Genomic DNA, 57,671 nt, shown 5'->3' on the forward strand with positions numbered 1-57,671 from the left:
GGCAAATTTCAAAAAGTATTTTGGGAATAAACGCCCTACACCAGAAGAATATATTTATAAGATTACCAAAAAGACAAAAGTGTAATACAAAACAAATGCTGTAAGGGGGATTGTATTATGGAACATTTTAAGCGAAATTCTATACAATCATACACTACCTAATAGCATTTTACTAAAAACTAAATATTTTATAGCTCTAATAGCTCGTATAAAACTATATGTTTTGTGCGGGCTTTTTTCATGCCTAAAAAATTTTTTAAATTTTTTCGGTTTCAACTTAACAAATCACACCTGCCGTTCCCTATATGGTGTGGAAAGAGGGATAACTACTTTTCACGTCGTAACGGAAAGGGGGTGAGATTGATGAAACCGTCTGACTTCCAGAAAACAGTTCAATGCCGTTTTGAAAGTTGTTTGAAGAAAGTTGTCCGACATGTTGTTAAGGACTATCAGAAGAAATTAAAACGACGACAAAAGGAAGAAACACTCTTTTGTGAACTTCCAGAAATCGTTGTAGAAAATCTGGCTGTCTGGGACGACTATGATACGGACTATACGATTTTCAACGTATGCGGTAATGATATTCGTGTCTATGATGATGAATTGGCAGAAGCCTTGAAACAGTTGTCCGAGCGTAACCGTGAAACTTTGCTGATGTATTACTTCTTGGAAATGAACAACGAAGAAATTGCAAAAAAGCAGAATATTTCCAGAAGCGGTGTATTCCAAAATCGGCATAACTCATTGGCACTTATGAAAAAATTACTAAAGGAGAAACAGTAAAAATGAAACAAACATTTAAAAAGCCGTCTTACTACTTGCTTTCGCAGGCAATGGACGGGGACGAAAAAGCGATTGAAAAGATACTGGCATTTTATGACCCGTACATATCAAAGTGCTGTTTGCGTCCACTCTATGATGAATACGGCAATGTCTATATTGTCGTAGATATGGAGTTAAAGGGACTTATCAGAGAAGCACTTATCAAAATGATTTTGGACTTTGATATTCCGTTAGAAACCGAAGAATAACAAGCAGTAACCGCAGAGCATGATTTGTTCAATCCCCTCTTTCCTGCTCTGCCCCTGCTTTTATATGAAAGCAATACGCTTTCGCCACAGCTCTTTGACAACTGAATAAAGCAGACAGATACGTTTGTGAGATAGCGAGCCACGGGGACTGTACGCCACGACCTTTTCAAAAGAAAGCGAGCGACCCACGCAGTGATCCGAGAGCGACTGTTGGAAAAGTTGTTTTGCCACGACCTATCCTCACAGAATAATGATACGTCCGCATGGTGCGGTTCTGCCCACAAGAATGGGAATAGTTGAGATACTAACGGAGCTTTCCAAAGCCGTCTGTCTGCTTCTGTAACATTGTGAAAAATACGCATATTGGATAAGCCTATGTGCGTATGTTGAGAATAGATAGCTGACTAAGGGGGCTGATAACTTGGCTAAAAAAGAACCTGCACAATATATCGTAGAACGGGAATTTTTAGGTAAATTTTCCGTAGAGGAATTGCTTGTCCGTATCGTGAAATCTCATGTAAAAAAAGGACTATCAAGAGGGTAAAACCCTTGAAAACAATGGAAAGAAGCCGTACTTTATGGTATAATATTATCATAGGTACGGCAGTTGAATAGGTGGAAAAATGATTTATCAAAAAGGTTCAAACTTATTTAACGTGGCTATTTATATCAGATTATCACGAGAGGACGGAGATAAGGAAGAAAGCGATAGTGTAGGAAATCAGAGAAAACTTTTAACAGAATATGTGAACAAGCATGATGACTTTATCTTATATGATGTTTATATTGATGACGGTTTTACGGGAACGAATTTCAATAGACCAGACTTTCATAGAATGATTGCTGACATTGAAGATAACAAGGTAAATTGTGTTGTTGTAAAAGACCTTTCCCGTTTCGGACGAGATTACATTGATACGGGGCGATATTTGGAAAGAATATTTCCAGAGCTTAATGTTCGTTTTATTTCTGTAACAGATAATATTGATAGTATGAAGCAGGCATACGATATGTTACTTCCTATTAAAAATATATTCAACGAACAGTATGCCAGAGATATTTCTAATAAAATTCAAGCGACTGTAAAATCAAAGCAGAAAGCAGGAGAATTTATCGGAGCTTTTACAAGTTATGGTTATAAGAAATCTCCTGCAAATAAAAATAAACTTGTGATTGATGAATATGCGTCCGAAGTTGTAAAAAGAGTATTTACTATGTATGCACAAGGAATAGGAAAACAAAGCATTGCCAAAATACTAAATGCAGAGGGTATCCTTTGTCCGTCAGAATATAAAAAGCTCAACGGCGAAAATTACAAAAATTGCAACCGTTTAGAGAAAACTTCTTACTGGACGTATTCCACGATTAAAGTGATGTTACAAAATGAGCTTTATATTGGAAATATGGTACAAGGAAAGAAACATCAACGTATGAGAAGCAAACAGCGTCCAGTTGAGAAAGAAAACTGGATAAGGGTTGAAAATACACATGAACCGATTATAGACCGTCAACTGTGGGATAAGGTACAAAAACTGCTGACGAAAAAACATAGGGATATTGATTTAGAAACAAATAAAAATATCTTTGCAGGTTTTATCAAGTGTGGCGATTGTGGTCGGGCAATGATGAAAAATTTCTGGCGACGTGCTGACGGAAGTAAGTCCTATTCATTTTATTGTGGAACTTACAAAAGAAGTGGAAAAGATTATTGCACTCCGCACACGCTCCCGTTTCAAGTATTGAATGATATTGTGCTGGGAGATTTAAAGCAGATTATCCGCAATGTAGAGAACTTGCAGGAACTTGTAAAATCACAATCTTTCACAGCAACAAAAATCAGAAAATCAACAGACATAGAACTGACAAAGTTAAAAGCAGAGCTTGAAAGAGTGAAGAAGTTGAAAAAGTCAATTTATGAAGATTATAAAGACGAACTGATTTCTAAAGAAGAATTTCTTTCTTATCGAGAGGACTATCAACAAAAAGAAACGCTTTACTCCAAACAGATTGAAACGCTGGAAGAAAAGAAAAAGGAAAGTGTAACAGAAGATGTTTTTGAAACACCGTGGTTAAGGCGGTTGTTGGAACTGAAAGACATTGAAGAATTAGACAGAGATATTATTGTGGAAATGATAGACCAGATAACAGTTTATGAAAACCGCAAACTTAAAATCTCATACAACTTCGGAAATGAGCTGGAACATTTATTTTCAAGCGTTTACTGTGAGGACTTGGAGAAAAAGGCTATCTAATCTCAATACATTTCTAACTCCCCATATATACTGGGGAATACATATCAAAATTTGCGTAAACTACAATCAGCACACGGAGGACGTGATCCGGGAGCTGTGTATAATGGTCGCCAGGAAAAGGATGATGTACTGAAGCTGGTGCTTGCGATCGGAGAAATTTTACAAAACAGCGGAATTGATGTGGAATACACACGGACAACGGATATTTATGAGACACCTTTCCAGAAAGCAACAGAGGCAAACGAAGCCGGTGTGGATTTCTTCATATCGATCCACCGGAATTCCAGTCCTCTTGCCAATCAGTACATGGGTGTGGAAAGCCTGATCTATAACCTTTCCGGCATCAAATATGAGATGGCGGAAAATATCAATGCACAGTTGGAGACAGTTGGGTTCAAGGATCTCGGAGTAAAGGCGCGCCCAAATCTGGTTGTCCTTCGCCGTACAAAAATGCCGGCGCTTCTGATCGAAGTCGGTTTTATCAATTCTGATTCTGACAACACTCTTTTCGATAAGAACTTCAATGATATTGCGCAGGCAATTGCAGATGGAATCCTGGATACGCTGGAAGAAAAAGGGCTCTGGAAACCAGAAGGTGCAAGAAACCGTTCGACCGCATCGGAATCCGGAAGGACTTCTTCTGACGCAGATACTTCTGCTTCCGTTTCTCCTGCTGACGATTCTACAAAATCAGATGTTGGTACCCTGACAAATTCAGGCTCAGTCCCTGATTCTCCTTGTACGTCAGACTCTGCCCACATGAATCCGTCTGATGAAAATACAGATTCCGAATTTCCTAATTCTTCTCCATCTGTAACCTACAGTGTGCAGGTCGGTGCATTCCGAAATCCGGCGTATGCCAGACGGCTTCTTAATGAACTGACCGAAATGGATTTTCCTGCCCGGATTGATGACAGCAGCCAGTATGACCGGGTTCTGGTCGGTCAGTTCGATGTATTGAATGATGCTGCCATGATGGAACGAAGACTAAAACAGAGCGGATATCCAACTGTGATCGTGAGCTTTTCTGAAGAAGTCTGAATCTTTTTACTCGTTATTCTCAAAAAAGTTTTGAGTATAAAATAATATTTTCATGTCTTATCCCGGACACCAAAGATATTCCATTCAAAACGAAATTTTTCGAGATTGCTTTCAATAACAACGGGTTTTATACTTATATACCAAACACAAAAAACAAAGGAGGAAAATGATATGTCACCGAGAAACACAGCGAAAGCGGATATTGTCCTGAAAAATTTCTGGAAAGACAATGCGCATTTCGCAGATTTGTTCAATGCAGTCTTGTTTGACGGGGAACAAAAGCTGCACCCGGAAGATCTCAGGGAAGCTGATGTAGATCTTTCATCTGTCCTGAAATTCAACGGACATATAGAAACAATCCAGCGGCTGAGAGATGTCGTAAAAAAGACAGCCTATGGAATGGATTTTGTGATCTGGGGTATTGAAAACCAACAGAAAATCCACTATGCAATGCCACTAAGACATATGATAGAGGATGCACTTTCATACTTAAAAGAGTATAATGAAATTGCAAAAAAGAATCTGGATGAAAAGACCACAAATACAAAAGATGAATTTCTATCCAGATTCAAAAAAACAGACCGGCTGCATCCTGTAATCACTCTGTGCATTTATTACGGAGAAAAGGAATGGGACGGGACAACCAGTTTGAAAGAAATGCTGGAACTGCCAGACTATCTTGAGAATCTTGTGCCCGATTATAAGATGAACCTATTACAGCTCAGAAACAGCGAAAATCTAAAATTCAAAAATAAAGATGTCCAGACAATATTTGATGTAAGCCGGTTGATTTATGGCAAAAATTATGGCAAAATTACAAGTATCTACAAAGATCAAAATCTTACAAATGAGTTAGGAATTGTAATTGGCGCAATCACCGGCTCGCAGGAACTGATAAACTATGCAGCGTCAGAAAAAGAAGGAGGTCAATTTAATATGTGTACAGCTTTAGATGAATTAATAGAATCCGGAAAAGAAAAACTGCTTACCGAAATGGTTGAAAAAAAACTTGCCAAAAATAAAACTCCAGACACGATAGCAGATGAACTGGAAACAGATATTTCCATAATCAATAACATTATCGAGAAAATTGAAAAAAGTGCATAATCAGCACATTATGGTTATTTTATCCATTACACCGTGTAATTAATGAAAAATCTCATTTTCTAAAAAAGATCCTGTATAAAACCACTGCCTAAACAAGCTTTGATTTTAGCAGGATCTTTTTATCATCTCACAAAAACACACTTATATTTCTATCTCATCACTTATCTCGGCATCCCTTTCTCCTCATCCGCAACATACTCGAAGAAATCAAAGTCCGCATAATGCTTATGCAGCACTCTGTCCGCGCAGGTCAGTCCTACAAATGTTCCTGTAAACTCACCATATTTGCAGTATTCATCCGAGAATTTTGTTGTATCAAATGGTCCGCCGATTTTCACAAACTGCTCTCCGTCATAGCTCCACTCGAACCAGGACTTTCTCCCCTCAATATTCAGCCGCAGATAGATCGGCACATCCTCTACCGGAATGCGGGTATTCAGAAGTTCTGTCTTGGTTCCATTTTCCAGATGGATGATGGAAAGTGCACTCTGTCCCAGTGTCTGGCTGTAATATTTACGAAGGTTGATGTAGTTCATGTTGTCATAATACATGATCAGTCCGGCGCTGTGCTGATGGGTTTCCGGCTTGAATTCCATTTTGGTTGTCACCCTTGCATAGACGCTGGTCAGCTTTCTTGCCAGAATACTTACTTTGTTCAGAGAGGTTCTGGATTCCTGTCCGCGAATTCTCACATAACCCGGGCGAGCCTTCACATCTGCAAATCTCTGCGGCATGATTCTCGGCGCATAGTACCAGTTGCCAAGCTCTTCTCCATCGAAATCATCGAATGACGGAATCTGCGGAACCGGGTACTCCGGAAGCCTGCTCTCTTCCACATACTCTTTTGCAAGATTGTCATCATCATACATCCGAAGCCATCCGTCTTCTGTCCACTTCATTTTCTGGATAGCAGTCTCACGTCCCAGTGTACAGCGCAGCTCCGGTGCAAATGGTCTTGCGCACAGATGGACAAGATACACTTCTCCAAGGGAAGTTTCCACATAGCTTGCATGACCGGATTTCTGAAGAACGCTGTCCGGATTATAATATTTCGGTTTCAGATGATCCGGATCCTGACGTTCATAAGATATGCCCGGTACACTCGTTACGATTGGGTTCATCGGATCGCCTTCATATGGTCCCCATACATTTTTTGACCGTCCCATGGTAACACAGTGATTGTATCCGGTTCCACCTTCTGCGCACATAATGTAATAATAACCATTTCTCTTGGTCAGATGTGGTGCTTCGATACATCCCCGGTCGGTCCCACCGTTCCAGATATGCTTTGGATATCCGATCACTTCCTGCTTCTCTGGTGAATATTCGATCATGCAGATTGCTCCCGGCTTCTCATAGCCTTCACGGGTCTCCCACTCCAGAGATACTACCCATTTTCTTCCGTCATCATCGTGGAACATGGAAGCATCAAATCCTGCTGAATGCAGATAGACCGGTTTGCTCCACGGTCCGCGGATGTCTTTTGCCGTAATCACATAATTGTCCACATCAAAGTATCTTGCGTTCATGGAATTCATCACTCCATATACGACATAGAACAGATCCTCCTGCTCGCAATAAGTCAGGCACGGTGCCCAGATTCCCTTTGCTGACGGAAGCTTTTTCAGATCGACTTCTTCGTCATCTGTCAGTACATGTGTGTACAGTTCCCAGTTCTTCATATCCTTGGAATGGTAAACCGGGATTCCAGGCATCCATTCAAATGTTGATACTGCTATATAATAATCGTCCCCTTTTCTGCAAATGCACGGGTCCGGGTTAAATCCTTTGAAAATCGGGTTATGAATCATGATTTCTCCTCCTATATGACCAGATGCCGTTCTCTTTTTCTCTGGCATCCCATTATCACCTTGCTATTAAAATCGGTCAGAACATTTCTGGATTCCAAATATCCTTCTGCCTTTACACCCTCGGGAACCAGCCAAAGTCCACACATCTTCCAAGATCCCAGCTGTCCCATCCGGTCCAGCCTTTGTCATTAACCGTATCGGTCAGCAGCTTATAGCTCCAGTAGAAATATCCGCTTCCTGTATTCCATGCCGCAAGCTGCGCTTCTGCCACTGCCTGATAGATTTTTTTCTTTTCTTCATCACTTACGGAACTTTCCACTTCCCCGTCCAGACCATTCAATACGGACTGTCCTCCTTTGGTATCCCATCCACAAGCCAGAGAATTGAACAGGCACCATTCTCCGCAGATCACCGGGAAATATTCTTCCATTTCCTGAATATCTTTCTGAAAATGTTCTCTGATATACTTCAGATATCCTTCCATTGTCTGCTCGCAGCCATTTGCCTCTGCAACCATCAGATACTGATGGGTATCCAGGACTACATTCTTGTACTTTTCTTCCTGCATGTAGCCCTTCCATGCTTTCAGTTCAAATCCGTCGTGAATGACCACATATTTCTCTTCCGGCATATATTTCCGGATTCTGTCGTATGCGTCTTTGTAAAATCCTCTGAGAAAATCAAGTGTCACCGGACCGGAACCCTCTGCCAGCTCAGGATCAACTGCAGGATATCTCTCCGGTACCTTCATGGTTTCCCACATATTTTCTGTCACCGGTTCATTGATCACTTCAATTCCCCATAAGCCTTTTCTTTCCCCGTAACGCTCTGCCAGACGCTCCAGTACAGACAGGACAAATTCAACCTCTTCCGGATGCTTTGACCATTTACATACGCCGCAAATTCCTCCGTTGTCAAATCCATTCTGACCAAGCGGAGCGGTATGAAGATCGATCAGAATCTGTAAGCCATACGCTTCTGCCCAGTTAAATGCCTTGTCCAGTTCTTCGATACATCCGATAAATGGTTCTCTGTCGCCAAATATAAAATACGGAACCGGAATCCGGACAGCTTCCATTCCCATCGATTTGATCGTCACAAAATCACGTTCTGTAATATATTCGGAACGGTGAATCTTAATTCTTGCCTCATACACTTCTTTGGAAAGCTGTCTCGGCAGATAGTACTCATCTTCCGCTGTTGTTCCTGCAAATAACGCCGGACTCATCCATTTTTCCAGTACCAGCCAGTTTCCAAGATTGACTCCTTTAACTTTCATGATCCTTACCTCTCTTACTTCTTTATCCGCAGAGACACCCGCCTTTCGCCGATGCCTCTTTTCATTCAATGATTTTTTTATTTTGTCTGACGTGCTTTTAAATCTGCAATGATCTGCGGGAACTCTTTATCCAGTTTCCAGAATTTCATGATGATCAGACCACATACATAAACAGCGATCGGAATCCATACGAAGCAGACTTCGATTGAACGGAGTGCGGATGCACTCTGAACAGCTGCATCTCCTACATATCCGCCAACCTCCAGGATCATTCCAAGAAGTGCAGAACCAATACCATTTCCAATCTTATATCCAAAGCTGCATGCACTGTTTACCAGACCTTCTGTACGATATCCGGTCTTCCACTCACCATAATCGATGGTATCTGAAACCATTGCCCACATAGTTGCTCCGCCACATGCATTACCGATTCCACGTATCACACTGGAGACCACGATTCCTGCCATAGAGCCACCCACGAAATTCAAAAGCAGCATTCCGATAATATCAAGTACCAGACCGATTGCAAATACATTTCTCTTACCAAGACGTTTTACCAGCATTGCAATGAAGAACATTGCAAGAATCTGTACTACATTGAAAATTCCGTTGATCGTTGATACCAGATTTCTGTCACCTAAAATATCTTTTGCATAGTAAACGGTTGCTCCACCATTTACAGAGTACATTAAGAAGAATAATGCAAGCATTCCGGTCATCATGATCCAGTATTTATTCTTAAATAAAGCTTTGATTCCTTCTTTAAACGGTACATCTTCTACCTTTCCGTCTTCCCCTGCCGATGCCGGTTTTACACGTTCTTTTGTTCCGAAGAAGTTGATCAGGAAAGCTGCAACGGCTACCAGACCGAATACGCAGAAGGTCTCTGTCCATGCAGAAGCATTATTTCCAAATGTTTCAACTAAAGGTAACGTAAATGTATTGATCGTCAGGGTTCCTGCAGTTGCCAGCAGGTTTCTGAAAATACTTAATACCGATCTTTCATATGGATCCTGTGTCATCAGTGCGTTCAATGCAGAATATGGTACATTGATTGCTGTATAAATAACGGTAGATACCAGATTATACGTAATAAAGACATAAACTAATTTCGGTGTTGCCGCCCAGCTTGTAGGTACAGAAAAAAGTAAAATACCTGAAACTGCAAAAGGGATACACATCCGAAGAAGCCATGGTCTTGCTTTACCAAATCTTGATTTTGTACGATCCACGATCACACCCATGATAATATCACTGATACCATCAAAAATTCTCGAAACCATCATGATGGTTCCAACAGCCAGTGCACTTACCTTTGCATAATCTGTATAATAAAACAGTAAGAAAGCTGACATCGCCGTATAAATAATATTGCATCCAAAATCCCCACATCCGTAGGAAAATCTTTCCACCACCTTTGAAAAGGTCAATTTGTTCTTTGAATTCATCTCTCTATTCCTCTTTCAGCATATTTTTTTCATCCGTTTTGTTCTTTGCGCACTGAACATCCTTTTGTTTACGCTATTATAGTATCATATCCCATCTGGTGTGAATAGGTCTTATCCTCTGCAAAATATAGGTCGATATTCTCTTTTTATTTCTCTAAAATTATGATATACTTGGCTTTAGTAAGATCAGTGTTTTCTAAAACAGGAAGGAAGAAAAATTTATGTCATCAACGCATTCTCCTCATCTGCTTTTCAGTCCCAAAAAGAAAAGCAACAGCAACGAAAACAATCATTCCTTCTCTTATGAAGTCATCTCTACTTTAGAATCAACGGGTGTCCATTTTCGAACCTCTATTGATCCCGGAAGCTATGTTCCGGCTCATTTACATCATGCAATAGAGATCATTTATCTATTAGAAGGAAATCTGACTGTCATCATGGAATCTTCTGTTCGTGAGTATCATGCCGGGGAGTGTATCCTGATCAATTCGGATATTATTCATTCTACAAAGTGTACCTCTCCGAACAAAGCAATTCTCTTTCAGATACCACTCTCCTTTCTTTCTCTGTATCTCCCGGATGCCGACCAGCTGGTATTCAATCTGGAAAACCCGGAAGAAAGTGCTGTCCGCCGGACAAAACTCGATATCTTCAAAGAGACGCTGGTTCAGATGCAGATTGCAAATGATATCCGTCCGGAAGGCTTTATCCTGCGTTTCAACAGTCTGCTCTTTGAAATTCTTTTCCAGCTATATCATAATTTCAGTATCCGTGTTGTTCATGGAAATCAGACACAGAGAGATAAAGACCGCGCAAGACTTGACACGATCTTAAATTACATCCGTCAAAACTATAAACAACATATCAGTATTGAGGAAATTGCAAATATTGCCTATTTGCAATCCGGCTATTTTTGCCGTTTCTTTAAAAAATGTATGGGAATTACCTTTCTGGAATATCAGAACGAATTAAGACTTTCTTATATTTACCAGGATATTCTTTCGACTGATGATTCCATCAAAGATATTTTGGAGCGCCATGGATTTACAAATTATAAATTATTCCGCCGAATGTTCTTTGAACATTTCGAGATGACACCTACCGAGGTCAGGAAAAACAGAAATGCTACTTAATCAAAACAAAAAGAACAGAAAAGATTCTCAGATACCAAAATCTTTTCTGTTCTTTTTTGTATATTATAAAGGATAGATTAGTACCTCCTCAGAGGTCATGTGTCCCCCTTGATAAAAGGGCTCAGTTCATTAAGGGCGAATGCTCTTTGCCAGTTCTTTCGCTTCTTTTGTCAGATTACAGATTTTCTCGAATTCGCCGTTTTTGATCAGATCTGCTTTTACCATCCAGCTTCCGCCGCAGCAGATGATCTTGTCAAATCCCAGATAATCTTTCAGATTCTGTGTTCCGATTCCACCTGTCGGCATAAAACGGAGCTGATTGTATGGTGCTGCCATTGCTTTGATCATAGCCACTCCACCTGCAGGTTCTGCCGGGAAGAATTTAACTACTTTCAGTCCTCTTTTTACTGCCTGTGCCACTTCGGATGGTGTCACACATCCCGGGAAGATCGGAATTTCTTTTTCCAGACAGTAATTTACGATTTCAGTATCAAATCCAGGACTTACGATGAATTTTGCTCCTTCCTTAACAGCAGCATTTCTCATAAAATCCGTTTTCCTTGAGTTCCTCTAAGTTTTCTCCAAGCCTGTAAACGAACCTGTCTATCAGTTCCTTGATAGAAAACGCGCTGAAAGAAAACCATACCTTGTTTACATGACCGCTGGTACCAATAAATTCTTACGAATCTACTATGGCAAGGTTAAGGAGTGCTTACGCAACTTAGAGCAATCTCAAATCGAAGAGTCTTAAATATCAAACGATTATCACCTCCGTTAAGCTAGCCGTTTTGGGTAGCCTATTTCTTGTGCCTATTTTTCAACTCTTAAATTCTTCAAAAAGTACTTGACTTTTTATTAGTAGGCTTTCCTGCCGAAAATATAAAAACCACAGAAAAGATACGTTAATCCTTATTTGTGTCATTTCTCGGGGCGAAAATCGGGGTAAATATCCCTTTCTAAGCCTTTCAAAAAAGCACATAAGTTATTTGTACTAACCTGTGGTTATGTATTGAATTATGGGTTTTGGGTAACAAAAAACACCGTATTTCTACGGTGCGTTCTGTCAGATATATTCTGTTTTATGATAGCAGAAAACTGGAATTCACAGTTCTTCCATCCTTCCCATCTTCAGCGCCATAACAAGAGTTCCGGCTGCCATCATAAAGACACCAATTTCAATCACATAGATGGGAAGAAGCGCCGGACCTGCCACGGCAAAGAAGTCCACGATAAAATGAATCCCATATGCAAGAACCGCTGTAAAAGCCGCTGTCCTGCATTTGCCTGCCTTTACCGCCCGGTAGATCAGCAGTGACAACCCGATATGCAGAATGATGGCACTGATTCTTTCGATTCCGCTTACAAAAAAGAGTGGTGCCGGTGTTGTCCATAAGGCCGACAGCTGTGACACGGTCTGGTTTGCAGACTCAGCAGGAAGTGCCGCCAGCGTATTCTGCATGGCTCCGCTGTTGATCATCAGCATGGACACAAGATTGCTGATTCCGGAGAGTCCTCCGATCAGAATGGCCTCCACACCGCCATGCCCGATTCCATACATCAGTGCATTTGGAAAATCCAGCCATTTCTTCATCCAGAACTTCATGGCAATCAGTCTTCCGGTCTCTTCAAAAACCGCTGCAGCCAAAGCCGCGTACACATAGTAAAGCCATGGCCTGCTCTGTGCGTTCAGTCCGCAGAACTGAATGACAAGAGCATGCAGCTGCTGCTCCAACAGCATGGCAAACAGCAGATAGGTTCCTGCTCCGATAAAGAACGAGGAAATCCTTGCCTTAAGCTTCACCCCTCCTGCAATGAACAAAGCAATCGGTACCCCCATCGAGAGGACAACGGAGCAGATAACTCCCGCTATCGCCAGACCTGATATTGTGTTCAATTCCATCTTTATACCTCCCTGATTCTCAAAAAATTCCTTTATTGTATTTGAACTGTCCATACAATATAAAGCCTAATCCGACAATAACTGCTGGAAGAATGATATAATCTATAATTATTTCACTCCAAAACGAAACAATAAAACCTAATACAAGAGATATTCCTATAATCAGCGTTCCTGTGCCGACTGTTTTTCCATACTTTGGTATATCTTCTTCCTTTACTTTTCGCCTGTTATAAGAGTGAATTGTGCTGATATTGCCTTTGATATTTACAATTCCCAAAACAGATATGAACACTCCCAAAATCAACATTATAATATTTTCCATAATGACCTCCTAAAAATAGAATAGTTCCTCAAATTTTTTGTCCAATGCAATACAAAGAATTAGAGCCAATTTTGCAGTTGGATTAAACTGTCCTGTTTCAATAGAACTAATGGTATTTCTTGATACCCCTACCATTTCTGCAAGCTGAGCTTGAGAAAGATTTGCTTCTGTGCGAACTTCCTTTAAGTGATTTTTCAGTTGTAATTGTTCTTTCATATTCTCACCTCTAAAAGATGGCTAACAAATCCAACAAATGCCAAAATGGAAAGCACAAAAAACAGAACAGTCAAGACTAAATCGCTCTTTCGCTTCATTTTGATAAAACGAACTAACCATTGTGTTGCAATAATGCTGAAGTATATAACCCACGGACTGTAAATCATAGTATGAGCAAGCACAGAAGATAACAGCGAAAGCAAACAACACACTAAAGCACCAACTCTACTTGCGTGACTTCCGGCTTGATATACCACTTCCATTTCAGCCAAGTCCTTATTGCGATGTTCTTTTCTGCTTGCATTTAAGATTTCGTCCTTTTTCATAAAAACACCTCCATGCCAAGTTTTCTTTGCGTATTTTAATTATACACATACCAAGTTTTCTTGTCAATAGAGTTCATAAAAAAGTTACAACCGATATAAGAGATAACTTTTCTACCACTTCGATTATACTCACGACTTAATGACTTCTTGAATACTTGCCGAAAAAGAAAAACTGCCATCGGTTTGACAGCAGTTCTTCTTCGGTTGGTATCAGTTAGGAATACATAATATCATTCAATACAATCTCATCGGCACAGGCTCGAATGTTATTCATCAATCCTATTCATCTCATCATATCCGTTGCTTTTCTGCATGCCCAGGTTACAATCTCCGGTTCGATCATCAGACGTACATCAAACAGATCCAGTGCCAACCGATAACGGTCCTCCACGTTTCCAAACCCGAGAACATCATTTTCCATATAAATGGTACTGATGACATAAGTTCCGTCTCCTCTGCGCACTTCCAGCACGCCTCTTGTGACCAGCCCTTTAACCGCCTCTCTTACCGTACTTCGTCCAACTTCAAATAATTCTGTCAGTTCACCTTCCGTAGGTATCCTCTCTCCTATTTTTACCGGTTTGTCCAGAATATACTTCATCAGCCGGTCCTCTGTCTTCTGTCCCAGTGTCCGTTTTACACCTTTTCCGTTTTGCTGCATTTCGTCACCTCCTGCTTATCCGCTTTCTCAAATTTTAGCATTTGTTTTTTCTCTTTTCAACTCTGCATTGCCTGCCCTTCTCATTTTTGCTATACTGTCAATGTAGTTTTACGCCATAGTTTCCGGCGTATCGTTATTTTGACTCAGGAGGAAATTTATGATCAAATTAGTTGCAAGTGATCTGGACGGCACTCTGCTTCACAACTATCAGCAGACTGTGCCGAAAGAAATATATGATACGATTAGAGCACTTCATGAAAAAGGGATCATCTTCACTGCCGCAAGCGGACGCCAGTATGCCAATATCCGCAGACTTTTCGCTCCTCTCGGCTTCGACATTCCATATATCGCTGAAAATGGTTCCATGTGCGTCTATAAAGAAGAGGTACTCGCCACCGGTCTGACTCCATCCAAAACCATCCGGCATATTCTGGATGCCCTGATGGAATACCGGAAGATCTATCACACCGGACACTGTATCCTTTCTGTAAAAGATACTTATTACAGCGACTCAACCGATGAACGCTTCATTGATTATATGGAAAATGATATGCATAACATCGTTACCTACGTGCCGGATCTGTATGCGATCAAAGAACCGATCATCAAAGCAGCCATCTGTGATTTTGGTGGCACAAAGAATCTGGAACCCTTCTTCCACAAAAGAATCGGGGATGAAATCCGCGTTGTAACTTCTGCGGATCACTGGATTGATTTTATTGCGCCAAATGCAAATAAAGGAACGGCACTGAAAGTTCTAATGGAAAAATTCGGGATCAAAAAAGAGGAATGCATCTGCTTCGGAGACCAGCAGAATGATATCGAGATGCTGAAAGCTGCGGGAACAGCGTATGTCATGGCAACCGGCCATCCTCTCGCCAAAAAGGCGGCAGATTACGTTGTGGAATCACCTTTGCCGGTGATGCAGGGGTTGTTGTAGAGTGAAAATGGGGACGCTGCAGCTAAATAATTTTCTGAAACGAACAGCGCAGCTGAATGTTTCCGTCTTGACGGCATTTGAGACTTTTAGGGAATCTTAGGTTTTGAGAAGATGCGTTAGGGGAAGAAATCCACACTGTCTGAGCGACAGCGAGTTTGTGGATTTCTTCCCCTGTTTTTAGCATCTTTTCAAAATTTTAGAGTCCCTTAATGCCTCAAGCCTGTCCGGCAAGATGGAAACATTCAGCTGCGCGTCCCTTTTGAACCAGCAAGCCTATATAACTCCCCCTATGCGTTCTCCCATCTTCACAATGGTTTCTGCTCCCTGCAACGTGTTCCGGATCAGATCACTGTCTGGCAAGACTTTATCTGGTTCCAGGAGCAGCACAACCGTTGAACCTCCGAATTCAAATCTTCCTTTTTCTTCGCCGCGTTTTACCTGGCAGCGTTCTTTTTTATAATTCCGGATCTTTCCGACCATCAGTGCACCGACTTCCATCATCAGGATGGTGCCAAGTTTTTCATTTTTTACAAGACAGTATTCTCTGCTGTTCATTTTGTAGATCGGGCAGATATCATTTGCAATCGGATTTACAGTGTGAAAAATTCCCGGAATCCTTCTCTGATAGGTCTTTTCTCCATCTGCCACGTAACAGTATCTATGGTAATCGTCTACTGTAAGACGGATCACTACCGCCCAGCCTCCCATATAATGTCTGGCAAGCTTTGCATCGCGAATGAGGCTGTGTGTTGTATATGGAGTATGTTTAATGAAGAATTGTCCGTTTTCGTGAATTGGATAGACACTCACTTTCCCATCACATGGACTGATCAGTACGGTATCTTCCCTGTTAACCGGGCGTTCCTCAGCTTTTATTTTTCTGGTAAAGAAATCATTATAGGAATCAAATTTCTGTTTTTCATATTTGTTCAGATCGATCCCGTGGGTTCTGGCAAATAGTCCGGCAAAAACAGCGGATACTTTTGTATTCAACAGCTTCCCTCCCAGTCTGGATACTGCCGGTAAAAGAAGCGGGCGCATCAGTACTCTGGTTGCTGTATGGGTATACACAAATTTTAAAAACTTATCCTGACTGGTTGTCTTTTTTATCCGATGACCTTCTCTGTCCATGTAATACATTTCATTCCTCCTCTGCCGCTGACCGTCTGCCTGCTAAATCATACTCATATAACGCATATAATGTCTGACCAGGATGCCAATTACTGCCATTGCTACGATTACTACAATTGCTCCCATTGTTAGATTCTTTGGCTTCCTGAACTTAAAATTTGTAATAAATAAAATGCCGACCACCAGCATGACCACATGAAGCGCAAGCATAAATTCACAACCTAAAAATGGTTTTAAGACAACCACAAGCGGAAGTGCGATTGCCATGGATGTGATTGGGAGCCCCTGATAACATTCTCTTTTCTCTGCTGTTTCTTCCTGACGCTGTTCTTCCATCACATTGAACCACGCAAGACGGATCAGACCTGCAAGTACATAAAACATCAGGATTGCCACACCGATCACACCGCGCATTCCGAAACAGTAACAAAGAACAGCCGGCGCAACTCCGAAGCAAACAATATCGCTTAACGAATCAATCTGGATTCCGAAACGCTTTTCCACTTCTGTCCGGTTCTTTTTTGTTCTTGCAATCTTTCCATCAAACATATCACAAAGGCCGGAGATTGCAAGACACATTACGCCCAGATGCAGATGCCCGTTTACTGCAAACATCATTCCTCCAATTGATACCATCAAACTGACATATGTAAGTACTACCGTATAATCATAAACCCCTAACATTCTATCTCCCTCTTTCTTCCAATTGTAAAATTTGCTACGATCGTAAGCAAGGCGCTCAGCCCCAGCTCTGTATAATATCCAATCCCACGGCTCAGGATCATTCCCGGCAAAAGAAGCCGTTTTCCGAATACCGGAATAAAAATCATGGCAAATAATTTTTCACTGATTCCCATACCTCCCGGCAGAGGAAGCATATCTACCGATACCGCAATGACCGCCTGCAGTGTAATGACTGCGACTGCTTTTGCACCTCCAAGCCCAAATGCCTTATATACAAACCATGTAGCTGTAAACAGCGCAAACCGCTGGAACATGGTGATCGCAAATACATTCACGATCACCTGCTTGTGTTCCTTCAGAAAAACTGCTGTATCCCGGTACTGATCCATGGATGCATTCAGCTTTTCAATACGCGCCTCCTTATGGTGTAGAAAGTGCAGCTTTTCAAGCAGTGCCATTCCTTTTACCAGAATTTCTCTTGCAAGCCGCGGATGGAACACCAGCACCAGCATCGCTGTCACGCAGAAAACATTCAGAGCTGTCCCCAGATAAAAGATATGCCGGATACTCCAGAGATATTTATGGATAAATCCTTGTCCGAACAGTACCAGCCACAATCCGACAACCACCAGTACCAGTTTATAAGTGATCGTAACGATCATCAGCACCAGCGTCGAAACCGGTATTGGTATCTTTTCTTTTTTCATATAATAAATCTGTGCCGGCTGTCCTCCAGATGCCGAAGGTGTGATACAGCTGAAGAAGAATCCAACCGATGAAAACAGAAAACATGTCCATTTTTTCAGCCGGATTTTCAGTGTCCGCATCATATAATAGATAATGATCGATTCTCCCCAGATAAAAACCACAACACAGATCACTCCCGGAATCAGCCATAATACATTGACCTGTTCCAGGATCTTCACAATCTCACCAATATCTTCCCCATGAAATACGCCATACATTGTACCAGTAAATACCACCAGCAAAAATATGACATTGAAGATCGTCTTCTTTTTATTTTCCATCTCTCCTCATTCCTATCCGGTTTCCAAGTTTATTTGCTATTTTTTCTGTCAGACGCCGATAAATCTGCCATCCATTTGTCCGTCTGCTGATCTGCCAGGTTACTTCTGCAAGAAGAATTCCTGCTGCTGCATCCTGCCATACATGCTGCCTAAGCGCCAGTGTCGATATCACGACCAGTATCGTCATCAGGACAGAAAAAGCTTTATACCAGTTGGAAATCTTCCGGTTCTTCCTGACCGCAATACAGCTGAACCAGCTTGCCATGCAGTGAATGGACGGAAACAGGTTGATTGGCTTATCAACTGTATACAAAAACCGTACTGCCTGCGTCCAGATATCCGTCCCTGTCAGAACCGGCCTCGTATTCGTGGTCGGATAAAAAATAAAGCACAGCATACATACCAGCCGCGCATAAAAATCCGCAGTAAAAAACTGGTATTTCACCTTCTCCTCCCGCATCGATGCCATGAAATAGTTCACTACCCAGAAAAGATAACACCCAAAATAAATAATAATAAACTGTGGCATAAAAGGAATCACTTCATCCGCCGGACCAGAAAGATTATGAGTCTTGATTCCCGTCCGTAATAGCGGCACTCCCCAATATACCACAGCATTCATACAAAATGTAATAATAAGTGGAATTATAGTTTTTATTTTCTTCATACAATCTATACTATACATAAATAAAAAAATAGCAATAGTCTTTCGCAATTCTTAAAGAAAAAAGTTCTGTCTCTTAAGAAAACAGAACTTTTTTCTTTTATATTTCTTTATTTTTACAGAACCTTTGACAGGAATTCCTTTAAACGCTCATCCTTAGGATTTGCAAAGAACTCTTCCGGAGTTCCCTGCTCTTTTACTCTTCCTTCATCCACAAACATGACACGGTCAGCAACCTCTCTTGCAAATCCCATTTCATGTGTAACAACAACCATGGTCATGCCTTCCTGGGCAAGCTGTTTCATCAGCTCCAGAACCTCTCCAACCATCTCCGGGTCCAGTGCGGATGTCGGCTCATCAAAGAGCATTACATCCGGGTTCATGGCAAGGGAACGCACGATCGCGATCCGCTGCTTCTGTCCACCGGAAAGCTGTGACGGATAAGAATCTGCCTTCTCTTCCAGTCCAACCCTCTTAAGAAGTACTCTTGCTTCTTTTTCTGCCTCTGCTTTATCCTTTTTCAGGAGCTTGATCGGAGCCAGTGTGATATTTTCAAGAATCGTCTTATGTGGGAAAAGATTAAAGTGCTGGAACACCATTCCCATCTTCTGACGATGTTTGTCGATATCTACCTTTGCATCTGTAATATCCACACCTTCAAAATAAATATGACCTCCGGTCGGTACCTCCAGAAGGTTCAGGGAACGGAGGAATGTAGATTTTCCGGATCCTGACGGTCCGATGATTACCACAACTTCTCCTTTGTGGATCTCTTCTGTAATTCCATTCAGTGCATGAAAATCGCCAAATGCTTTCTGCAGATTTTCTACACGGATCAATACATCTCCATTAGTGGTCACTGTTCCTTAGCCTCCTTTCCAGCATACTTACCAGTTTACTGAAGATCATAACCATAACCAGGTAAATGATCGCAACTGCCATCAGCGGCATAAGCGCATCGTAGGTTCTGCTTCGGATGATATCTCCGCCCTTTGTCAGATCCTGAAGGGCAATATATCCGGCAACAGAAGTCTCTTTTAAGAGAACGATAAATTCGTTTCCAAGTGCCGGAAGGACATTTTTAAACGCCTGCGGCATGATAATATAGATCATTGTCTGACGATAATTAAATCCAAGGCTTCGTCCTGCCTCAAACTGTCCGTTATCAACTGCCATAATACCGGAACGGAAAATCTCAGCAACATAAGCACTGGAGTTCATACCAAATGCCAGAATCGCTACGATCGTCTTACTGACATCCACACTTGCAAAAATTACAAAGTAAATGATAAGCAGCTGTACAACAACCGGTGTACCACGGATGACCGTGATGTAAATCTGGCAGATCAGATTCAGGAGCTTCAGCTTGCCGGTCTTATCGTATGTGGAACGGACAATTGCCAGAAGGAATCCGAGAACTACACCGATCAGGACAGCACAAAAGGTTACAATTAATGTAACCTTAAGTCCGTCTGCAATGTAGTGCCATCTGTCATCTTTTATAAAATTCATTATAAATCTTGCTTTAAAATCACTCATAAGACACCACCAGTCTGTACCCGATTAGTCTGTAATATATTTTGCAACGATTTTATCAAATGTTCCATCTTCTTTTAACTCTTTGATCGCATCATTGACTTTCTTAACCAGATCATCATTACCTTTTTTGATTGCCAGTGCATAATCTTCTTCTACATAAGAAGTCTCCAGGATCTTCAGACCTTCATTTTCTTCTACGAATGTCTTAGCCGGCTGGTTATCAATGATCACTGCATCGATCTTGCCCTGCTGCAGAGCCTGTACAGCTTCCATACCTTTGTTGAAACGCTCTACATTATCATCACCGAAATCATCTGTAGAATAAATATCCCCTGTTGTTCCCTGCTGAACACCAATCTTCTTTCCTTTCAGATCATCCGGTTCTGTAATATCACTGTCATCTGTTACAATGATAACCTGAACTCCTGTATAATAGCTGTCAGAAAAATCAACCTGTGTAGCACGGTCTTCTGTTACAGTCATACCTGCTGCTCCGATATCTGCTTTTCCGCTCTGAACAGCCGGGATAATAGAGTCAAATGCCATATCTTCGATCTTCAGATCCATTCCAAGCTTGTCAGCGATTGCTGCTGCGAATTCTGCATCGATTCCGACAACTTCATCTCCGTCATAGTATTCAAATGGTGGGAATTCTGCGTTTGTAGCCATAACAAGCTTTTCTTTCTTGTCTGATTTTGCAGAGTCACTCTTTGATGAATCACTCTTTGATCCACATGCTGCAAAACTGAACACACATGCACATGCAAGTACAACACTGATTACTTTTTTCATTTTCATAATACCAACCTCCAAATTTTATCCATTTCCCCTATTCTATCATGTTATAAAGAAAAAACAAAGTGGGTTTTTATACATTTTTCTGCATAAATTCCCACCTTTTTTCGTGATTATTCTCTTTTAGCCGAAAATCAGGAAATAAAGAAGTACCAGAACTCCAAGTACAATACGGTAATAGCCGAATGCCTTAAAGTCATGCTTCTTGATATATCCCATCAAAAACTTGATCGCAAATACGGATACGAAAAACGCTACCAGGCATCCCACAAGCAAAATGACCACTTCGATCGCGGTATAATGGAATCCGAATTTGATAACCTTTAAGATACTTGCTCCGAACATAACCGGGATCGCAAGGTAGAAGGTAAATTCTGTTGCCACATAGCGGGAAGTTCCGATGAGCAGTGCTCCAAGGATGGTTGCTCCTGAACGTGAAGTACCCGGGATCAGTGCCAGGACCTGGAAACCTCCGATGATCAGTGCCATCTGATAGGTAAGCTCTGTCAGCTTTGTAACCTGCGGTCTGGTGTGTTCATTCTTTTTCTCGATCAGAATGAAGAAGATACCATAAATGATCAGCATCAGTGCAACAACTACATAATTGTAAAGATACTTGTCAAGGATATCATCAAATAACAGCCCGATCACAGCTGCCGGCAGACAAGCCACAACGATTTTGCACCACAGGTTGATTGTATTTCTCTTCTGCTTCGCTGATTTTCTCTTTGAAAACGGATTCAGCTTATTGAAATACAGAACAACGACCGCCATAATTGCACCGAGCTGGATCACAACACGGAACATACTGTTGAATTCATGACTTGTACTCATATGTAAGAACTGCTCTACCAGAATCATATGCCCTGTACTACTGATTGGAAGCCATTCTGTGATACCTTCCACGATACCCAGAATGACAGCAATTAAAACATCTAACATTTTGACCTCTTTCTATCCCCTCTCGGGATTCAATACAAATTTTTCAATGGCAGCCGCCACGCCATCCTCCTCATTGGACAATGTGATATAATCTGCCACCTCTTTTACTTCATCTGCTCCGTTTGCCATCGCAACACCAAATCCGACTTCTTTTAACATCATCAGGTCGTTGTTGCCATCCCCGCATGCCATGATCTCTTCTCGTTCAATTCCAAGAAGCCTGCCAAGCTGAATCAGTCCCATTCCTTTGTTAACTCCCGGTGCATTGATCTCCAGATTCGTTCTCATCGAATCACTGATGCTTAAATTCCCAAGCTCCATGATCCGCTGCTTTGCTTCCAGCCGTTCGTCCTGGCTCTTAAAAAGTGCATGGATCTTATCCATCTCATGCCCATTCATCTCTTCCATCTTCTCCCAGAGACTCTTAATGCCTTTGCGGGTGGTTCGGATATAATCTGCCATCGCAGGATTCCGCAGATACTCTCCGACTTTCAAAAGTTCATCTGCCTGTACGAAACCTCTTCCATCAAAATAGATCTCCTTGAACGTATCATAATCTCCAAAAATCTTAAGGATCGCTGCTCCCATCTCATAAGAGAGCATATTGGCATAAAGTACTTTGTCTTCCTGTAAATCCAGGATCCTTCCGCCGTTCGATGTCAGTGCGTACCTCATCCCCGGGAAATTCCGGAGTACTTCCGGGATCCCTGTCACCGGACGCCCTGTTGCAACCAGTACTGTTACCCCCTGGTCGATCGCACGTGTAAGTATTTCTCTTGTATGACTGGTCAGTTCTTTCTTATCATTCAGTAAAGTACCATCCAGATCAAGCCCTATCATTTTTATCTTTTTCATGAATAATTCCCTCATTTATGGTAAAGCTAAAAATACATTTCAAATCTTAGTATAACACGATTCCCCGTGTATGTATAACAAAATTTGCGGATTCAGGCATTTTGTAGTATACTGATAAAGGCTCAATTTTGAAGAAAGGAAGAATTATGAAGAAAAGGTTAAAAGCATTTTCAAGGACAACCATCGCACTCCTTACCGCTGCCCTGGTCTGTTCCCCGTTTACAAAAGCTTACGCCGATGACACTGTAGACTCTCTCGAAAAGCAGACAAACGGTCTTCAGAACCAGCTCGACTCTCTGAATCAGGACCTCACAAGTCTCAGCGCTGAGATCACAGATCTTGCATCAAAAATTGAGGATACGGATGCTTCCGTACAGAAAGCAGAACTGGATCTTGCCGCCGCAAAACTGGACGAGCAGTTACAGTATGATGCTATGAAGAAAAGAATCAAATATATGTACGAAACAGGAAATACGTCACTCTTGCAGATCATCTTTTCTTCTGAAAGCATGGGAGATTTCTTAAACAAAGCAGAATTTGTCAAGAACATTACAGAATACGACAGAAATATGCTGGATGAATTACAGAAGGTTCACGAGCTTGTCGCTAAAAAGGACTCTGATCTGAAAGCAGAGCAGGCTTCTCTGGCAGAGATGAAAACAAATCTCGACCAACAGGAACAGGAACTGAATGATAAGATTTCCTCTACTTCCGGTGAACTTCAGGCTTCATCCGAAGCACTGGCAAAAGCAAAAGAAGCACAGGCAGCCGCTGCTGCCGCACTTAAGAAAAAACAGGAAGAAGAAGCTGCAGAACAACAACGACAGGCAAAAGCTGCACAGACTGCTGCCAATAATACTTCAAGCAGCTCCGGGAACACGGATTCCGGTAGTTCCGGCGGCAATACAACGATTACAGTTCCGGATACTCCTGCCGAGACCACAGATCTGGTTCTCTTTGCTGCAATTCTGCAGTGTGAAGCTGGCGGTTACAATTATGACGGTATTCTTGCCGTTGCTACAGTCATCATGAACCGTGTAGCGAGTCCGCTGTATCCGAATACAATCAGCGGTGTCGTCTACCAGAGCGGTCAGTTTGCTCCAACCTGGGACGGAAGCTTAAGCCGCGTCTTGCAAAGAGGACCTGTATCCTTATGCTATCAGGTCGCTCAGGAAGCACTCGGCGGAGCACGGCTTGCATCTGTAAGCGGATGTTACCAGTTCCGAAGCGCAAGTACCGGAATGTCCGGGATCAACGTTGGGGGAAATGTATTTTTCTAAATCCTGTCCCAGTGGATGTGCGTTCGATTCATTCACAGGACAGAATGCAAAAAAACGGTATTTACTCATCTTCACGAGTAAATACCGTTTTTTATTTTCTACGCATTATAGTTTGCAAGAAACTGTGCTATCAATTCCACACAACCTTCCACATCTTTTTCATCTGCTACCTCTGCAGGCATGTGCATATAACGAAGCGGGATTGATACCAATACCATCGGTACGCCCTGATTTGAAAAATGAATCTTATCTCCATCCGTATAACTAAGCCTGCTTGCAGCTTCTCTCTGAACTGGAATTCCTACTTTTTTTGCACATTCTTCCATTTTGGCATTTAAAGTTTTTACCACGATCGGACTGTTGCAAAGAACCGGTCCACCCCCCAGAAGAACCGTTCCCATCTCAGCCGGATTCATTCCACTGCAGTCGCTTGTGTAAGTCACATCCACAACAATCGCAAGTGTCGGATTAATCCGTGTACTTGTCCAGAAAGCTCCGGTTTTCGTTGTCTCCTCTCCAGTTGTAGAAGCTCCATAGACACCAACTTTACATCCAAGCTCTTTCGCTCTCTTGATTGCTTCCATAATGATATAAACACCAAGTCTGTCATCCAATGCTCTGGCTGTAAATTTACCATTTGTCATCTTACGAATATGTGTATCCGGAACAATCGGATCTCCCAGACTTACATTCTTTAAAGCATCTTCTCTATCTTTCGCCCCAATATCGATCAGAAAATGCTTTGTTCCCAGATTTTCTTCTTTGAACAAATCACGATATGCTTCGACAACACCGTAAACCTCTCCGTTTTTTGTCTTGATACGCACCTGACGTCCCGGATAAGTTGCCGGAACAATTCCGCCTCTGTCAATCACCTGCAGTCTTCCATCTTCCCGGATGTTCGAAATCATAAGTCCGATTTCATCTGCATGTGCCGAAAGCATGATACGTACATCGTTTTCCGGATTCAGAATACATGTTAGATTTTGCATCTCATCACGGCAAATCTCATCTGTATATTCTTTCATTTCTTCTGTTACAATATCCTGCACCTGCTCCTCATAACCCGATACCGAAATACTGTTAAGAAGGTTATTTAAAAATTTTTCATTCATTCTAGTCATCTTCTTTCTTACTTAGCCGTAACTTTCAGAAGATCTGCAAATGCAGACAGATTATAGGTTCCAAGTCCGCTTGCAACTGCATCCCCGATAGCAGCACAATCCATTCCCCCTGCGATTGCTGCCTGCAGTCCTGCTTTTGCGTCTTCTACAACCAAACACTTATCAACCTGTTCGTCTACATACTCTGCTGCTTTCACAAATACTTCCGGATCCGGCTTTGATTTTGAAATATTATTTCCGTCTGAAATTGCATCGAAATACTCTCCAAGTCCCAACTGCCCGAGAATAAATCTTGCGTTTTTACTGGATGATCCAATCGCCAGTTTATATCCATTCGCACGAAGATCATCCAATGTTTCCTTTACTTCTGCAGACAGATCTGCAGGACTCATATTTTTCAGAAGTTCTTTATAGATATCATTTTTCTTTGTTGTCCAGCATTCTTTCTCTTCTTCGCTCATTTCTCCTTCATAGCGTTCCAGAATAATTTCAAAACTTTCCATACGGCTCACCCCTCTGAGTCGATTATTGATTTCTTCATCAAAATAGATTCCCAGTTCATCTGCAACTGCTTTCCATGCTTGATAATGATATTTATCTGTATGACAGATTACCCCATCCAAATCAAAAATTACTGCATTGTATTTCTTCATCTTTTGCTTCTCCTTCTGTTTCAGACAAGTTAGAAATGATGACAGCGGCTAGGATGATCGCACATCCGATCACCATGCGAAGTGTAATCACTTCATGCAGAATGATGATAGAAAAAATCGTTCCAAATACAGATTCCATTGAAAGTACAATCGCTGCTTTTGTCTCATCTACATACTTCTGGCATGCGGTCTGGAGCAGATAACATACAGTCGTACTGATTACTCCCAGATACAAAACACTTAACCATCCCTGTGTTGTAACCTGAAAATCGTTCTCTCCAAAAATCACAAGACTGACTGCCGATAATACAAATGCTGTGATCATCTGCACCATGTTCAGTACAGATGCCGGATATTTTTTCACAAATTCTCCGGTAAAAAAGATTTGGAACGCAAATCCTACCGCACAGAGAAGTGTAAGACCATCTCCCAGACTCAGTGTAAGATTTCCATTCAAAGAAAGCAGTGCTACTCCAATAACGGACATGATTGCTCCAATGATTCCTTTCATGCCTACTTTCTTCTTCAAAATTATAAATGCAATGAACGGCACTATAACTACATTCAGTGCTGTAAGGAATGCATTTTTGGAAGGTGTTGTATATTGCAGACCGATAATCTGAAGTGCAAATCCTGCAAAAAGTGCAATTCCCATCAGAATACCTGCTTTTATTGCACCTGCACGCTTCTCAAGTTTCCCTTCTTTTTTATGCTGTCCCATGCTGATCATCCCCATCAGCACAGATGCCAACAAAAATCTTACCATCATAATCTGGAAAGGCTTCATGCTTCCCAGTGCCATATCACTTGCGACAAAGCCGCCTCCCCATATGACCGTAACCAGTATAAGTCCTCCGATTGCCAGCCATTTTTTCATCATATATCCTCCCGTCTCTTTTTTAGATTGTTGTTACTTTTCCATTTATTTCAGCTTCTACAGGTTCTCCTGCAAGACGAATGACCTTTGCCTGATTACTTCCATCTGCCGTAATTTCAAGCCATGCCCCTCTATAATGCAGACGGAATGTTAATCCCTGCCATTCCTTTGGCATATTCGGATGAACTTTCAACATACCATCTTCTCTTTGCGCTACACCTGCAAACCCAAATACAATTGTCTGCCATACTCCACCAGTATTTGCCGCATGGATTCCTTCTCTTGTATTTCCCTGCATATTCAACAGGTCAATAAAGGCTGCGCGGCGAAGATACCGATATGCTTTTGAATCATCCCCTACTTTAAGCCCCATAACAGAGAAAATACTCGGACTCAATGAAGAACCATGAAGTGTACGCTTTTCGTAATAAGCGTAGTTTTCTTTAATCGTTTCTTCATCAAATTCATTTCCCATAAGGTGTAACAGCATAACAACATCTGCCTGCTTATTGATCTGTGTCTCTCTTGCTCTTTTTGTCTTAAGTGCATCCGGACGTACTGGCCAGTCATTCTCATCATATTTTTCGATTGTTACATTATCAAGCTCGAAATATCCTTCAAACTGTTCCAGAAGTCTTGTGCCTTCTTTTCTTGGCAGATACATCTTTTCCTGCACTTCTTTCCAGTGTGCAGTTTCCGCCTCTGTAAGTCCTGTCTTTTCGATCAGGATATCATACGCTTCCTGATTCTCTTTCTTGATTGATGCAAGCAGTGAAAGAACATATCCGAGATTCCATCTCGCCAGATAATTGGTATAGAGGTTATTATTAACCGGTTCATGCCATTCATCCGGTCCCGTTACCTGATTGATTTCATAACGATCCTGCTCTTTGTTGTACTCACAACGGCTTGCCCAAAATCTTGCTGTCTCTGTCAGAATCTCCGCTCCTTTGCTGTAAAGGAAATCCATATCCTGCGTGATCTTAACATAATTATAGATTCCATAAGCAACTGCTGCTGTTACATGATGCTCATATACCGCAACATAACATCTATAACAGGTTCCATCCGGCTCAATGGTCCAGTCCGGACACTGCTCTGTACCATCATCTGCTGACTCCCACGGATACTGTGCTCCTTTATATCCATTCTTATGTGCATTTGCACGCGCTGCATCCAGAAGATGGTATCTGTAATTTTCCAGATTCTGTGCAGTCTTCGGAAATACCCATGAGAAAAACGGAAGCATAAAAAGTTCGGTATCCCAGAAAGCATGTCCACCATATTCTTCTCCTGTTAAAAGCTTTGCCCCAACATTCACATGGTCATCATGTTCGTTTCCCGTACTCATCAGATGGAAGATGTTAAAACGGACTGCACGGTTCAATTCATCATCCCCTGTAATCTGAATATCTGCATTTTCCCACATCTTCTTATAAACATCTTCATGCGCTTTCAGTTCCTGATCAAATCCCGTTTCAACAAATCCTTCAATTTCTTTTTCGATTGTTGTATGAAGAGCATAAGCCGGACATTCTCTTTCTGTATACATCGAAACATATTTTACGATTTCTACTTCTTTTCCTTCTTCTACATGGATATCACCAAATTCCACACTCTGCTCACCAAATCTGCTTATCATTCTGTTTCCAAGAATCTGTTTTCCATCTGCATAAGCTTCGATACGGCATCCACAACCTACATGCAGATGATTTTCTCTGGTTGCAACTTCCACATAACATCCATCTGCTGCCAGCTTTTCATTCGCTGTCATATAAGTATGTTTTACCTTAAAGCGTGGTGCATCATAAAAATTAATGATCGTACCATCAATAATACTTTCTACTTCAATAATTCCACTGTAGTTGAGCGGTGTCACATAAAGCCGGATTCCCATCCTGTGTACATTGTTTCTGCTCACAAACCGGATTCCTTCGATCAAAGTCTCTCTTCCTTTTGAGTCCTTCAGACGAACTCTCTTTCCAAGAAAAGCTCCTTTCATATCAAGCACTCTTGAAAATTCCAAAATTTCACAGTCTTCAATTCCAATCAATTCTTTTTCTACATAAAGTCTGATTCCAAGCCAGTTCGGAAGTGTGGAAAGTTCACGCATAAATGTCTCTGACTTGTCAAACACTCCATTGATATAAAGATATGGAAGTGTAATCTTTGTTCCTTCCTCATGACTTCCCCGGATTCCGAGGTAGCCATTGGAAAGTGCAAACAAACTCTCATATTTGAGATTCTCTTTTGCCTCATACTGATCCTGCCAGATGAGCCATTCATCGCTATGTAATCTGTTTCTCAGATTTCCTGAAAACATTTCTCTGCTCATATATGATTGTCTCCTTTATTCTTAATCGATATACTGTTTTCTTGCCTTCCGGATTTCGGTTCCGCATTCTGCTGCCTGCACAGTAAATGCCATTGCAAAATCCTGAAGTTTTACTTTATTTTCTTCCAACTGTTCTTCTCCACAGCTGTTGCTTCCAAGTCCTGACTGGCGATAATCCAGATGGATAATCACATCATCCGCTTTTTCAATTTCAAATGGATGCTGTGCTTTTTCCAGACTTTCATCGGTATAATTAGCAAGGTTCAGACCAAGCTTCTCCTCCATCTTGCATAACAGACCATCTTTTCCATCTCCAATACGGAACCATTTCACCTGTTCATGATGTCCGTTTTCCTGTGGGAATACATAATCTGTCATCATTCCGTCAACTGTATTTTCGTAAATTCCCATAATAGATGCAGCCTTACTGTCTACATAACTCTCACCAGGTCCCATACCATACCACATCGTCTTCTGAAAGTTTTTATTTCCTTTCATAATGACTCCGATACGTGGTAAGAACGCTGGTTCCAGTTTTCCTCTCTGAACAGCTTTTCCCTGAATTTCCACCTTCATCTGTCCACAAGAATAAACCGTATAAGTGTAATCACATTCAAATCCCCAGGACTGGTTATAGCAACTGAAGAATGTTCCGATCCGGACGATCACCTTATCGTCTTCTTTCAGACAGCTGACATATTCTGTCTCTTCTACCGGTTTCTGAATAAAATATTTATTCATCCAGTCCTCTTTCTTGTACATGTCGTTATCGATTGTTGCACGGTATACATTCATTCTCGGTCCTTCAGTCAGATACTCTTTTCCATCTTTTCCAAAAGAAATCAATTTTCCAAATACAGTACTGAATTTTGCTGTCACACGGCTGTTTTCTACAGTAAGCCCCCCCTGTTCTTCTGTTACCTGAAGCTTATCAGCTGTTTCTCTTACCGAAAATCCATCTTTTCGGATCTGCATCGGAATCTGGACTTTCTTGATTTCATACCCTGCTGGTGCATAGTTTCTTTCTTCTTTCTGACATACAGTCAGATTCAGATAATAGTCTGTATTTTCCTGTAATTCAAATGCTGTAATTGGTAGGGCAATGATCTTGCCTTCATGCGGAGCAACCGAAAGTCCTTCAACGGTTCCGTCCTGTATCATCTGATCTTCCGCTTTTACTTCCCAATAAAGTGTTGTCGTATCCAGATTCAGGAAATCATAATAATTCCGGATCTGAATCTTATTCATGCTTCCTTCAACAGCTGTAATTTCTACTGGTGCAATGATCTGTTTGTATTCTTCCATTCCCGGAGACGGTGTTCTGTCCGGCATCAGAATCCCATCGATGCAGAAGTTCCCGTTTGTTGGAAAATCTCCATAATTTCCACCATATTTATAATATTTCTTATCCTTTTCTTCAGTGTAAATTCCATGATCATACCACTCCCAGAGAAATCCACCCTGAAGACGTTTGTACTTGCGATACATATCCTGGTATGCTTTTAATCCTCCAGGACCATTTCCCATCGCATGTCCATATTCACACATTACGTGTGGCTTATCCCCTTTGATCTGATATTCTGCAATCTCTTTGAGACCTTTCAGTCTGGTATACATCGTAGAATATACATCTGTCACTTCTGCCTCAAAATCTCCCTCGTAATGAACCAGTCTGGTATCATCCAACTCACGGATTGCTTCTGCTGCACTACGGAAATTGCATCCGAATGCGGATTCATTTCCCATAGACCACATAATAATCGATGGATGATTTCTATCTCTCTTTACCATACGGACACTACGATCTACGTAAGCATCTTTCCAGGTCTCATCATCTGTGATCCATGTGTAATTTTCTACCCATTCAAATCCATGGCATTCCAGGTCTGCTTCATCGATCACATAAAGTCCATATTCGTCACACAGATCATAAAAATATTCATTTGCCGGATAATGCGAGCAACGAACAGCATTGATATTGTACTGTTTCATCAGACGAATATCTGATTCCATCTGCTCTCTTGTCACTCTTCTTCCTTCTCTTGGATTATAATCATGATGATTGACTCCGTTCAGAAGGATTACCTGATTATTGACACGGAAGTTCTTATCTTTGATCTCGATTTTGCGGAATCCACATCTGACTGTTACTTCCTGGTTTTCTGTCATTACTGTAAATTCATATAACTCAGGTGTCTCGGCTGTCCATGTATGAACTTCCGGGATCTCAGCCTCAATACATATATCTTTTCCTTCCGAAACAAGCTCACCTTCAAGAACAGTCTTTCCTTTATAAGAAAGCTTCCAGCCAAGATTTGTACCAGCCTGTTTCATTGTAATTCCAGCTGTAAAAAAACCATTTTTGTAGCTGTCATCCAATGTCCCATTTACACGAAGATCCAGAACTGCATTCTTTTCCTCATTGATCAGTTCTACATCCCTGTAGATTCCTGATAACCACCACATATCCTGATCTTCCAGATAAGTACCGTCTGACCACTTGTATACACGAACGGTAATGTCATTTTCACCTGTTTTTACAAACCCGGTAATGTCAAATTCTGAAGGCAGTCTGCTGACTTTTCCAAATCCAACATGGTTTCCATTTACCCATACATCAAATGCACTGTCAACACCATGGAATTTCAGAACCGTGTCTTTTTCCATCCACTGTTCATCTAATACAACTGTCTTTTTATAAATTCCAGTTGGATTTTCATCTGGTACATGCGGTGGGTTTACCGGAAATGGATATAACACATCTGTGTAATGCATCTTGTCATACCCTCTAAGCTGCCATACGGACGGAACATCAATCTTATCCCATCCTTCACATGCCCCCGACTGTTCAAATCCTTCCGGCGATAATTCCGGTGCATCAACATATTTAAAAGCCCATTCTCCATTTAAACTGATTTTCTTTTGCGAATCTTTATAAAAAGCCGTTCGTGCTTCTCTTCTCCCAATTCCGGTAATCCGATGGTCTTCCCATCTTTTTACTTTTTTTCTTGCCATAATTTTCTCCTCTCAAGTGGTATCCCATATAAGACAGCAACAGCGGTCAGACAGATACAGTCTGCCTGACCGCTCCATACGCCTGTCTATTTGATAGAACCACTGGTTCCTTCAACAATATATTTCTGCGCGATAATGAAAATAATGATCGGCGGAATAATCATAATAATCGTAATACAAAGCATCGGAATAATCTGTGTACTGTGAACTCCTTTAAATGAAGCAAGTCCAAGTGCCAATGTATATTTGCTTCTGTCCTGTAAGAAAATGAGTGGTCCAAGATAGTCATTCCATACAGTCAGCATATTAAGTACACCGACAAGAATCAATGAAGGTTTCATGATCGGCATGAAAATCTTCCAGTAAATCTGGAACTGATTTGCGCCGTCAATTCGTGCTGCTTCCTCAAAATCCTTCGGGATTCCCATAAGGAACTGTCTCATCAGGAATACATAATAGGCAGATCCGAACCATGCCGGCACGATCAGCGGCTTCAGTGTATTGATCCATCCGAATAAGTTGAATTCCATGTACTGCGGAATCATGGTAACATCCCATGGAATCATCATTGTTGAAAGCAGGATCATAAAGAGGATATTTTTTCCTTTAAAGTTAAATCTTGCAAATCCATAAGCAACCAGTGAACATGAAAGAACCTGTCCGACTGTTGTCAGAACTGTTACAAGAATTGAATTCCAAAGATATGTTCCAAACGGCTGTGATTTCCATGCATTAATAAAGTTCTCAAAATGCCATTCTGCCGGCAGAAGTTTCGGCGGATATGCAATTGCTTCTCCTTCTGTCTTAAATGCAGAAAACAGCATGTAAATAAACGGTGCAAGAAAGTAAATGGCTACCAGTCCGAGTAATATGTAAATTACAATTTTTGATTTTTTAGACATCTTCATTACTTTCTACCCCCTTTTTTCTTTTTTGTTTTCTTTGCTCCGCTGTTTTTAGCTTCTGTCTCATAGAATACCCATGCGGATGATGACTTGAATACCACGGCAGTCAGCAGCAGAATGATGATAAACATTACCCATGCGTTTGCACTGGCATATCCAAGTTTGTGATGTTTGAATGCGTTATTGTATGTATACAGTCCATAGAAGTAGGTAGATTTAAGCGGTCCACCTCCGGTAAGAAGCATAACCAATGTTACCTGTTGGAAAGAACTGATAATTGACGTAATCAGGTTAAATAAAATTGTAGGTGTAATAATCGGAAGCGTAATACTGAAAAATTTTCTTGCAGGACCTGCTCCATCAATAGATGCAGCTTCGTATACATCAACCGGAATATTTTTGATATCTGTGTAGAAGATAAGCATCATCGTTCCAACACCAAACGCACTTGCAATTATAACTGCAAGGAGTGCCCATGCCGGATCAACCAGCCACTTCGGTCCTTTGATTCCCAGAAGAGATAACAGATAATTCAGTACGCCATAATCTCCGTTGAGGATCCATCCCCAGATGATAGAAACCGCTACACCTGAGATAACTGCCGGAATATAGAAAATTGTACGGAATACTTTTACTCCTTTAACCGGCTGTGTGATCAGCATTGCAAGGAACAATGCAATAATCATGTTAAGCGGTACGAAAATTGCCGCATATTTCAAACTGATTATAAGGGATTTCCAGAACTGTTTGTCCTTTGTAAACATATCAATATAGTTTCCAAGTCCCCTGAATGTTGGCGCTGTAGTAAGCGGCCACTCAAAAAAGCTCATGATCAAAGACAGAATCAGGGGACCGATTGTAAATACAAGGAACCCGATAATCCACGGCATAATAAACAAATACGGTGTGGCCGTCTTCAGGAATTTTCTCTGCTTCATTTTTCTTCTCTCCTATTTATCGGCGCCGGAATCATAAATTGTTCCGGCGCCGGTTTGTTTGTATGCTATTACTGTGCGTCTGCTGCTTCTTTTAAAACATCTTTTACATCCATGTATGAGCTTGGATTGAAAATCTGTTCAAATGATAAGCTGAGGTTTTCTGAAATTTCTGACCAGTCTTCAATCAGGAAGCTTGCCGGAGTATGTCCATCACTCTGCTCAAGCATCTCATAGAATGGTGCATATTCTGGTTCATCCATGATACCTTCAGATTCTACAACACTGTTAAGTACCGGAAGTTCCATACCGATTCTTGCTTTGTTGCATTCTTCGCCTGTCCAGTATTTTACAAATTCCCATGCAGCATCTTTATTCTTGCTGTTCTTTGAAATAGAAAGTCCTGAAGAGCTCAGAATACTTACAGAGGTCTTTCCGTCAAAAGAAGGAATTTTTGCCACACCATAATTCATTCCATCCTCATTAAGAGAAGCAATTGACCATGATCCATATACATACATTGCTACTGTACCGGCACGGAATTCATCAGTTCCGTTCTTTTCTGTTGCAATTGCATATCCGTCTTTTTCCATATCCTGGAACATTTTAAATACTTCCTGAGATTCTTTTGAATCAATTTGACCTGCCATCTGTCCGTCTTCGTCACAATATGCAGTTCCATTGCTCCACAGATACATTTCAAAATCATACGGATCTGGTTTCATCTGGAATGCAAAACCTTTCTGACCTGTCTTTTCTTCAATTGTCTTGGCAGCTGCCTGAAGATCCGACCATGTCCAGTCATCTGTAGGTTCTTCTACACCAGCCTGTGCAAAAAGATCTTTGTTATAGAAAAGTGAATGTGTTGTAAATCCCACTGGAATACCATATGTTGTTCCGTCTAATGAGTTGTAATTCCACAGTGTGCTGTAGAAATCATTCTTATAGTCATCGCCTTCTTTGTCGATATACTCATCCAGAGGTTCAAGACCATCTGCATATGCCGGGTAGTTCCACATATACATAACATCCGGTGTATCTCCAGATCCCATACCTGCACTGATCTTTGTATCAAAATCACTTCCGTATGCTTCCAGTGTTACTTCAATGTCATCATGTTCCTCATTAAATTTATCTACAAGTTTCTGCTGAGCATCTACATCATCAGCTACATCCCATGTTGCAAAACGTATTGCTGTCTTTCCGTCACTTGTCTTTCCATTATTACTGTCTTTCTTGTTTCCACAAGCAGTCAGCATCATTGTTCCTGTAAGTGCAAGTACGCACATTACTGCAATTTTCCTCTTCATAAATCATTTCCTCCTTTGATTCACTTATTTTATTTGGTAAAACCACTATACTATTTTACCGGTTAAATGTAAATACTTTTTACCCTATAAATATTTTTTCTCTATTTTACCTATTATTTACACCATATTTTTATATACTTTTCACAATTTTTATCTTGGTAAAACTATATTTTTATTTTAATTAAAGTTGTCTGTTTTTACTTAATTGATTTTAACTCTTTATTTTTAGCTAAAAAATCATAACAAAACAATCTGTCATCACTCAATCTGTATACATAAAGAGACTATAGGACATTCTCCGTTCCATAGCCTCTTACTTTTTTACCTTATTAAAATTTTTTAACACTGTCACGTATATAAAGTTTAGTCGGGATTGAAACTTTTACACAAATCTCTCTTCCATGTATAATTCGCTCTTCCAGAAGTTTTACTGCATATTCTCCCATGAACTCCATGTACAATCTCACCGTAGTAAGTGGAGGAACCATGTATTTCGCAGTTGGGATATCATTAAAGCCAATAATACTGATATCATCCGGTATTTTAAGCCCAAGTTCATATGCCGCCCGATAACTTCCTGCTGCCATCGAATCATTCGCAACAAACAAGGCAGTCGGCAGATTCCCTTCCTCGTAAAACTCTTTCAGAAGTTTGTATCCATATTTTGCATAATAAGCACCAAACTTTGTATATTCCGGGTGATACAGTCCCCGTTTTTTCAAAGCGTTCTGAAAATGCTGTATTCTCGTATCCAGTACTTCATCCCCCTCCTTATCAACTTCTCGACAGCCGATCATCCCTATTTTCGTATGTCCACACCCTACCAGATAGGAAACAATCTCTTCTACTGCCCGTCTATAGTCTACCACAATTGAATCGAATCTCTTTGGGTTTGGATCTGCATCAATAAATATAACCGGGCATTCCCATATCTCTATTGCTTCTACCATTTTTTTTGTGAATGTACCGGTACAGATTACACCATCTAATCCGTTGATCATCTCCGGCGAATCATCCAGTTTCACAATCACCTTTGTATATCCTTCTTCTTCCAGTTTTTTTTCTATAGCAAGCCTGATACAAAGATAATAAGGATCCTGAAGTTCTTCTTCAGGAGAATAAGAATAAAATACACCTATCTTCAGTTTTCGCCTGCGTTTTTTCTGTGCGCGTACTTCGTATTCTAATTCCTCTGCAATTTCAAAAATTCTTTTTTTTGTCTCTTCCTGCGCATTCAAAGTTTCATCATGATTCAACACTCTGGATACTGTCGCTATGGAAACCCCCGCTTTTGCCGCAATGTCCTTAATCGTCGCCATGTCCTTCCCCCATTATTTCTCTTTCTTTTTATTTTCTTTCAATATTGCCTTAATGCATTTTCCCTTGATGACTTTCCTTTGCAATTTATTCAATTCATTATAGCACACATTTCGGAGAAATAAATAGCTTTAGTAAAATTTAACTTTTTTACTGCTCTGTTTTTCAACTTTTACTTTTACCTAGAACTTTATGCGTTGCAAAAAACCAGGCAGTTCACTTTTAAATGTGATTCTGCCCGGTTGTTTATTTCTTAGAATTCATCTGCTACTATTTATTTTCTATACGCAGCTTCATTCCATCTTAATTCATTTTTGAAATCTCTGATCTTTGTATCTTTATCGATATAAACAGCTTCGATTCCCATTTCTTCTGCCCAGTCACCCATCTGTTCCGGTGTCAGGTCATAAGAGAATGCTGTATGGTGAGCTCCACCTGCCAGGATCCAAGCTTCTGCACCTGTTCTGAGGTCTGGCTGTGGTGTCCAGAATGCAGTTGCAACCGGAAGCTTCGGCATCGGTTTTTCTGTCTTCTTGCAGTCTACACTATTGATGATCAGGCGGAATCTGTCGCCAAGATCAACAAGTGATGTTGCGACAGCCGGTCCTTCTTTGGCTGTAAATACAAGACGTGTAGGATCTTCTCTGTCACCCATGCTAAGCGGCTGACACTTGATGCTGATCGGTCCATCTGCGATTGTCGGGCAAACTTCCAGCATATGAGCTTCCAGGATACCTTCTTTTCCAGGTACAAGGTTGTATGTGTAGTCTTCCATGAAGGAAGTTCCCTTTGCATCTTTCTTGCCCTGTGTCATGATCTTCATTACACGAACCATAGCTGCTGTCTTCCAGTCACCTTCCGCACCGAAACCATATCCTTTTTCCATCAGTCTCTGCATTGCAAGTCCCGGAAGCTGCTGAAGTGATCCAAGATCTCCGAAGTGTGTAACAATTGCCTGATAATTGTTTGCTTCAAGGAATCTTTCAAATCCAAGTTCGATCTGAGCCTGAACTGCCACATGTTTTCTGAATTCAGCTTCATCTCTTCCTTCCAGAAGGATCTGATATTTGTCATAGTATTCTTCAACAAGTGCATTTACATCACCCTGTCCAACCTGAGCTACTGCGTCAGCAACTTCATTTACCGGGTAAGCATCAACTTCCCATCCGAATTTAATCTGAGCCTCTACTTTGTCACCTTCTGTTACGGCAACGTTTCTCATGTTGTCAGCTACACGCATAACACGTACATGACTGCTTTCGATGACACCAACTGCTGTACGCATCCAGTCACCGATTCTTTCCTGTGTTTCTTTGTCTTCCCAGTAACCCATGATGACTTTACGGTTCTTATGAAGGCGTGTGAAAATATGTCCGAATTCACGGTCACCATGAGCTGCCTGATTCTCATTCATGAAGTCCATATCGATGGTGTCGTATGGGATTTCACGGTTGAACTGTGTATGAAGGTGAAGTAATGGTTTTCTCAGTTCTTTTAATCCGAGAATCCATGATTTTGCCGGTGAAAATGTATGGCACCATGTAATAACACCTGCACAGTTTTCATCTGTATTTGCTTCGTTGAAGGTTCTTCTGATTACTTCATTTGTGATCAGGGTTGGTTTCCAGACTACTTCGTATGGAAGAATTCCTGATTCATTGAGGGCTTTTACGATGATCTGTGAATGTTCTGCTACGTGTGCGAGGCATTCATCTCCGTATAAATCCTGTGATCCTGTGCAAAACCAAAATTTGTAATCTTTCTGTACTAACATGTTTTTATTCTCCTTTTTGTTTAATTGATTTACTCTATCTTCCTAATACAAGTTCGGTCTTACTAAGCTCGCAGTCGCATACGCTCCCGCTCGCTAAGTACGCCGAACAGGCAACGCACTAAATTCATGTGTCGCCTACGGCTCGCATTCATTAAGTGCTTTAGCCTTGTCCATAGTACGCGTCTTTACCGTGTTTTCTGTAGTAGTGTTTATCCTGTAATTCCTGTGGGGCAGGTTTTACGTCTGGATTGATCATTTCGCAGCGAGCTGCCATTTTAGCTACTTCTTCGAGTACGACTGCATTATGTACTGCATTGTGTGGATCGGTTCCCCAGGTGAATGGTCCGTGGTTCTTGCAGAGTACTGCAGGCATTGCCATGTATTCTGTACCTTTGAAATGTTCCACAATGAGAACTCCTGTATTCTTCTCATATGCTTCGTCGATTTCTTCTTTTGTCAGATTGCGGACACATGGGATCTCACCGTACATATAGTCGGCATGTGTGGTTCCGTAGCAAGGGATTCCTCTTCCTGCCTGTGCCCAACTGGTTGCCCATGGGGAATGTGTATGGACGATACCACCCATATCCGGGAACGCTTTGTAGAGTTCCAGATGTGTTGCCGTATCAGAAGACGGATTTAAGTTGCCTTCCACGCGGTTTCCTTCCAGGTCTACAACAACCATGTCATCTGCTGTCATTTTGTCATAATCCACACCGCTCGGTTTGATCACAACAAGCCCGCTTTCGCGGTCGATTCCGCTGACATTGCCCCAGGTAAATGTGACAAGTCCATACTTAGGCAGAAGCATATTGGCTTCATAAACCTCTTTTTTCAGTTCTTCTAACATTGCTTTAGCCTCCTACTGTGTTTATGTAAAATATTTCGGGTTCTATTTCATAGTCTCTGTTGCAGCTTTCATGATCGGAAGCGTCTTCTTGAAGCGTTCGATAAATGTATTGTATCCTTCTACATCCTTCGGATCCGGATCCATCTTTGTACCCTTCTGTCCTGCAAATACTTTTGCATCCAGATAATCATCCAGGGCTTCGTCTTCTGCCTTGTTGTTCATGTAAGATGCAAGAAGTGCGATTCCCCATGCTCCGCCTTCTCCGGCTGTCTCCATAACAGATACCGGTGTGTCAAGTGCTGCTGCCAGGATGCTCTGTCCAACGCCTTTTGTCTTAAAGAGTCCACCGTGTCCGAGAATCTCATCAACGGCTACCTTCTCTTCTTTCAGAAGAATGTCCATTCCGACTTTCAGGACTTCCAGAGATGCATATAAGTTTGCTCTCATGAAGTTTGCAAGATTGAATTTGCTGTCTGGCATACGAACAAATAACGGACGTCCTTCATCAAATCCAACAACCGGTTCTCCTGCGAAGAAGTTATAAGACATCAGACCGCCACAGTCTGCATCACCTTCCAGAGCTTTGTTGTAAAGAGTTCCGAACAGATCGTTCATATCGACTTTCATACCGAATGCTTCTGCAAATTCTTTGAAAATATTTACCCATGCATTCAGATCTGAAGTACAGTTGTTGCAGTGAACCATTGCCACGGCATCTCCTGCAGGTGTTGTTACCATATCGATCTCTTCATGTACTTTCTCAAGTGCTTTTTCAAGAACAACCATTGCAAATACACTGGTTCCTGCTGATACATTACCGGTGCGGATTCTGACGCTATTCGTAGCTGCCATACCGGTTCCTGCATCACCTTCCGGAGGGCATACCGGAATGCCTGCCTGAAGCTTTCCTGTTGGGTCCAGAAGCTTTGCACCTTCTTCGGTAAGTGTTCCTGCCTTTTCACCTGCAACCAAGACTTTTGGAAGGATATCTTCTACTTTCCAAGGATATCCTTTCGGTGCAACCAGTTCATCGAACTTGGCAAGCATCTCTTTATTCCAGTTACGTGTTGTGCTGTCGATCGGGAACATTCCGGATGCGTCACCAACGCCAAGGACTTTCTCTCCTGTCAGTTTCCAGTGTACATAACCTGCAAGCGTTGTAATAAAATCAATATCCTTTACATGCTCTTCTTTGTTCAGAATTGCCTGATACAGATGTGCTCCGCTCCATCTCTGTGGCATATTGAAACGGAATAATTCTGTCAGTTCTTTTGCTGCCTGCTCTGTCATTGTATTTCTCCATGTACGGAACGGTACAAGCTGTTCTCCTGCTTTGTCAAATACCATATATCCATGCATCATGGCACTGAATCCAAGTGCTCCGACAGTAGTAAGCTCTACGTCATACTGCTTCTTCACATCTACAGCAAGATCTCTGTAGCAGTCCTGAAGACCTGTCCAGATATCCTCTAACGTGTAAGTCCAGACACCGTTGTCAAGACGGTTCTCCCATTCATGGCTTCCCGAAGCAATCGGTGCATTATCTTCTCCTACCAGAACTGCTTTGATTCGTGTGGAACCAAACTCGATTCCAAGGGAAGTCTTTCCCGCTTCGATCATACTTTTTACATCACTCATTTTTTCTTTACCTTTCCTTTCATAAAATATATTTGATTTGATAAATATTTCTATTTGATGATTTTTACAGAACTCCGGTTGATAATCTCCGGTTTCAGTTCCACACTGTCCGGCACTTCTTTCTCCTGCATAAGATCAAGGATCTCTTCTGCTGCCTTCTTCGCTAGCTCCCGGATCGGATTCTTCACAGAAGCAAGCGGTACTTCGCAATAATTTGCCAGATCAGAATCATCGATTCCAATGATCGACATCTTGTCCGGCACTTTGATCTTCTGTTCCAGACATGTCGCCGCAAGGTTGCTCGCAACCTCATCGTTGTAGCATACACATGCCGTACATCCCTGAATCCTTCTTAAAATCCAGCTGCTCTCCTCACGCATATTGCGATTGCGCACATCTTCGGTATCAATCCAGACAATCCGTTTATCTTCGATCCTGATATCTGCTTCCATTAAAGCTTCGATATAACCGGCATACCTTCTGTGTCCCTGCCCGTCATCTGCCTTGAAAATTGCTGCGATCTCACGGTGTCCGCACTGGATCAGATATTTCGTCGCCATCTTCCCTGCTATCTTGTCATCAAGACTTACATGCGGCGCTTTCAGTTCCGGATAATAGCTGTTGATAAAGATCACCGGGATTCCCTGCTCCATGATCTGCCTGTACAGATTGAGATTTGGATTAGGAAGGCCACTCTTTGTCGGTTCCGCTATAATTCCATCCACTCTTTTCTTATCCAGAATGCTTTTCAATATAAAACGTTCTTTGTCTACAGAATTGTTGGTGATGGAAATCTGGATTCCATATCCGGCGCGTGACATCTTGTTCTCGATTTCCTGAATAATACCAGAAAAAATATATTCCTGAACAAAAGTTGTCATCACTGCGATCTGCATCGTTTTTTTTCGTCTGACCCCGATGATGCCACTTTCCTTTATATAAGTCCCACTTCCACGGCGTTTCTCGATCATACCTTCTTTTTCCAGAACAGCGATCGCATGTCTGACGGTCTGACGGCTTACCCCAAACCGGTCACAAAGCTGGTATTCCGACTCTATCCGCTCTCCCGGCTGCAGTTTTTCCGCTTCAATCTGTTCTCGAATCCATCTTACAATTCCTTCATATTTTGCTGATGTTTCTTTCACTTTTTTCTTCTTTTCCACCTGATTTACGTACAAATCCCCTGCTCTCCTTACCTCTAATATACCTTAAGAAACACCTGATTTTCAACCCGTAATATGTTACAAATTATCGTACAACTTTTGTATATTTTTGCTAAGTTGTATTTATTATATGTGTACAACTTGAATACATATTTGTTTTTCATCGAGGTCCTAACTTGTATTCTTCTTTTTGTATCTTTTGTGCACTTCTTATAAAACATCAAATAATATGGTATTGTTTTTTGATGCCACCAAAACAAGTATAACAAGCTTTTTTCGATTCACGTACTTCTGTAACCTCTTCCCTTCACCAAATGCAGAACCTTGTGCAAGCGCCAATCTGCACTTGGCTCACCATATACACAACAAGAGCAGATAAAAGCTTTTTCATTGCCTTTATCTGCTCTTGTTGTTTTTCATCCGCGCTATTGATTTTCTTCGATCGCCATAATCATATCTACACGATCCTGGTGACGTCCCCCAAGGAACTCTGCACCAAGAAATGTATCAAGGATCATCTTTGCCATCTCGATTCCAATTACTCTTGCACCGAACGCAATCACATTTGCATTATTATGTTCTCTTGCCATCTTTGCCGTATATGGTTCAGAACACACCGCTGCGCGGACACCGTGAACCTTATTGGCTGCCATGGAAATTCCAAGACCGGTTCCACAGATTGCAACTCCGAGATCCACTTCTCCGTCTGCAACTGCTTTTCCAATCTTTTCCCCATATTTCGGATAAGGACAGCTCTCATAAGAATCAGTTCCGTAATTGACAACTTCATATCCTTTTTCCACAAGATACTCTACCACCTGCTTTTTCATATCCACTGCAGAATGGTCATTCGCAATCCCTATTTTCATATCTCATCTTCCTCCTTCCCCTTTATACTCAATACTTACAAAAAGAACACCGGATGTACGATATGAACATCCGGTGTTTAAATCCTACTTTTTTATTATAGGCAATTAAAAAGTTTCCGTCAATACCCGTCGTTTTCTCTTTTCGCCTGTAATGTTTCAAGTACTGTTCTTTCTTTAGTTTTTCTTCTTCAGGCTTGCAAATACAGACTGCAGAACGATGAAGAAGCAGAGGAGTGCGGAAAGTACGATTCGTACCCACCAGCTTGAAAGTGTTCCCTGTGTAGTGATCAGACTTGAAATCGTTCCTTTAATCAGTACACCGAACAGGGTTCCGAATGGAGTTCCGACACCACCACTAAGTAGTGTACCCCCGATAACGGCTGCTGAAATCGCATCCATCTCAAGACCTTTTGCCTGTTCTACGAATCCGGCACAGCTGTTCATACAGAAAAGGAATCCGCCGAGTCCTGCAAGAAAGCCGTCCAGAAGGTATGCAGCCATTTTTGTTCTCTTAACATTCAGTCCCATCATAAGTGCACTCTGTTCATTTCCACCAATCGCATATACAGAACGTCCGAATTTTGTATACTTCATAACGATTATGATTACGATCAGAACGATGATTGCAATGATAACTGTCGGATAAATATATGCCGGGAGGAATTTTCCCCTCTTACTGTAAGAACCAAACGGCATGTAAATTTTGTATTTAGCCCATGCCATGAAAGTTGCATTTTTGATAGAAATCATATCTGTACTGATGATTGATGTCATACCACGTCCAAAGAACATACCTGCCAGTGTAACAATGAATGGCTGGATCTCCAGATAAGATACCAGGAATCCCTGAACCAGACCAAAGAGAAGTCCGATCACCAGTGCCATAAGAAGTGCGGTATAAGCGCTTGCACCGTGATTTTCCATCTGGTTTGCAGCAACCATACATACAAGTGCTGTAACAGAACCAACTGAGATATCGATTCCAGCTGTGATCATAACGATCGTTTCGCCCATCGCGATAACCAGAAGACCTGCATTGGAAATGAACAGATTCAGGAACATCTGCGGTTTTGCAAAACCTTTGTCGTTAAATACGATCATACCCGCTGCGTACATTACAACAAACAGTAAAATTGTAATCATAAGGAGGAATGTCGTTCCGTTAATTTTCTTTTTTGTTCCGGATACTTTTGCTTTCATTAGTTAGCTCCTCCTTTCACTGCAGCCTTTGATGTTCTTTTTTCTTTCTGCACTGCAATAAATTTCTTGAATACCGGGCTCTGAAGGACAACGATGACTACAACAACGATTGCCTTGTAGACCGGAAGCTGATCGGCTGATACATTCAATCCGTAAAGAACAGTTGTAAGTGCCTGGATTGTATAAGCTCCGATCACAGATCCCATCAGGCTGAACTTACCACCACCAAGGGCATTTCCACCAAGGGCAACTGCAAGGATGGCATCCATTTCAAGGTTCAGACCAATGTTGTTGGCATCTGCTGAGTAGATACGGCTGGAAGCCACAAATCCTGCAACACCTGCAAGTACACCACAGATCAGGTAAGTAAGGAACTTGATCATGGTTGAATTAAGTCCGACCAGTCTGGATGCGGTTCCGTTAATACCAACGCTCTCGATATAAAGTCCAAGAGCTGTCTTTTTCAAAATAACATATGCAATGATAACTACGATAATTGCAATTACAACTGGCATCGGAATCGGGAATTTTCCGACATAGCTTCCGAATACCTGATAAGATTTCACACGGATATATGTAATCTGTCCGTCTGTGATCAGCTGGGCGATACCACGTCCTGCTGTGTAAAGGATCAATGTCGCAACCATCGGCTGAATATTCAGCTTTGCAACCAGAAATCCGTTAAATGCACCGCAGATTCCTGAAGCAACCAGTGCTGCAAGAAATGCAACGATAATCGGTGCTGACAGAGAGTTTACAGATACTTCCCCACCGGAAAGGATCTGGCAGCATACGGCTCCTGCGACTGCCATAACAGCTCCGACACTGATGTCCTGTCCTCCGGAAGCTGCTGTAACAAGTGTCATACCAACTGACAAAATAACCAGCTCGGATGCACGGTTGATCACATCGACCGGATATCCGTATGGAACTCCATTCTTAAGAGACATGCTTAAGAAGCCCGGAATTGTAATTGTAGCTACGATAATGATTGCAAGCAGACACACCAGTGGCATGAAAAGCCTCATAGAGGTAAGCTTTTTCCATGTTGATTTATTTGTGCTCATTACTCTTCACCTCCTGCGATTGCTTTCATGATACCTTCCTGTGATAATTCATCACCGGAAATTTCTCCAACCTTCTTACCGTCTCGCATAACTGCCATACGTGAACAGGTACGGAGCATTTCTTCTACTTCTGAAGAAATAAATGCAACCGCCATTCCCTGATCTGCAAGATCAAGTACCAGTTTCTGGATCTCTGTCTTGGTTCCGATATCAATACCTCTTGTAGGTTCATCCAGGATCAGGAAATCCGGATTGGTAAGAAGCCATCTACCAATGATAACCTTCTGCTGGTTACCACCTGACAGACTCTTGATCGGAGTTTCACGGCTTGCTGTCTTAATCTGAAGCATCTTAATATATTTATCTGCTGCTTCATCCATTTCTTTTCTGCTCATTGGATGGAACATACCTTTTTTCGCCTGAAGTGCGATAATAATATTTTCACGGACAGACAGATCTGCGATGATACCATCTTTCTTTCTGTCTTCCGGAAGATATGCCATACCAAGCTTCATTGCATCGATCGGAGCATGAATCTTCACTTCTTTTCCGTTAACTTTCAGTTTACCGGAATCTGCTTTATCAGCTCCATAAATTGCACGGACAAGTTCCGAACGTCCGGATCCAAGAAGTCCTGTAAATCCGACAACCTCACCTTTGTTGATCGTCATATCAAACGGTTTGATCGTTCCTTTATGGCTAAGTCCTTCTGCCTCGATAACCGGGATGAATTCTTTGAGTTCTGCATGATCTCCCTTGATATCTGCAAGATCATCAAAGTCTTTACCCATCATCTTGGCAACAAGCATAACTCTTGGCAGATCTTTGACTTCGTATTCGCCAACCAGTTCCCCATTTCGTAAAACTGTGATTCTGTCACAGACCTCATATACCTGTTCCAGGAAGTGTGTTACGAAAATAATACCTACACCTTCATCTTTCAGTCTGTTCATCAGTTTGAACAGTTTTGCAACCTCATCATCGTCCAGAGATGAAGTTGGCTCATCAAGGATCAGAACCTTACATTTCATATCAACTGCACGTGCGATTGCGATCATCTGCTGTCTTGCCAGAGAAACCTCTTCCAGCTTCTGGGTAGCTGAAGCATCAATTTCAAGACTCTTAAGCAATTCTGTTGCACGTTTGTTCATTGTACGCCAGTCAATAAATCCTGCTTTTCTTGGTTCGCGTCCAATAAACAGATTTTCTGCCACCGTCAGGTTCGGGCAAAGGTTAACTTCCTGATATACAGTACTGATACCATTGTTCTGTGCGTCCTGAGGTGATTTATTAATAATCGGACCGTCTTTTCCATCCAGACGGATCTCGCCATTTTCAAATTCATGTACACCGGTAAGAACCTTGATCAGTGTAGATTTACCTGCACCGTTCTCACCCATCAGAGCGTGAATTTCGCCCTTGCGAAGTGTAAAATCAACATGCTGCAATGCTTTTACACCGGGAAATGTCTTGGAAATATCCCGCATTGTAAGTACAACATTACCCTCCATACTCTTCCACCTGCTTTCCTTTTTTCAATAAAGAGGGCGTAGTATAAATATCCGGCACATTCCGATTATTATCTACCACGCCTCTCTATTCATTCACCCTTATGTGTCTGTCAAATTATATATCCGACTTTCCTAATGCATTTTAGTATGCACGTTTGTCAAGAATATCCTGTGTAAGTGGTGTTACATCAAAATCTTTTTCTTCGTCTAAGCTGTTTGTAGCTTTTACAGATTTAACTGTGTCATCATGAGCAAAGATTTCTTCATCTACATAGTTCAATTTATCAATGTCTTCGCCAGCTTCAAGTTTTTTGATAAGTTCTTCAGCACGTGGTCCGTGAAGTGGGTTACACTCTACATCGCATTCGATCTTTCCATCAAGAACATCCTGAAGTCCTGCATGTGTTGTATCGAAAGAAATTACCATGATTTCGCCGTTAGCGATATCAGATCCAACTGTCTTACCTGCTGCTTCGATTGCATCGATTGCTCCGAATGCTTCGTTATCATTCTCGCAGTATACTACATTGATGTTGTCATACTGTTTCAGCATAGACTCCATAACTTCCTGACCTTTAGCCTGTGTAAATTCACCTGTCTGCTGAGCTACAAGATCCCATCCGTATTTGTCAACGCCTTCTTCAAGACCTTTTGTACGTCCGATCTGAGCTGTAGATCCGATTGTTCCCTGGATATCAGCGATATGGATATCAGATGCTGCGATTCCTTTTGCTTCTGCAAATCCGTTCAGCCATTCAGCTGCTTTACGACCTTCACAAAGAGCATCGGTTCCGATCCATGTTGTGTAAAGGCTGTCATCAGATACATCAACCATACGGTCAACGATGATTACCGGGATGTCTGCATCTTTTGCTTCCTGAAGAACTGTATCCCATCCTGTCTCTGTAACAGGTGCAAGAAGAATGTAATCAACCTCCTGCTGGATAAAGTTACGGATTGCTGTGATCTGGTTTTCCTGTTTCTGCTGAGCATCATCAAAGATCAGGTCATATCCGTTTTCTTTGCTGAATGTGTCTTTCATTGACTGAGAGTTTGCTGTACGCCAGTCAGATTCTGCACCTACCTGTGAGAAACCTACTGTGATCACATCATCGGATGAGCTTGATGAATCACTGCTCTTGTCGCTGCTGTCAGATCCTTTGCTTCCACCGCATCCAACTGCTAAAGCTGCTGTCATCGCTGCACATAACAATACTGCTAACACTTTTCTTTTTTTCATTTTACATGTTCCTCCTTCATTGGGTTTTCTTAACCTCTTGATGTACTTATAATAATAAAATTTTCATACTTTTAATACGGAAAATCTTCCTCTTTTGGTAGAATATTTTCTGCTTTTCCGTGAAAAAGTTAGTTTTTTTATGATGGAAGTTGAATATTTTTAGCTGCTATGATGATCGTCGCATTTGTGCCTTCATTTTCCTTGCTTTCAAAGAACACTCCGTATTCTTCCCCGTAATAATACTTGATTCTCTGGTTCACATTCGATACACCAAAGCCCTTCGCTTCATCTCCTGTATCCGTCCCTGCCATCTTTTTCCGGAGACTATTCAGTTCTTCCTCTGTCATACCTTTTCCATTGTCAATGACCTGGAAAATGATTTTATCTCCCTGCTTTTTACCGGTAATCAGGATTTTACCTTTCCCCCGCTTATTCTTAATTCCATGATAAAGCGCATTTTCGACAAGAGGCTGCAGTGTAAGCTTCGGTATAATGTAGCCGTAGATCTCCTCATCCATCTGGATCTCATAGTCCAGGATATCCTGATAGCGGAACTGCTGGATCTCCAGATAGCTCTCAATATGCGTCCGCTCTTCTTTCACTGTAATATAATCATGTCCTTTGCTTAAGGTTGTGCGGAAAAAATCAGAGAGCGAGGTTACCATTTTCACAACCTCTGCACTTTTATTTTCCTCAGCAAGCCATACAATGGCATCAAGAGTATTGTAAAGGAAATGTGGATTGATCTGTTCCTGCAGAAGTCGGTTCTCAATAATTCTGAGATTTTCCTGCTTTTTCCGGATATCATCTACCAGAATCCCGATTTCCTCTGTCATATCGTTAAAGCTCCGCGTGAGCACCGCAATCTCGTCCCCCGCTTCGACCTGTGTTTTTACAGAAAAATCACCGCCGGCAACCTTCTCTGTCAGATCACACAGATCGCGGATCGGTCTTGTCACACTTCTTGCTGCTCGTCCACTGAGCAGCAGGGAAATACTCATCGCAACAATTGCCACTCCGACCGCTAAAATGGTCGAATTACGGTTATTCCGGTTCAGTTCCGTCTGTACAGTCACAAAATTGGAAGTTTCCAGATAGACATAGTCCTGGATTCCGGTCTGTACCAGTGTCGTCAGATCTTTGACATTACTGTTAAAATATTCCATTCTCTCATCATAAGAAGTCCGTTCTTTAATCTGTTTATCCAGATCCTGTACACAAAAACGGAGTGAAGACAGTGAATTTTTAATACGTCCCGCCTGTGACTGGGTGAGCGGAACCGTCGCATTTTGCGTCATCTTATCACACGCCTCTTCCATCTCCGTAATATAGTCGTATGGATTCACCGTCACTACTCCATTTACCGTCGTAACTCCATCTCCGACCTCCTTAAGCTGCTTATTACTTACCACAGCAAGATACACACTATAATCCAGCCGACTTTTAAAGTCTTTCACATAACGGTTGGCATAGGCAATACTTTTTGTAATCTCAGAATAAGCTGATGCCGCATTATTTAAAGACACGATCAAATAGGCGGCCAGAATTACCATTGGCAGAAATGCTGACAGCGAAATGGAAAGCAGTTTCTTATTGATCGACCAGTTCTTATATTTCACCTTCATATTTTATCCCCTTCCTCTTGAACGGAATTCCTTCGGCGAACATCCCTGTGTCTTTTTGAATATATAGCTGAAATAATGGGAATCTTTGTATCCCACCTCATATCCGATGTCCGATGTCCTCTTATCCGAACACATCAGAAGCTCTTTTGCTTTTTCCATACGAACACCCGTCAGATATTCTACAAAGGTTGAGCCAACCTCCTGACTAAACAAAGAGCTGAAATAGCTCGGACTGATGTTGACGCTCGAAGCCACCAGGTTCAGTGAAATATTCTCTGACATATAATTTTGTCCGATATAATCTCTCGCTTTTTCAATAATTTCTGAATAGCGTCTGCCCGATGCCTGCTCTCTTAACCGGATCATTCGTCTGACTATATTTTCCAGGTACTTCCTCGTTGCCTCCAGTTCCTGCACATACTGCGATACCTCCTGCACATCGCCAAGCTCTCTTTCAATATCTTCTTTTTCAATGTTCAAACTGTCTCCCAGACTTTGGACGCTGATAAAAGTATCCATTACAATATACTGTCTCAACATCATCGACTGCAGGTTCTGCTCACCAATTGCATCAAAATATGCATCCATAAAGCTTTTTACTTCATTTTCCGTTCCTGTCTTCAGGAAACGCTCCAGCATTTTCCGGTTCTCCGCCATGGTTCCGAGTCTGTGCATCTCAACGTCATTCTGAACCCCCATTTGATGAACCTCTGAATAACTCACAAACTGTCTCAAACTTCTTGAAAAACGCTCTGCAAAGGCTCTGTTTGCATCATTGTAGGATCTTTTAATCTCACTGAACCTCCCCACCTGACTTCCAATTCCTCCAAAATATTCCAGATTTTTATATTTTTCCAGAACTTTTTCCAGATCTTCCCTAAATGTCTGAGCTCTCGCAGTCAGTTCTTCACCAACAGCTCCCTGTGCAATAAATCCCCATCCTTCTACACCTCTCCGGAACCACAGGAGCTTTTCTGTCTGCTCACTCAGATTTTCTATATTTTCAGTTGCACTTACAATATCCTCGCTATAATCCATCGGATGATCGATCATAATGATCTTAAAGAGGATCACACAATATCCCTCTGCACTGATTTCAATTCCCAGTTGCTTTCCCTGCTCCAGGCATTCTCCAAATGGCATACTTCCTGCAAACACCTGATTGAAAAACTGAAACTTTTCACTTTCTTTGTTTTCCTGCATTTCACGGGCATATTGATTCATCTGCTCTTTTTCGCTTTGCTCTTTCCGGATTTCTTCTGCTACTTTGTTAACTGCATCCAACAATTTTTCTGAAGAAATTGGCTTCAGAAGATAATCGGTTACACCGATCTTAATCGCCATCTTTGCATAATCAAACTCATTATATCCACTCAGAATCATGATTTTCGTAGCCGGAAGTACTTTTTTAACCTGCTCGCTGAGTTCCAGTCCATCCATAAAAGGCATCTTAATATCCGTGATCAGGATGTCTGGTTTCTTTTCAAGAATCATCGGTAACGCAAGTTCTCCATCACTTGCCTCTCCGACAAAGTCATATCCATGCATTTCCCAATTAATACTGTTCTTGATCCCATTTCTGATAATAATTTCATCTTCAACCAAAAATACTTTTATCATTCTTCTTCCTGCCTTTAATATGTTCTGTTTTCTATAATTTCATCCAAATCCATAGTTCCATCAAAATATGTTTCTTCCACGTATTGTTCCTTATCAATGGAAATATCCGATTCCAGTCTCTGGATCAGTTCTGCCGCTTTCGGTCCCTGGCCCGGATTGCATTCAAAGGTTACATTCAATTTACCTTCTTTTACAGCTTCGATCCCCGCTTTGCTTCCACCAAATGAAATCACAATAATATCTCCGTCCTCTCCACAGGTCTTTCCTGATTTCTCGATCGCATCGATGGCTCCCAGTGCCATCTCGTCACTCTCTGCAAACACTACCCGTAAATCCGGTTCCTGCTCAAGAAATAGTTTCATGACTTTCTGTGCCTCTTCTCTGGAATTGTCACCGGTCTGTTGTGCCACCATCTCCCAGTCCGAATACTTCTCCAGCATAGTCTGATATCCCTGCGCTCTCGTCAGCTGCTCTTCCGAGCCGATGGATTCCTGAATCGCGGCGATCTTGATGGTAATGTCTTCTTCTGTCTGCTCATCCTCTGTCGAATCCGTCTCATCCTTCGCCGTTGAACTGCTTTTCATAATTTTATCAAAAATGGATGCACTGCTATCTGTCGCTTTTGAACTGTCTGTATTTACTTCCGTATCTTCACTGTCCGTCTGTTCCGATTCTTCCTGAGTCGGTGTCTCAGAAGCCGCCTTTTCTTTCTCTGCCTTTTTCTCGTCCTCTTCTTTCAGATATTCATCCAACCATTTTCCTGCCTTTTTCATCTGTTTTCCGTAATCACTTCCAAGCATGCACGAATACAGACTGCTGTCATCCGTATCAACACCGTTATTCACAAGGATTACAGGAATATGTGCCTTTTTTGCATCTTCCAGCACATCATCCCAGCCAATTTCAGAAATCGGATTCAGAATGATATAGTCCACACCCTGTTTTATAAATCCTTTCACATCTTCAATCTGTTTTTCCTGATCGCTACCTGCATCTGCATACACCGCTTCATAGCCGTTTGATTTGACAAATGTATCCATAAAAGACGCTGTATTTGCATCCTTCCATGAGCTTTCTTCTCCACTCTGTGAAATTCCCACTGTGATCAGATAATCGAACTCGCTTTGCAGATTATCCCCATTTCTTGTCTCTCCTGTAAATAAAGAAAGTGCAAATGTACCAGCCGATATAATCAATATCAATACTGCCGCAACCTTTAAAATAAATCGCCCTACACGTCCCATGTCGTTCCTCCTTCACGTCTGTTAAAGGACATTCTTTTCAGATGTTTTCTATTATACACTGACTTTTATCAGAAAGAAAGGTAGAAATCGAGCAGACCAGCTCACTATATACACAAAAAACCACAGGCATAAATGCCTGTGGCTTTCGATCTCATTTGATTATACAAGCTCAAGAATAACTTCCATTGCAGCGTCACCTTTACGCTGTCCAATTTTGATGATTCTTGTATATCCGCCGTTGCGGTCTGCATACTTCGGAGCAATCTCTGTAAACAGTTTGTCTACGAGATCAACTTCTTTTGTATTTTTCTTCTTTCCAGCTGCAGCAGTCGGAACTTCTGTTACAGGGTAAAGTACTTTCAGCATCTGACGTCTTGCATGAAGTCTTGACGGATTGTCTTTTTTGATTGTCTTTTCAACTTCTTCGTATACAGTAACTTTCTTACCATCTACTACTTCTTTAACTCTCTTGCCTTCTGCATCTTTCTTAGCAACTTTAGCTTTGATTGTAACTTCTTCGAAGTTATCTTTTTCTTTTACAGCTGAAGCGATAAGACCTTCTGCGATCTTACGGATTTCTTTAGCTTTAGCTTCTGTTGTTCTGATTTTTCCGTGCTGAAGAAGCATTGTTACCTGATTTCTCAGTAATGCTTTTCTCTGACTTGCTGTTCTTCCAAGTTTTCTATACTTTGCCATTTTTTTATCCTCCATTATTCGGGACATACCGGCATGCACCTTCGGTCTTACTGCGGATATGCCATCTGGTTATGCTTTCATCGGGCTTACTAGCCAGATCGTGTGTCAGTGTTTCTGCCTGTATTCACATGCGAAACGGGAACTTCTTATTCGTCTCCCTGGCTGAGTTCAAGACCAAGTTCTTTTAATTTAGCAAGAACTTCTTCAAGAGATTTACGTCCAAGGTTACGAACTTTCATCATATCTTCTGATGTTCTGTTTGTAAGTTCTTCTACAGTATTGATTCCTGCTCTCTTCAGACAGTTATATGAACGAACAGAAAGTTCAAGTTCATCAATACTCATTTCAAGAACTTTTTCTTTTTCATCGTCTTCCTTTTCAATCATAACTTCCGCTGACTGAGCAACTTCAGAAAGATCAATAAAGAGCTTGAGATGTTCATTTAATACTTTTGCAGCAAGGCTGACTGCTTCATCCGGTGCAAGAGTACCATTTGTATAAACATCAAGTGTGAGTTTATCATAATCGGTAATCTGTCCGACACGAGTATTCTGAACTGTAAGATTTACACGCTCAACCGGTGTATAGATAGAGTCGATCGGAATTACACCAATCGGCATATCTTCTGTCTTATTCTTATCAGAACCTACATATCCTCTTCCCTTTGTGATAGTCAGTTCCATATAAAGCTTGCTGTCTGCACCGCCGTTAAGTGTAGCGATTACAGTTTCCGGATTCATGATTTCAATATCAGAATCTGCCTGAATATCAGCAGCTGTAACTACGCCCTCTCCCTCAAATTCGATGTAAGCTGTTTTCGGCTCATCTGTCTCGGAAGAATTCTTAATTGCGAGTGTTTTTAAATTCATGATAATTTCAGTTACGTCTTCCTTTACGCCCGGAATAGAACTGAACTCATGCAATACTCCGTCGATTTTAATCTGGCTGATTGCAGCTCCCGGCAGAGAAGAAAGCATAATCCTTCTCAGAGAGTTTCCAAGTGTTGTACCATATCCTCTTTCAAGTGGTTCTACAACAAATCTGCCATACTTCTTATCATCTGAAATTTCTGCAATTTCAATATTAGGTTTATTAAAATCAAACACTATTTTGGTCCCTCCTTATGGGTTTTTGTATGTTGAGGGTGTCAGTTTTTGTCCTGTTTTCGATAAAAAACAGGATATTTCCTAACAGAACCTTAACGAACCCAGGAATCAGGTTCGTTAAGTATTGCATTTTATATGAATGCGTTCTATTTAGAATATAACTCGACGATCATCATTTCGTCAACTGGAACATCGATTGCTTCACGAGTAGGAAGTTCTTTAACTGTTCCTTTCAGGTTTTCGATATCTGATTCAAGCCATTCCGGAACAAGACGTCCACCTGTAACTTCTACGATATCTTTGTATCTCTGTGAAGATTTTTTACCTTCTTTAATCTCGATCACGTCACCTGCTTTAATGAGGTAAGAAGGGATGTTAACCTGTTTTCCGTTAACAAGAACCTGTTTGTGATCAACGATCTGTCTTGCTTCACGTCTTGTTCTTGCAAATCCAAGACGGAATACTACGTTATCCAGTCTTGATTCAAGAAGAACCATCAGGTTTTCACCTGTCATTCCGCTCATCTGATCTGCTTTCTTGAAGTAGTTCAGGAACGGTTTTTCTAATACACCATAGATGAATTTAGCTTTCTGCTTTTCACGCAACTGAAGACCATACTCGCTCATTTTTCTATTGGATCTCTTTAACTGTCTGTTAGACTTTTTATCAATTCCAAGATATACCGGATCCATTCCAAGGGAACGGCATCTTTTAAGAACCGGGACTCTATTTACTGCCATGTTCGTATCCTCCTATAATAATTCGACTAGACTCTTCTTCTCTTCGGCGGGCGGCATCCATTGTGTGGTACCGGTGTTACGTCTCTGATGCTTGTTACATCAATTCCGCATGCCTGAAGAGCACGGATTGCTGCTTCTCTTCCTGAACCTGGTCCTTTTACGAATACGTCTACTGATTTAAGACCATGCGGCAGAGCTGCTTTAGCTGCTGTTTCAGCTGCCATCTGAGCTGCGTATGGAGTAGATTTTCTTGAACCTCTAAAACCAAGACCACCGGCACTTGCCCATGATAAAGCATTTCCCTGTGCATCTGTCAAAGTAACGATTGTATTATTGAAAGATGACTGGATATGTGCCTGTCCGCGTTCAACGTTTTTCTTGACACGTTTTTTTGTCACTTTTTTTGTAACTTTCTTAGCCATTTAAACTAACCTACACTTTCCTTTTTATTATTTGTCGAAATTATTTCTTCTTGTTTGCTACTGTTCTCTTAGGACCTTTTCTTGTTCTTGCATTGGTCTTTGTCTTCTGACCACGAACCGGAAGTCCTTTTCTGTGACGGATTCCTCTATAGCATCCGATTTCCTGAAGTCTCTTGATGTTAAGAGCGATCTCTCTTCTAAGATCACCTTCAACTGTCTGAGTTTCATCGATCACTGCACTGATCTTTTTAACTTCGTCATCTGTAAGATCTCTGCAGCGAGTATCAGGATTAACTCCTGCTTCTGCGAGAATACGGGTTGCACTTGTTCTTCCGATTCCATAGATATAAGTCAATCCGATTTCTACACGTTTGTCTCTTGGTAAATCTACACCTGCAATACGAGCCATTTGTGATTTCCTCCATTTTCTTTCTTTTTTTGGTTTCACATTGTCCTATAATGAGGCTGCGGGCATCCCGTTATCAAAAAGAGCCCTACCGGACTTTTCAAAATGTATCCAATGCCTCAGACACGTCCGATATCCCAGCCCAGATGCGGTTCGGTATCCGCATCCTTTCCGGCAACCGATCTCTCGGCTAATGACCGCCGGTTTTTAAGCAATATACTAGAAACCACTTGCCCGTGGTGTTCATGTATATTAAATAGTGGATAACGCTCTACACACACCCTGGCGTATCCTCTATCAGCCGCCTAATTAAGTTTACATAAATCTGTCCATTCATATGCTCCGTGCACCTAAGTTCCTCTGTCGCTCTTAAGAGCTCATCGTCATTAAGGCTTGGGAGCGGTCTTCTCACTAAATCCAAGCTGCGCCTGTGGCTTGCTTTCATTAAGTGTTCAGAACCTATCCCTGACGCTGTTTATGTTTCGGATTCTCGCAGATAATTCTGACGCTTCCTTTTCTCTTGATAACTTTGCATTTTTCGCAAATCGGTTTTACTGATGATCTAACCTTCACGTCAAATCCTCCTTTCATACCTTGCCTGGTCTGCATTTTCCCCCTGTGCGCAGAAAAAGTCCCTCGCACAGTTCGCATAAAATTATATCACCTGGATTTTGGTTTTGTCAAGTAATATTTTATTTATCTCTCCAGATAATTCTTCCTTTAGATAAATCGTATGGTGACAGTTCCAGAGTAACTTTGTCACCCGGTAAAATTTTGATAAAGTTCATACGCAGCTTTCCGCTGATATGTGCAAGTACCTGATGTCCATTTTCCAGTTCTACCTGAAACATGGCATTCGGAAGTTTTTCTACTACTGTTCCTTCGATTTCAATTACATCTGCTTTAGACATTTATTTGTCCTCCTTCTTTTCTGACATCTTATATTCTTTTAATATCCGTTTCAGCTTTACATCATCCGCTTCGGAAATCTCATGCTGTTCTCTAATGAGCTGTACATGTTTCTTTTTCTTTTTCTTTGGACTCTGAAGCGTTTTCCTCTCCCCGTCTGCAAGATATGTAAACTGTTCATCCAGTCCGACGATCACATATACCTTATCTTTATCATGACCGGCCAGAGATTTCGCAAGCATTCCTGTTTCCCATCTATCCATTTTCTGTTCCTCTGTTCTGTTATACATTTCCATCTGCAATCGACAGGATCTTCGGTTCGTCTTTTGTGATCAGAATTGTATTTTCATAATGTGCTGATTCTTTTCTGTCTGCCGTCACCACCGTCCAGTTATCACTCATCCAGCGAATCCGCTCTGTTCCGAGATTGACCATCGGCTCAATTGCCAGTGTCATTCCGGCTTTCAGCTTCGGTCCTCTTCTTCGCATCTGGAAATTCGGAATCTCCGGTGATTCATGAAGACTGGTCCCGATTCCATGTCCGCACAGTTCCCTGACAACACCGTATCCAAAGCTTTCCGCATAATCACCGATTGCTCGGGATATATCATATAGATGATTGCCTTCTTTTGCGAACTTTATTCCTTCGAAGAAGCTTTCCCTCGTTACATCGATCAGTTTCTGAAGATCCGGTCTGACCTCACCGACAGCATGTGTCCTTGCAGCATCAGAATG

At 41.5% G+C, this 57,671-nt stretch carries 56 protein-coding genes and 2 pseudogenes (1 of these 58 running past the window's edge); 10 read left to right on the forward strand and 48 right to left on the reverse strand.

The genetic code is table 11. The annotated features are described in order from the left end of the window. Positions 1–363 precede the first annotated feature (363 nt). From PGY05_RS11265 to PGY05_RS11290, 6 genes are all read left to right on the forward strand, one after another. The gene (locus PGY05_RS11265) at positions 364–783 is read left to right on the forward strand and encodes an RNA polymerase sigma factor (RefSeq protein ID WP_015552791.1); all 420 of its coding nucleotides are present in this window, start codon (positions 364–366) and stop codon (positions 781–783) included. A gap of 2 nt (positions 784–785) precedes the next feature. Next, positions 786–1,031 carry a helix-turn-helix domain-containing protein gene (locus tag PGY05_RS11270; protein WP_117614269.1) on the forward strand — a complete coding sequence of 82 codons (246 nt, stop codon included), beginning with the start codon at positions 786–788 and terminating at the stop codon, positions 1,029–1,031. Between the two features lie 421 nt (positions 1,032–1,452). Beyond that, the gene (locus tag PGY05_RS11275) at positions 1,453–1,575 is read left to right on the forward strand and encodes a hypothetical protein (RefSeq protein WP_002323371.1); all 123 of its coding nucleotides are present in this window, start codon (positions 1,453–1,455) and stop codon (positions 1,573–1,575) included. A gap of 79 nt (positions 1,576–1,654) precedes the next feature. Then, the gene (locus PGY05_RS11280; RefSeq protein ID WP_005428627.1) at positions 1,655–3,283 is read left to right on the forward strand and encodes a recombinase family protein; all 1,629 of its coding nucleotides are present in this window, start codon (positions 1,655–1,657) and stop codon (positions 3,281–3,283) included. A gap of 51 nt (positions 3,284–3,334) precedes the next feature. Next, positions 3,335–4,324 carry an N-acetylmuramoyl-L-alanine amidase gene (locus PGY05_RS11285; protein ID WP_270475940.1) on the forward strand — a complete coding sequence of 330 codons (990 nt, stop codon included), beginning with the start codon at positions 3,335–3,337 and terminating at the stop codon, positions 4,322–4,324. Positions 4,325–4,495: 171 nt separating this feature from the next. Continuing rightward, entirely contained in the window at positions 4,496–5,431 is a 936-nt protein-coding gene (locus tag PGY05_RS11290; protein ID WP_156337676.1) for an Rpn family recombination-promoting nuclease/putative transposase, read from the forward strand. Positions 5,432–5,592: 161 nt separating this feature from the next. Here the strand turns inward: PGY05_RS11290 and PGY05_RS11295 are convergent, their stop codons facing one another. The 3 genes from PGY05_RS11295 to PGY05_RS11305 all read right to left on the reverse strand — a co-directional run bounded on the left by PGY05_RS11295 (position 5,593) and on the right by PGY05_RS11305 (position 9,969). After that, on the reverse strand, positions 5,593–7,290 hold the full coding sequence (locus tag PGY05_RS11295; protein ID WP_330673003.1) for a glycoside hydrolase family 43 protein: 1,698 nt from the start codon (positions 7,288–7,290) through the stop codon (positions 5,593–5,595). A gap of 64 nt (positions 7,291–7,354) precedes the next feature. Then, positions 7,355–8,521, reverse strand: coding sequence for a glycoside hydrolase family 5 protein (locus PGY05_RS11300; protein WP_055262216.1), 1,167 nt, complete (start codon positions 8,519–8,521; stop codon positions 7,355–7,357). A 77-nt stretch (positions 8,522–8,598) separates the two neighbouring features. Then, the gene (locus PGY05_RS11305) at positions 8,599–9,969 is read right to left on the reverse strand and encodes an MFS transporter (protein ID WP_270475941.1); all 1,371 of its coding nucleotides are present in this window, start codon (positions 9,967–9,969) and stop codon (positions 8,599–8,601) included. Between the two features lie 221 nt (positions 9,970–10,190). Here PGY05_RS11305 and PGY05_RS11310 point away from each other — a divergent pair, with 221 nt between their 5' ends. Beyond that, on the forward strand, positions 10,191–11,102 hold the full coding sequence (locus tag PGY05_RS11310) for a helix-turn-helix transcriptional regulator (RefSeq protein WP_270475942.1): 912 nt from the start codon (positions 10,191–10,193) through the stop codon (positions 11,100–11,102). 129 nt (positions 11,103–11,231) lie between these two features. Here PGY05_RS11310 and eda read toward each other — a convergent pair. Next, a pseudogene (eda, locus tag PGY05_RS11315) lies at positions 11,232–11,636 on the reverse strand (bifunctional 4-hydroxy-2-oxoglutarate aldolase/2-dehydro-3-deoxy-phosphogluconate aldolase); the annotation flags it as partial. A gap of 52 nt (positions 11,637–11,688) precedes the next feature. On the opposite strand from eda, the pseudogene PGY05_RS16690 reads away from it, so the two are divergent. Then, positions 11,689–11,853, forward strand: a pseudogene (locus PGY05_RS16690) (IS110 family transposase); the annotation flags it as partial. 351 nt (positions 11,854–12,204) lie between these two features. On the opposite strand, the gene PGY05_RS11325 reads toward PGY05_RS16690, so the two are convergent. The 5 genes from PGY05_RS11325 to PGY05_RS11345 form a co-directional block, all read right to left on the reverse strand. Further along, the gene (locus tag PGY05_RS11325; RefSeq protein ID WP_270475943.1) at positions 12,205–13,002 is read right to left on the reverse strand and encodes a YhfC family intramembrane metalloprotease; all 798 of its coding nucleotides are present in this window, start codon (positions 13,000–13,002) and stop codon (positions 12,205–12,207) included. A 19-nt stretch (positions 13,003–13,021) separates the two neighbouring features. After that, positions 13,022–13,324: a hypothetical protein gene (locus PGY05_RS11330; RefSeq protein WP_008372645.1), complete on the reverse strand. Its 303-nt coding sequence runs from the start codon at positions 13,322–13,324 to the stop codon at positions 13,022–13,024. A gap of 9 nt (positions 13,325–13,333) precedes the next feature. Beyond that, positions 13,334–13,540 carry a helix-turn-helix transcriptional regulator gene (locus PGY05_RS11335; protein ID WP_003865061.1) on the reverse strand — a complete coding sequence of 69 codons (207 nt, stop codon included), beginning with the start codon at positions 13,538–13,540 and terminating at the stop codon, positions 13,334–13,336. After that, entirely contained in the window at positions 13,537–13,866 is a 330-nt protein-coding gene (locus PGY05_RS11340; RefSeq protein WP_005608366.1) for a DUF6442 family protein, read from the reverse strand. The genes PGY05_RS11335 and PGY05_RS11340 overlap by 4 nt, the downstream gene beginning before the upstream one ends. A gap of 283 nt (positions 13,867–14,149) precedes the next feature. Further along, the gene (locus PGY05_RS11345; RefSeq protein WP_330673004.1) at positions 14,150–14,527 is read right to left on the reverse strand and encodes a FadR/GntR family transcriptional regulator; all 378 of its coding nucleotides are present in this window, start codon (positions 14,525–14,527) and stop codon (positions 14,150–14,152) included. A 157-nt stretch (positions 14,528–14,684) separates the two neighbouring features. Between PGY05_RS11345 and PGY05_RS11350 the strand changes: the two genes are divergently transcribed. Then, on the forward strand, positions 14,685–15,467 hold the full coding sequence (locus PGY05_RS11350) for an HAD family hydrolase (RefSeq protein ID WP_270475944.1): 783 nt from the start codon (positions 14,685–14,687) through the stop codon (positions 15,465–15,467). 273 nt (positions 15,468–15,740) lie between these two features. Here PGY05_RS11350 and PGY05_RS11355 read toward each other — a convergent pair whose 3' ends face one another. The 9 genes from PGY05_RS11355 to PGY05_RS11395 all read right to left on the reverse strand — a co-directional run bounded on the left by PGY05_RS11355 (position 15,741) and on the right by PGY05_RS11395 (position 23,105). Next, on the reverse strand, positions 15,741–16,607 hold the full coding sequence (locus tag PGY05_RS11355) for a phosphatidylserine decarboxylase (RefSeq protein ID WP_270475945.1): 867 nt from the start codon (positions 16,605–16,607) through the stop codon (positions 15,741–15,743). Between the two features lie 33 nt (positions 16,608–16,640). Further along, complete coding sequence (locus tag PGY05_RS11360; protein WP_270475946.1) at positions 16,641–17,282, reverse strand: CDP-alcohol phosphatidyltransferase family protein; 642 nt, start codon at positions 17,280–17,282, stop codon at positions 16,641–16,643. Continuing rightward, the gene (locus PGY05_RS11365; RefSeq protein WP_195367888.1) at positions 17,276–18,310 is read right to left on the reverse strand and encodes a lysylphosphatidylglycerol synthase transmembrane domain-containing protein; all 1,035 of its coding nucleotides are present in this window, start codon (positions 18,308–18,310) and stop codon (positions 17,276–17,278) included. The genes PGY05_RS11360 and PGY05_RS11365 overlap by 7 nt, the downstream gene beginning before the upstream one ends. Beyond that, positions 18,300–18,932: a phosphatase PAP2 family protein gene (locus PGY05_RS11370; RefSeq protein ID WP_270475948.1), complete on the reverse strand. Its 633-nt coding sequence runs from the start codon at positions 18,930–18,932 to the stop codon at positions 18,300–18,302. The genes PGY05_RS11365 and PGY05_RS11370 overlap by 11 nt, the downstream gene beginning before the upstream one ends. A gap of 158 nt (positions 18,933–19,090) precedes the next feature. Then, complete coding sequence (locus tag PGY05_RS11375) at positions 19,091–19,834, reverse strand: amino acid ABC transporter ATP-binding protein (RefSeq protein ID WP_008372631.1); 744 nt, start codon at positions 19,832–19,834, stop codon at positions 19,091–19,093. Further along, complete coding sequence (locus PGY05_RS11380; RefSeq protein WP_008372629.1) at positions 19,824–20,513, reverse strand: amino acid ABC transporter permease; 690 nt, start codon at positions 20,511–20,513, stop codon at positions 19,824–19,826. The genes PGY05_RS11375 and PGY05_RS11380 overlap by 11 nt, the downstream gene beginning before the upstream one ends. A gap of 24 nt (positions 20,514–20,537) precedes the next feature. Then, positions 20,538–21,311, reverse strand: a complete 774-nt coding sequence (locus PGY05_RS11385; protein WP_008372628.1) for a basic amino acid ABC transporter substrate-binding protein — start codon at positions 21,309–21,311, stop codon at positions 20,538–20,540. Positions 21,312–21,431: 120 nt separating this feature from the next. After that, entirely contained in the window at positions 21,432–22,250 is an 819-nt protein-coding gene (locus PGY05_RS11390; protein ID WP_022220164.1) for an undecaprenyl-diphosphate phosphatase, read from the reverse strand. 12 nt (positions 22,251–22,262) lie between these two features. After that, positions 22,263–23,105, reverse strand: coding sequence for a Cof-type HAD-IIB family hydrolase (locus PGY05_RS11395; RefSeq protein WP_270475950.1), 843 nt, complete (start codon positions 23,103–23,105; stop codon positions 22,263–22,265). Between the two features lie 146 nt (positions 23,106–23,251). On the opposite strand from PGY05_RS11395, the gene PGY05_RS11400 reads away from it, so the two are divergent. Beyond that, positions 23,252–24,385: a cell wall hydrolase gene (locus PGY05_RS11400; RefSeq protein ID WP_195367885.1), complete on the forward strand. Its 1,134-nt coding sequence runs from the start codon at positions 23,252–23,254 to the stop codon at positions 24,383–24,385. Between the two features lie 98 nt (positions 24,386–24,483). On the opposite strand, the gene PGY05_RS11405 is transcribed toward PGY05_RS11400, so the two are convergent. From PGY05_RS11405 to map, 30 genes are all read right to left on the reverse strand, one after another. After that, the gene (locus PGY05_RS11405) at positions 24,484–25,500 is read right to left on the reverse strand and encodes a M20/M25/M40 family metallo-hydrolase (protein WP_195367884.1); all 1,017 of its coding nucleotides are present in this window, start codon (positions 25,498–25,500) and stop codon (positions 24,484–24,486) included. A 17-nt stretch (positions 25,501–25,517) separates the two neighbouring features. After that, complete coding sequence (pgmB, locus tag PGY05_RS11410; protein WP_008372621.1) at positions 25,518–26,162, reverse strand: beta-phosphoglucomutase; 645 nt, start codon at positions 26,160–26,162, stop codon at positions 25,518–25,520. Next, entirely contained in the window at positions 26,134–27,039 is a 906-nt protein-coding gene (locus PGY05_RS11415; protein ID WP_055157774.1) for a DMT family transporter, read from the reverse strand. Before PGY05_RS11415 ends, pgmB begins: the two co-directional genes overlap by 29 nt. A 22-nt stretch (positions 27,040–27,061) precedes the next feature. After that, a complete protein-coding gene (locus PGY05_RS11420; protein ID WP_055157776.1) occupies positions 27,062–29,374 on the reverse strand; it encodes a glycoside hydrolase family 65 protein in 2,313 nt (770 codons plus the stop codon). A 21-nt stretch (positions 29,375–29,395) separates the two neighbouring features. Further along, positions 29,396–32,389 carry a glycoside hydrolase family 2 TIM barrel-domain containing protein gene (locus PGY05_RS11425; protein WP_008372613.1) on the reverse strand — a complete coding sequence of 998 codons (2,994 nt, stop codon included), beginning with the start codon at positions 32,387–32,389 and terminating at the stop codon, positions 29,396–29,398. 86 nt (positions 32,390–32,475) lie between these two features. Next, complete coding sequence (locus PGY05_RS11430) at positions 32,476–33,297, reverse strand: carbohydrate ABC transporter permease (protein WP_022220172.1); 822 nt, start codon at positions 33,295–33,297, stop codon at positions 32,476–32,478. Beyond that, positions 33,297–34,232, reverse strand: a complete 936-nt coding sequence (locus PGY05_RS11435) for a carbohydrate ABC transporter permease (protein WP_022220173.1) — start codon at positions 34,230–34,232, stop codon at positions 33,297–33,299. The genes PGY05_RS11430 and PGY05_RS11435 overlap by 1 nt, the downstream gene beginning before the upstream one ends. 68 nt (positions 34,233–34,300) lie before the next feature. Then, positions 34,301–35,539, reverse strand: a complete 1,239-nt coding sequence (locus tag PGY05_RS11440; RefSeq protein WP_270475952.1) for an ABC transporter substrate-binding protein — start codon at positions 35,537–35,539, stop codon at positions 34,301–34,303. A gap of 329 nt (positions 35,540–35,868) precedes the next feature. Beyond that, the gene (locus PGY05_RS11445) at positions 35,869–36,858 is read right to left on the reverse strand and encodes a LacI family DNA-binding transcriptional regulator (RefSeq protein WP_008372602.1); all 990 of its coding nucleotides are present in this window, start codon (positions 36,856–36,858) and stop codon (positions 35,869–35,871) included. Positions 36,859–37,130: 272 nt separating this feature from the next. Continuing rightward, a complete protein-coding gene (araA, locus tag PGY05_RS11450) occupies positions 37,131–38,630 on the reverse strand; it encodes an L-arabinose isomerase (RefSeq protein ID WP_022220176.1) in 1,500 nt (499 codons plus the stop codon). A gap of 160 nt (positions 38,631–38,790) precedes the next feature. Then, positions 38,791–39,480 (reverse strand): L-ribulose-5-phosphate 4-epimerase, encoded by a 690-nt coding sequence (gene araD, locus PGY05_RS11455; protein ID WP_022220177.1) that lies wholly within the window; start codon positions 39,478–39,480, stop codon positions 38,791–38,793. Positions 39,481–39,522: 42 nt separating this feature from the next. Continuing rightward, complete coding sequence (locus tag PGY05_RS11460; protein WP_055297547.1) at positions 39,523–41,118, reverse strand: xylulokinase; 1,596 nt, start codon at positions 41,116–41,118, stop codon at positions 39,523–39,525. A 50-nt stretch (positions 41,119–41,168) separates the two neighbouring features. Then, a complete protein-coding gene (locus PGY05_RS11465; RefSeq protein ID WP_022220179.1) occupies positions 41,169–42,296 on the reverse strand; it encodes a GntR family transcriptional regulator in 1,128 nt (375 codons plus the stop codon). A 410-nt stretch (positions 42,297–42,706) separates the two neighbouring features. Then, a complete protein-coding gene (rpiB, locus tag PGY05_RS11470; protein ID WP_022220180.1) occupies positions 42,707–43,150 on the reverse strand; it encodes a ribose 5-phosphate isomerase B in 444 nt (147 codons plus the stop codon). A gap of 174 nt (positions 43,151–43,324) precedes the next feature. Continuing rightward, positions 43,325–44,350, reverse strand: coding sequence for an ABC transporter permease subunit (locus PGY05_RS11475; protein WP_008372592.1), 1,026 nt, complete (start codon positions 44,348–44,350; stop codon positions 43,325–43,327). Continuing rightward, on the reverse strand, positions 44,350–45,417 hold the full coding sequence (locus tag PGY05_RS11480; protein WP_008372590.1) for an ABC transporter permease: 1,068 nt from the start codon (positions 45,415–45,417) through the stop codon (positions 44,350–44,352). Before PGY05_RS11480 ends, PGY05_RS11475 begins: the two co-directional genes overlap by 1 nt. Next, positions 45,417–46,928 (reverse strand): sugar ABC transporter ATP-binding protein, encoded by a 1,512-nt coding sequence (locus PGY05_RS11485; RefSeq protein WP_117823726.1) that lies wholly within the window; start codon positions 46,926–46,928, stop codon positions 45,417–45,419. The genes PGY05_RS11480 and PGY05_RS11485 overlap by 1 nt, the downstream gene beginning before the upstream one ends. A 142-nt stretch (positions 46,929–47,070) precedes the next feature. Further along, positions 47,071–48,168 (reverse strand): ABC transporter substrate-binding protein, encoded by a 1,098-nt coding sequence (locus PGY05_RS11490; RefSeq protein WP_008372586.1) that lies wholly within the window; start codon positions 48,166–48,168, stop codon positions 47,071–47,073. Between the two features lie 137 nt (positions 48,169–48,305). Further along, complete coding sequence (locus PGY05_RS11495) at positions 48,306–49,793, reverse strand: sensor histidine kinase (protein WP_227120456.1); 1,488 nt, start codon at positions 49,791–49,793, stop codon at positions 48,306–48,308. A gap of 3 nt (positions 49,794–49,796) precedes the next feature. Next, the gene (locus tag PGY05_RS11500; RefSeq protein WP_173686537.1) at positions 49,797–51,413 is read right to left on the reverse strand and encodes a response regulator; all 1,617 of its coding nucleotides are present in this window, start codon (positions 51,411–51,413) and stop codon (positions 49,797–49,799) included. Positions 51,414–51,427: 14 nt separating this feature from the next. Then, positions 51,428–52,657, reverse strand: a complete 1,230-nt coding sequence (locus PGY05_RS11505) for an ABC transporter substrate-binding protein (protein WP_270475956.1) — start codon at positions 52,655–52,657, stop codon at positions 51,428–51,430. 159 nt (positions 52,658–52,816) lie between these two features. After that, the gene (locus PGY05_RS11510) at positions 52,817–53,353 is read right to left on the reverse strand and encodes a bL17 family ribosomal protein (protein WP_022220184.1); all 537 of its coding nucleotides are present in this window, start codon (positions 53,351–53,353) and stop codon (positions 52,817–52,819) included. 146 nt (positions 53,354–53,499) lie between these two features. After that, positions 53,500–54,459, reverse strand: a complete 960-nt coding sequence (locus PGY05_RS11515) for a DNA-directed RNA polymerase subunit alpha (RefSeq protein WP_008372575.1) — start codon at positions 54,457–54,459, stop codon at positions 53,500–53,502. A gap of 146 nt (positions 54,460–54,605) precedes the next feature. After that, positions 54,606–55,199, reverse strand: coding sequence for a 30S ribosomal protein S4 (gene rpsD / locus PGY05_RS11520; protein ID WP_022220185.1), 594 nt, complete (start codon positions 55,197–55,199; stop codon positions 54,606–54,608). Positions 55,200–55,225: 26 nt separating this feature from the next. Continuing rightward, the gene (gene rpsK / locus PGY05_RS11525) at positions 55,226–55,621 is read right to left on the reverse strand and encodes a 30S ribosomal protein S11 (protein ID WP_008372572.1); all 396 of its coding nucleotides are present in this window, start codon (positions 55,619–55,621) and stop codon (positions 55,226–55,228) included. 40 nt (positions 55,622–55,661) lie between these two features. Further along, positions 55,662–56,030, reverse strand: a complete 369-nt coding sequence (gene rpsM / locus PGY05_RS11530) for a 30S ribosomal protein S13 (RefSeq protein ID WP_022220186.1) — start codon at positions 56,028–56,030, stop codon at positions 55,662–55,664. 456 nt (positions 56,031–56,486) lie between these two features. Further along, positions 56,487–56,600 carry a 50S ribosomal protein L36 gene (gene rpmJ / locus PGY05_RS11535; RefSeq protein ID WP_005339020.1) on the reverse strand — a complete coding sequence of 38 codons (114 nt, stop codon included), beginning with the start codon at positions 56,598–56,600 and terminating at the stop codon, positions 56,487–56,489. A gap of 119 nt (positions 56,601–56,719) precedes the next feature. Next, on the reverse strand, positions 56,720–56,938 hold the full coding sequence (infA, locus tag PGY05_RS11540) for a translation initiation factor IF-1 (protein ID WP_004607275.1): 219 nt from the start codon (positions 56,936–56,938) through the stop codon (positions 56,720–56,722). After that, a complete protein-coding gene (locus PGY05_RS11545) occupies positions 56,939–57,226 on the reverse strand; it encodes a KOW domain-containing RNA-binding protein (protein WP_330673005.1) in 288 nt (95 codons plus the stop codon). It abuts the gene before it with no gap. Next, positions 57,219–57,671 carry the 3' portion of a type I methionyl aminopeptidase gene (gene map, locus PGY05_RS11550; RefSeq protein ID WP_173685588.1) on the reverse strand. 312 nt of this gene lie beyond the right edge of the window, so 453 of the gene's 765 nt are visible here — the last part of the coding sequence; the start codon falls outside the window, past its right edge — the gene reads right to left on this strand; the stop codon is at positions 57,219–57,221. Before map ends, PGY05_RS11545 begins: the two co-directional genes overlap by 8 nt.

Source organism: Coprococcus sp. AF51-11b1 (assembly GCF_027682785.1).
GTDB lineage: Bacteria > Bacillota > Clostridia > Lachnospirales > Lachnospiraceae > Allocoprococcus > Allocoprococcus comes.

Bases quoted from the DNA above. Each gene is read 5' to 3' on its own strand.
- PGY05_RS11440 (WP_270475952.1), bottom strand. From the start codon at position 35,539: ATGAAGAGGAAAATTGCAGTAATGTGCGTACTTGCACTTACAGGAACA.
- PGY05_RS11475 (WP_008372592.1), bottom strand. From the start codon at position 44,350: ATGAAAGCAAAAGTATCCGGAACAAAAAAGAAAATTAACGGAACGACA.
- araA (WP_022220176.1), bottom strand. From the start codon at position 38,630: ATGTTAGTACAGAAAGATTACAAATTTTGGTTTTGCACAGGATCACAG.
- PGY05_RS11485 (WP_117823726.1), bottom strand. From the start codon at position 46,928: ATGGAGGGTAATGTTGTACTTACAATGCGGGATATTTCCAAGACATTT.
- pgmB (WP_008372621.1), bottom strand. From the start codon at position 26,162: ATGAAGAAATACAATGCAGTAATTTTTGATTTGGATGGGGTAATCTGT.
- rpsD (WP_022220185.1), bottom strand. From the start codon at position 55,199: ATGGCAGTAAATAGAGTCCCGGTTCTTAAAAGATGCCGTTCCCTTGGA.
- PGY05_RS11295 (WP_330673003.1), bottom strand. From the start codon at position 7,290: ATGCCAGAGAAAAAGAGAACGGCATCTGGTCATATAGGAGGAGAAATC.
- PGY05_RS11435 (WP_022220173.1), bottom strand. From the start codon at position 34,232: ATGAAGCAGAGAAAATTCCTGAAGACGGCCACACCGTATTTGTTTATT.
- PGY05_RS11460 (WP_055297547.1), bottom strand. From the start codon at position 41,118: ATGAGTGATGTAAAAAGTATGATCGAAGCGGGAAAGACTTCCCTTGGA.
- PGY05_RS11310 (WP_270475942.1), top strand. From the start codon at position 10,191: ATGTCATCAACGCATTCTCCTCATCTGCTTTTCAGTCCCAAAAAGAAA.
- PGY05_RS11290 (WP_156337676.1), top strand. From the start codon at position 4,496: ATGTCACCGAGAAACACAGCGAAAGCGGATATTGTCCTGAAAAATTTC.
- PGY05_RS11350 (WP_270475944.1), top strand. From the start codon at position 14,685: ATGATCAAATTAGTTGCAAGTGATCTGGACGGCACTCTGCTTCACAAC.
- PGY05_RS11510 (WP_022220184.1), bottom strand. From the start codon at position 53,353: ATGGCAAAGTATAGAAAACTTGGAAGAACAGCAAGTCAGAGAAAAGCA.
- PGY05_RS11355 (WP_270475945.1), bottom strand. From the start codon at position 16,607: ATGTATTACATGGACAGAGAAGGTCATCGGATAAAAAAGACAACCAGT.
- PGY05_RS11270 (WP_117614269.1), top strand. From the start codon at position 786: ATGAAACAAACATTTAAAAAGCCGTCTTACTACTTGCTTTCGCAGGCA.
- PGY05_RS11405 (WP_195367884.1), bottom strand. From the start codon at position 25,500: ATGAATGAAAAATTTTTAAATAACCTTCTTAACAGTATTTCGGTATCG.
- PGY05_RS11380 (WP_008372629.1), bottom strand. From the start codon at position 20,513: ATGAGTGATTTTAAAGCAAGATTTATAATGAATTTTATAAAAGATGAC.
- PGY05_RS11420 (WP_055157776.1), bottom strand. From the start codon at position 29,374: ATGAGCAGAGAAATGTTTTCAGGAAATCTGAGAAACAGATTACATAGC.
- PGY05_RS11395 (WP_270475950.1), bottom strand. From the start codon at position 23,105: ATGAAAAAGATAAAAATGATAGGGCTTGATCTGGATGGTACTTTACTG.
- PGY05_RS11495 (WP_227120456.1), bottom strand. From the start codon at position 49,793: ATGAAGGTGAAATATAAGAACTGGTCGATCAATAAGAAACTGCTTTCC.
- PGY05_RS11370 (WP_270475948.1), bottom strand. From the start codon at position 18,932: ATGAATGCTGTGGTATATTGGGGAGTGCCGCTATTACGGACGGGAATC.
- PGY05_RS11490 (WP_008372586.1), bottom strand. From the start codon at position 48,168: ATGAAAAAAAGAAAAGTGTTAGCAGTATTGTTATGTGCAGCGATGACA.
- PGY05_RS11340 (WP_005608366.1), bottom strand. From the start codon at position 13,866: ATGAAAAAGGACGAAATCTTAAATGCAAGCAGAAAAGAACATCGCAAT.
- PGY05_RS11325 (WP_270475943.1), bottom strand. From the start codon at position 13,002: ATGGAATTGAACACAATATCAGGTCTGGCGATAGCGGGAGTTATCTGC.
- PGY05_RS11500 (WP_173686537.1), bottom strand. From the start codon at position 51,413: ATGATAAAAGTATTTTTGGTTGAAGATGAAATTATTATCAGAAATGGG.
- PGY05_RS11365 (WP_195367888.1), bottom strand. From the start codon at position 18,310: ATGGAAAATAAAAAGAAGACGATCTTCAATGTCATATTTTTGCTGGTG.
- PGY05_RS11360 (WP_270475946.1), bottom strand. From the start codon at position 17,282: ATGTTAGGGGTTTATGATTATACGGTAGTACTTACATATGTCAGTTTG.
- PGY05_RS11445 (WP_008372602.1), bottom strand. From the start codon at position 36,858: ATGGCGACGATTAAGGACATTGCGGCAAAAGCGGGGGTTTCCATAGCG.
- PGY05_RS11265 (WP_015552791.1), top strand. From the start codon at position 364: ATGAAACCGTCTGACTTCCAGAAAACAGTTCAATGCCGTTTTGAAAGT.
- rpiB (WP_022220180.1), bottom strand. From the start codon at position 43,150: ATGAAAATAGGGATTGCGAATGACCATTCTGCAGTGGATATGAAAAAG.
- PGY05_RS11335 (WP_003865061.1), bottom strand. From the start codon at position 13,540: ATGAAAGAACAATTACAACTGAAAAATCACTTAAAGGAAGTTCGCACA.
- PGY05_RS11400 (WP_195367885.1), top strand. From the start codon at position 23,252: ATGAAGAAAAGGTTAAAAGCATTTTCAAGGACAACCATCGCACTCCTT.
- infA (WP_004607275.1), bottom strand. From the start codon at position 56,938: ATGTCTAAAGCAGATGTAATTGAAATCGAAGGAACAGTAGTAGAAAAA.
- araD (WP_022220177.1), bottom strand. From the start codon at position 39,480: ATGTTAGAAGAACTGAAAAAAGAGGTTTATGAAGCCAATATGCTTCTG.
- PGY05_RS11280 (WP_005428627.1), top strand. From the start codon at position 1,655: ATGATTTATCAAAAAGGTTCAAACTTATTTAACGTGGCTATTTATATC.
- PGY05_RS11300 (WP_055262216.1), bottom strand. From the start codon at position 8,521: ATGAAAGTTAAAGGAGTCAATCTTGGAAACTGGCTGGTACTGGAAAAA.
- PGY05_RS11505 (WP_270475956.1), bottom strand. From the start codon at position 52,657: ATGGGACGTGTAGGGCGATTTATTTTAAAGGTTGCGGCAGTATTGATA.
- PGY05_RS11430 (WP_022220172.1), bottom strand. From the start codon at position 33,297: ATGAAGATGTCTAAAAAATCAAAAATTGTAATTTACATATTACTCGGA.
- PGY05_RS11480 (WP_008372590.1), bottom strand. From the start codon at position 45,417: ATGAGCACAAATAAATCAACATGGAAAAAGCTTACCTCTATGAGGCTT.
- PGY05_RS11425 (WP_008372613.1), bottom strand. From the start codon at position 32,389: ATGGCAAGAAAAAAAGTAAAAAGATGGGAAGACCATCGGATTACCGGA.
- PGY05_RS11330 (WP_008372645.1), bottom strand. From the start codon at position 13,324: ATGGAAAATATTATAATGTTGATTTTGGGAGTGTTCATATCTGTTTTG.
- PGY05_RS11385 (WP_008372628.1), bottom strand. From the start codon at position 21,311: ATGAAAATGAAAAAAGTAATCAGTGTTGTACTTGCATGTGCATGTGTG.
- rpsK (WP_008372572.1), bottom strand. From the start codon at position 55,621: ATGGCTAAGAAAGTTACAAAAAAAGTGACAAAAAAACGTGTCAAGAAA.
- PGY05_RS11415 (WP_055157774.1), bottom strand. From the start codon at position 27,039: ATGAAAAAATGGCTGGCAATCGGAGGACTTATACTGGTTACGGTCATA.
- PGY05_RS11345 (WP_330673004.1), bottom strand. From the start codon at position 14,527: ATGCAGCAAAACGGAAAAGGTGTAAAACGGACACTGGGACAGAAGACA.
- rpsM (WP_022220186.1), bottom strand. From the start codon at position 56,030: ATGGCTCGTATTGCAGGTGTAGATTTACCAAGAGACAAACGTGTAGAA.
- PGY05_RS11305 (WP_270475941.1), bottom strand. From the start codon at position 9,969: ATGAATTCAAAGAACAAATTGACCTTTTCAAAGGTGGTGGAAAGATTT.
- PGY05_RS11390 (WP_022220164.1), bottom strand. From the start codon at position 22,250: ATGTTAGATGTTTTAATTGCTGTCATTCTGGGTATCGTGGAAGGTATC.
- PGY05_RS11545 (WP_330673005.1), bottom strand. From the start codon at position 57,226: ATGTATAACAGAACAGAGGAACAGAAAATGGATAGATGGGAAACAGGA.